This is a genomic window from Kitasatospora sp. NPDC127116, assembly GCF_042677365.1.
Lineage (GTDB): Bacteria > Actinomycetota > Actinomycetes > Streptomycetales > Streptomycetaceae > Kitasatospora > Kitasatospora lactacystinica.
The window spans coordinates 1-50,146 of record NZ_JBHXTL010000074.1 but is presented as its reverse complement, the minus strand read 5'-3'; the positions used below and the strand labels follow the sequence as shown (position 1 = coordinate 50,146).

General features: G+C 73.3%; 46 protein-coding genes. 33 read left to right on the top strand and 13 right to left on the bottom strand.

Annotation, left to right across the window (positions count from 1 at the left end; all coding sequences use genetic code 11):
- Together ACFVHV_RS27030 and ACFVHV_RS27025 are read left to right on the top strand one after the other, a co-directional pair.
- Positions 1-570 (top strand): TetR/AcrR family transcriptional regulator (locus ACFVHV_RS27030; RefSeq protein WP_380354193.1); only part of this gene is annotated, 570 nt, incomplete at its 5' end.
- Positions 571-696: 126 nt separating this feature from the next.
- Positions 697-2,652 (top strand): PIG-L family deacetylase, encoded by a 1,956-nt coding sequence (locus tag ACFVHV_RS27025; protein WP_380354190.1) that lies wholly within the window; start codon positions 697-699, stop codon positions 2,650-2,652.
- A 76-nt stretch (positions 2,653-2,728) separates the two neighbouring features.
- On the opposite strand, the gene ACFVHV_RS27020 is transcribed toward ACFVHV_RS27025, so the two are convergent.
- Positions 2,729-3,160 (bottom strand): GNAT family N-acetyltransferase, encoded by a 432-nt coding sequence (locus ACFVHV_RS27020; RefSeq protein ID WP_359908263.1) that lies wholly within the window; start codon positions 3,158-3,160, stop codon positions 2,729-2,731.
- A gap of 146 nt (positions 3,161-3,306) precedes the next feature.
- Between ACFVHV_RS27020 and ACFVHV_RS27015 the strand changes: the two genes are divergently transcribed.
- From ACFVHV_RS27015 to hypE, 15 genes are all read left to right on the top strand, one after another.
- Complete coding sequence (locus ACFVHV_RS27015) at positions 3,307-4,995, top strand: enoyl-CoA hydratase-related protein (RefSeq protein ID WP_380354187.1); 1,689 nt, start codon at positions 3,307-3,309, stop codon at positions 4,993-4,995.
- A gap of 132 nt (positions 4,996-5,127) precedes the next feature.
- On the top strand, positions 5,128-6,201 hold the full coding sequence (locus tag ACFVHV_RS27010; RefSeq protein WP_359908258.1) for a hydrogenase expression protein HypE: 1,074 nt from the start codon (positions 5,128-5,130) through the stop codon (positions 6,199-6,201).
- 118 nt (positions 6,202-6,319) lie between these two features.
- Positions 6,320-8,107, top strand: a complete 1,788-nt coding sequence (locus tag ACFVHV_RS27005; RefSeq protein ID WP_359908256.1) for a nickel-dependent hydrogenase large subunit — start codon at positions 6,320-6,322, stop codon at positions 8,105-8,107.
- Complete coding sequence (locus ACFVHV_RS27000; RefSeq protein WP_359908253.1) at positions 8,104-8,571, top strand: thioredoxin; 468 nt, start codon at positions 8,104-8,106, stop codon at positions 8,569-8,571. Before ACFVHV_RS27005 ends, ACFVHV_RS27000 begins: the two co-directional genes overlap by 4 nt.
- Positions 8,568-9,215, top strand: a complete 648-nt coding sequence (locus ACFVHV_RS26995; RefSeq protein ID WP_359908250.1) for a DUF5947 family protein — start codon at positions 8,568-8,570, stop codon at positions 9,213-9,215. Before ACFVHV_RS27000 ends, ACFVHV_RS26995 begins: the two co-directional genes overlap by 4 nt.
- The gene (locus tag ACFVHV_RS26990) at positions 9,212-9,856 is read left to right on the top strand and encodes a DUF6084 family protein (protein WP_359908247.1); all 645 of its coding nucleotides are present in this window, start codon (positions 9,212-9,214) and stop codon (positions 9,854-9,856) included. The genes ACFVHV_RS26995 and ACFVHV_RS26990 overlap by 4 nt, the downstream gene beginning before the upstream one ends.
- Entirely contained in the window at positions 9,853-11,226 is a 1,374-nt protein-coding gene (locus tag ACFVHV_RS26985; protein ID WP_380354182.1) for a hypothetical protein, read from the top strand. Before ACFVHV_RS26990 ends, ACFVHV_RS26985 begins: the two co-directional genes overlap by 4 nt.
- Positions 11,223-11,735 carry a hydrogenase maturation protease gene (locus ACFVHV_RS26980; protein WP_380354180.1) on the top strand — a complete coding sequence of 171 codons (513 nt, stop codon included), beginning with the start codon at positions 11,223-11,225 and terminating at the stop codon, positions 11,733-11,735. The genes ACFVHV_RS26985 and ACFVHV_RS26980 overlap by 4 nt, the downstream gene beginning before the upstream one ends.
- Positions 11,729-11,833: a DUF6893 family small protein gene (locus tag ACFVHV_RS26975; protein WP_380354177.1), complete on the top strand. Its 105-nt coding sequence runs from the start codon at positions 11,729-11,731 to the stop codon at positions 11,831-11,833. Before ACFVHV_RS26980 ends, ACFVHV_RS26975 begins: the two co-directional genes overlap by 7 nt.
- A gap of 164 nt (positions 11,834-11,997) precedes the next feature.
- Positions 11,998-12,399, top strand: coding sequence for a hydrogenase maturation nickel metallochaperone HypA (locus ACFVHV_RS26970; protein ID WP_359908238.1), 402 nt, complete (start codon positions 11,998-12,000; stop codon positions 12,397-12,399).
- Between the two features lie 5 nt (positions 12,400-12,404).
- Entirely contained in the window at positions 12,405-13,253 is an 849-nt protein-coding gene (hypB, locus tag ACFVHV_RS26965; RefSeq protein WP_380354174.1) for a hydrogenase nickel incorporation protein HypB, read from the top strand.
- Positions 13,250-15,604, top strand: a complete 2,355-nt coding sequence (gene hypF / locus ACFVHV_RS26960) for a carbamoyltransferase HypF (protein WP_380354171.1) — start codon at positions 13,250-13,252, stop codon at positions 15,602-15,604. The genes hypB and hypF overlap by 4 nt, the downstream gene beginning before the upstream one ends.
- Positions 15,605-15,610: 6 nt before the next feature.
- Positions 15,611-15,925 (top strand): HypC/HybG/HupF family hydrogenase formation chaperone, encoded by a 315-nt coding sequence (locus ACFVHV_RS26955; protein WP_359908229.1) that lies wholly within the window; start codon positions 15,611-15,613, stop codon positions 15,923-15,925.
- Entirely contained in the window at positions 15,922-17,076 is a 1,155-nt protein-coding gene (hypD, locus tag ACFVHV_RS26950) for a hydrogenase formation protein HypD (protein ID WP_359908226.1), read from the top strand. Before ACFVHV_RS26955 ends, hypD begins: the two co-directional genes overlap by 4 nt.
- 121 nt (positions 17,077-17,197) lie before the next feature.
- Positions 17,198-18,217 (top strand): hydrogenase expression/formation protein HypE, encoded by a 1,020-nt coding sequence (hypE, locus tag ACFVHV_RS26945; RefSeq protein WP_359908271.1) that lies wholly within the window; start codon positions 17,198-17,200, stop codon positions 18,215-18,217.
- 68 nt (positions 18,218-18,285) lie between these two features.
- Here hypE and ACFVHV_RS26940 read toward each other — a convergent pair whose 3' ends face one another.
- Positions 18,286-19,110, bottom strand: a complete 825-nt coding sequence (locus ACFVHV_RS26940; RefSeq protein WP_380354167.1) for a hypothetical protein — start codon at positions 19,108-19,110, stop codon at positions 18,286-18,288.
- 138 nt (positions 19,111-19,248) lie between these two features.
- On the bottom strand, positions 19,249-19,614 hold the full coding sequence (locus tag ACFVHV_RS26935; RefSeq protein ID WP_380354164.1) for a hypothetical protein: 366 nt from the start codon (positions 19,612-19,614) through the stop codon (positions 19,249-19,251).
- Between the two features lie 506 nt (positions 19,615-20,120).
- Between ACFVHV_RS26935 and ACFVHV_RS26930 the strand changes: the two genes are divergently transcribed.
- Positions 20,121-20,792 carry a hypothetical protein gene (locus ACFVHV_RS26930; RefSeq protein WP_380354162.1) on the top strand — a complete coding sequence of 224 codons (672 nt, stop codon included), beginning with the start codon at positions 20,121-20,123 and terminating at the stop codon, positions 20,790-20,792.
- Positions 20,793-20,895: 103 nt separating this feature from the next.
- Here the strand turns inward: ACFVHV_RS26930 and ACFVHV_RS26925 are convergent, their stop codons facing one another.
- Positions 20,896-21,987 carry a DUF5937 family protein gene (locus tag ACFVHV_RS26925; RefSeq protein ID WP_359908215.1) on the bottom strand — a complete coding sequence of 364 codons (1,092 nt, stop codon included), beginning with the start codon at positions 21,985-21,987 and terminating at the stop codon, positions 20,896-20,898.
- 117 nt (positions 21,988-22,104) lie between these two features.
- Here ACFVHV_RS26925 and ACFVHV_RS26920 point away from each other — a divergent pair, with 117 nt between their 5' ends.
- On the top strand, positions 22,105-22,332 hold the full coding sequence (locus tag ACFVHV_RS26920) for a hypothetical protein (RefSeq protein ID WP_359908212.1): 228 nt from the start codon (positions 22,105-22,107) through the stop codon (positions 22,330-22,332).
- A 468-nt stretch (positions 22,333-22,800) separates the two neighbouring features.
- Here the strand turns inward: ACFVHV_RS26920 and ACFVHV_RS26915 are convergent, their stop codons facing one another.
- On the bottom strand, positions 22,801-23,532 hold the full coding sequence (locus tag ACFVHV_RS26915; protein WP_380354158.1) for a hypothetical protein: 732 nt from the start codon (positions 23,530-23,532) through the stop codon (positions 22,801-22,803).
- Positions 23,533-23,721: 189 nt separating this feature from the next.
- On the opposite strand from ACFVHV_RS26915, the gene ACFVHV_RS26910 reads away from it, so the two are divergent.
- On the top strand, positions 23,722-24,888 hold the full coding sequence (locus ACFVHV_RS26910) for an inorganic phosphate transporter (RefSeq protein WP_359908209.1): 1,167 nt from the start codon (positions 23,722-23,724) through the stop codon (positions 24,886-24,888).
- The gene (locus ACFVHV_RS26905; RefSeq protein ID WP_359908206.1) at positions 24,885-25,130 is read left to right on the top strand and encodes a hypothetical protein; all 246 of its coding nucleotides are present in this window, start codon (positions 24,885-24,887) and stop codon (positions 25,128-25,130) included. Before ACFVHV_RS26910 ends, ACFVHV_RS26905 begins: the two co-directional genes overlap by 4 nt.
- Positions 25,131-25,201: 71 nt before the next feature.
- Here ACFVHV_RS26905 and ACFVHV_RS26900 read toward each other — a convergent pair whose 3' ends face one another.
- The 3 genes from ACFVHV_RS26900 to ACFVHV_RS26890 form a co-directional block, all read right to left on the bottom strand.
- Entirely contained in the window at positions 25,202-26,401 is a 1,200-nt protein-coding gene (locus ACFVHV_RS26900) for a lantibiotic dehydratase C-terminal domain-containing protein (RefSeq protein ID WP_380354155.1), read from the bottom strand.
- Complete coding sequence (locus ACFVHV_RS26895; RefSeq protein WP_380354152.1) at positions 26,398-28,572, bottom strand: lantibiotic dehydratase; 2,175 nt, start codon at positions 28,570-28,572, stop codon at positions 26,398-26,400. Before ACFVHV_RS26895 ends, ACFVHV_RS26900 begins: the two co-directional genes overlap by 4 nt.
- Before the next feature lie 676 nt (positions 28,573-29,248).
- Positions 29,249-29,431, bottom strand: a complete 183-nt coding sequence (locus ACFVHV_RS26890; RefSeq protein ID WP_359908198.1) for a thiazolylpeptide-type bacteriocin — start codon at positions 29,429-29,431, stop codon at positions 29,249-29,251.
- Between the two features lie 723 nt (positions 29,432-30,154).
- Here ACFVHV_RS26890 and ACFVHV_RS26885 point away from each other — a divergent pair.
- Together ACFVHV_RS26885 and ACFVHV_RS26880 are read left to right on the top strand one after the other, a co-directional pair.
- Positions 30,155-31,504 (top strand): hypothetical protein, encoded by a 1,350-nt coding sequence (locus tag ACFVHV_RS26885; RefSeq protein WP_359908196.1) that lies wholly within the window; start codon positions 30,155-30,157, stop codon positions 31,502-31,504.
- A gap of 184 nt (positions 31,505-31,688) precedes the next feature.
- Entirely contained in the window at positions 31,689-34,511 is a 2,823-nt protein-coding gene (locus ACFVHV_RS26880; protein ID WP_380354148.1) for a hypothetical protein, read from the top strand.
- A gap of 138 nt (positions 34,512-34,649) precedes the next feature.
- Here ACFVHV_RS26880 and ACFVHV_RS26875 read toward each other — a convergent pair whose 3' ends face one another.
- Positions 34,650-35,018 carry a hypothetical protein gene (locus ACFVHV_RS26875; protein WP_380354145.1) on the bottom strand — a complete coding sequence of 123 codons (369 nt, stop codon included), beginning with the start codon at positions 35,016-35,018 and terminating at the stop codon, positions 34,650-34,652.
- Between the two features lie 302 nt (positions 35,019-35,320).
- On the bottom strand, positions 35,321-38,977 hold the full coding sequence (locus tag ACFVHV_RS26870) for a hypothetical protein (RefSeq protein ID WP_380354143.1): 3,657 nt from the start codon (positions 38,975-38,977) through the stop codon (positions 35,321-35,323).
- Between the two features lie 292 nt (positions 38,978-39,269).
- On the opposite strand from ACFVHV_RS26870, the gene ACFVHV_RS26865 reads away from it, so the two are divergent.
- The 7 genes from ACFVHV_RS26865 (at position 39,270) to lspA (ending at position 46,598) form a co-directional block, all read left to right on the top strand.
- The gene (locus tag ACFVHV_RS26865) at positions 39,270-39,815 is read left to right on the top strand and encodes a GNAT family N-acetyltransferase (protein WP_380354140.1); all 546 of its coding nucleotides are present in this window, start codon (positions 39,270-39,272) and stop codon (positions 39,813-39,815) included.
- Between the two features lie 182 nt (positions 39,816-39,997).
- Positions 39,998-40,090: an Ms4533A family Cys-rich leader peptide gene (locus tag ACFVHV_RS26860; protein WP_317620150.1), complete on the top strand. Its 93-nt coding sequence runs from the start codon at positions 39,998-40,000 to the stop codon at positions 40,088-40,090.
- A gap of 146 nt (positions 40,091-40,236) precedes the next feature.
- Positions 40,237-41,955, top strand: coding sequence for an ABC transporter substrate-binding protein (locus ACFVHV_RS26855; RefSeq protein WP_380354138.1), 1,719 nt, complete (start codon positions 40,237-40,239; stop codon positions 41,953-41,955).
- Between the two features lie 32 nt (positions 41,956-41,987).
- Complete coding sequence (locus tag ACFVHV_RS26850; RefSeq protein WP_380354137.1) at positions 41,988-43,055, top strand: ABC transporter permease; 1,068 nt, start codon at positions 41,988-41,990, stop codon at positions 43,053-43,055.
- Entirely contained in the window at positions 43,052-44,041 is a 990-nt protein-coding gene (locus ACFVHV_RS26845) for an ABC transporter permease (RefSeq protein ID WP_359908179.1), read from the top strand. The genes ACFVHV_RS26850 and ACFVHV_RS26845 overlap by 4 nt, the downstream gene beginning before the upstream one ends.
- A 101-nt stretch (positions 44,042-44,142) precedes the next feature.
- Positions 44,143-45,840, top strand: a complete 1,698-nt coding sequence (locus tag ACFVHV_RS26840; RefSeq protein ID WP_380354196.1) for an ABC transporter ATP-binding protein — start codon at positions 44,143-44,145, stop codon at positions 45,838-45,840.
- A 242-nt stretch (positions 45,841-46,082) separates the two neighbouring features.
- A complete protein-coding gene (lspA, locus tag ACFVHV_RS26835; RefSeq protein WP_380354135.1) occupies positions 46,083-46,598 on the top strand; it encodes a signal peptidase II in 516 nt (171 codons plus the stop codon).
- A 103-nt stretch (positions 46,599-46,701) separates the two neighbouring features.
- Here lspA and ACFVHV_RS26830 read toward each other — a convergent pair whose 3' ends face one another.
- The 3 genes from ACFVHV_RS26830 to ACFVHV_RS26820 form a co-directional block, all read right to left on the bottom strand.
- Positions 46,702-47,109 carry a hypothetical protein gene (locus ACFVHV_RS26830; protein ID WP_380354133.1) on the bottom strand — a complete coding sequence of 136 codons (408 nt, stop codon included), beginning with the start codon at positions 47,107-47,109 and terminating at the stop codon, positions 46,702-46,704.
- A 27-nt stretch (positions 47,110-47,136) separates the two neighbouring features.
- On the bottom strand, positions 47,137-47,643 hold the full coding sequence (locus ACFVHV_RS26825) for a S41 family peptidase (protein ID WP_380354130.1): 507 nt from the start codon (positions 47,641-47,643) through the stop codon (positions 47,137-47,139).
- Between the two features lie 99 nt (positions 47,644-47,742).
- Positions 47,743-47,898 (bottom strand): hypothetical protein, encoded by a 156-nt coding sequence (locus tag ACFVHV_RS26820; protein WP_380354127.1) that lies wholly within the window; start codon positions 47,896-47,898, stop codon positions 47,743-47,745.
- Between the two features lie 57 nt (positions 47,899-47,955).
- Here ACFVHV_RS26820 and ACFVHV_RS26815 point away from each other — a divergent pair, with 57 nt between their 5' ends.
- The 3 genes from ACFVHV_RS26815 (at position 47,956) to ACFVHV_RS26805 (ending at position 50,106) form a co-directional block, all read left to right on the top strand.
- The gene (locus ACFVHV_RS26815; RefSeq protein WP_380354126.1) at positions 47,956-48,594 is read left to right on the top strand and encodes an ArsR/SmtB family transcription factor; all 639 of its coding nucleotides are present in this window, start codon (positions 47,956-47,958) and stop codon (positions 48,592-48,594) included.
- Complete coding sequence (locus ACFVHV_RS26810) at positions 48,572-49,072, top strand: SitI3 family protein (protein ID WP_380354123.1); 501 nt, start codon at positions 48,572-48,574, stop codon at positions 49,070-49,072. Before ACFVHV_RS26815 ends, ACFVHV_RS26810 begins: the two co-directional genes overlap by 23 nt.
- Positions 49,073-49,155: 83 nt before the next feature.
- On the top strand, positions 49,156-50,106 hold the full coding sequence (locus ACFVHV_RS26805; protein WP_359915612.1) for an ankyrin repeat domain-containing protein: 951 nt from the start codon (positions 49,156-49,158) through the stop codon (positions 50,104-50,106).
- The last annotated feature ends 40 nt before the right edge of the window (positions 50,107-50,146 follow it).

Genomic DNA, 50,146 nt, shown 5'->3' with positions numbered 1-50,146 from the left:
CCTCGGCAGATGGTCCGCCCGGGCGGGCGCAGCGCCCGGGTCCAGGAGGCGGTGCACACCGCGGTGCGCGAGCTGCTCGCGGAGGTGGGCCGCGAGGCGCTCACCGTGCCGATGGTCGCCCAGCGGGCCGGTGTCACCCCGTCCACGGTGTACCGCCGCTGGGGCGACCTGGCCGAGCTGCTGTCCGACGTCGCGGTGGAGCGGCTGCGCCCCGACACCGAGCCCGCGGACCGCGGCGGCCTGCGCGCCGACCTCACCGCCTGGGCCGAGCAGTTCCTCGACGAGATGGCCTCCGCCTCCGGCCGCGCCTACGTCCGCGACGCCCTCCTCGGCGACCCGGACGGCGGCAACGCCGGCCAGTGCTCGGCCTACGCCGCCGAGCAGCTCGCCCTGGTCCTCGCCCGCGCCCGTGCGCGCGGCGAGGAGGCCCCCGGGGTCGAGGCCGCCATGGACCGCCTCGTCGCCCCCCTGATGTACCGGATCCTGTTCCGCCCCGCCGGCCTCGGCCCCGACTACGCCCGCCGCCTGGTCGCCGACCTGCTCGGCAACCCGTCCCCCGCGTCGGACTGACGGTCCGTCAATCATCTTTCCCCCGGGGCAAATGCGCGGAATGCGGCTGATGGCGCCGTCCGTCCGATCATGGGTTAGCCTCCTCGTGGCGTGATCACATGCCGGTCTCGAAGTGGGGGGAATCGCATGGCAATCGGACGACGGCAACTACTCGCCTCCGTCGCGCTCACCGCCCTCGCCGCACCCGTCCTGGCCAGGGGGAGCGCGACCCGCGCGGTCGCGGCCGAGGGCACGGGCGCGGCCGCGGGCACACCGGCGGCCGCCGGCGACGGGCCGCTGTTCCTGCAGGTCGTCGCGCACGAGGACGACGACATCCTGTTCATGAACCCGGACCTGTCCAACGCGCTCGCCAACGGCACGCCGTCCGTCACGGTGTTCGTCACCGCGGGGAACATCACCGGCGACCCGTGCGCCACGGCCTGCTGGGACGCCGACGGCGATCCGCTGCGCACCTGGAACCGGCAGATGGGCGCCGTCAACGCCTACTCCCGGATGACCGGGGTCGGCGACACCGACCCGGGGACCGACGAGGTCGGGCACTGGACGGCCGAGGCGTGGACGGTCGCGGGCAAGCAGGTCGAACGGTACGTCCTCAAGGGCCGGCCGGTGCACCTGATCTTCCTCAACCTGCACGACGGCGGGCTCGCCGGCGTCCTGGCCGGTGGCACCGACACCACGGTCGTCCCGGTCGGCAGCAAGCTGTCCGGGCCGTCGACCTACACGGCCGCGGACGTCGTCGAGGTGCTGCGGCAGGTGATGGTGACGTACCGGCCGACGGTGCTCCGGGCCCAGGACGAACTGCCGGACAGCCGCTACTCGGGCGACCACGCGGACCACGTCACCGCCGCGAAGTTCGCCGGCGAGGCGGCCCGGCTGTACGGCGGCTCGCTGATCCAGGTGAACTACCGGGACTACAACATCAGCGACTCCCCGGTGAACCTCGACCCGGCGACGACCGGCGCCAAGGGCGTGTTCGTCTCCGAGTACGCGAGCCACGACCACTCGCCGAACTACTCCGCCGACTGGTTCTCCCGGATGTACTACCGCTGGTCGCGGGGCACCTCCTGGGCCGGGCTGAACCAGGACGGCCGGCCGCAGGTCTTCGTCGTCCGGGCCGGCGCCCTCGTCACGTACTGGCGCCAGGCGGACGGCAGCTGGGGCGGTCCGGTGCGGATGGCCGACCCGGGCGGGCGGCTGGCGCCGGGCATCGCGGTCGGCACCAACGCCGACGGTCGGCTGGAGGTCTTCGCCCGCCGCCTCACCGACCACCACATCGTCTCGCTGCCGCAGGGCACGCCCAACGGCTGGTGGTGGAACTCCTGGGCCGACCACGGCAGCCCCAACACCGGGCTCGGCAACGAGGCCCAGGTCGGCGTGCCCGTGGTCGCCAACTCCCAGGACGGGCGGCTGGAGATCTTCGTCAAGAACGGCGGCGGCGGCCTCAGCAGCATCTGGCAGACCACCCCGGGCGGCGTGTGGACGCGCGACTGGGCGGACCTGGGCGGCACCGACCTCCAGGACCCGGTCACCGCGATCCGCAACGGCGCCGGGGCGATCGAGGTGTTCGCCGCCACCCGCACCGGCATCCTCGGCTGGTGGCAGAGCGCCCCGAACGGAATCCTCAACGGCCCGGCCCCGATCCCGGACGCCCGGCCGGCGAGCCCGCCCAAGGCCGCGCTCGACCAGGACGGCCGCATCGAACTCGCCTACCGGGAGGCGGGCACCGGCGCGATGCTGGTCAGCTACCAGACCCGGCCCGGTGGCGGTTCGTGGAGCCGGACACCGGCCTCCCTCGGCGGGCACGGGGGAGTGGGCGAGCCGGCCGCGGCCACCCTCGGCGGACGGGTCGTGCTGTTCGAGCGCAACGGCGGCGGCGGGGTGAGCACCACCGCGCAGACCGCCCCGAACTCCGGCTACGACAGCTGGCAGGACCTCGGCGGCACCGTCCTCGACTTCCCGACCGCGATCGTCGACGGCGGCGGGGTGCTCCACGTGTTCGCCATCGGTACGGACGGCCGCGTCCGCTTCCGCACGGGCACGACGGCCGCCGCCTTCGGCGACTGGCAGGTCCTGCCGCTGTGACCCCCCGCCCGGCGGCCGACCGGGGACACACCCCGTCGGCCGCCGGGCTCGGGCCGTCGAACCGGCCGAGGGGCCGTCAGCGGCCGCCCATCAGCCGGTACATGCCGATCGAGTCGTGGGTGGCGGTGTCCGCGAAGCCGAACTTCTCGTAGAGGAAGCGCGCGGGCCCGTCCGCGATCAGCGAGACGTACGCGGTGGCGGGGGCCCGGCGCTCCAGTTCCTCGGTGAGGGCCGCCATGATGCGCTTGCCGAGGCCGTGGCCCTGGTGTGCGGGGTGGACGCAGATGTCGGTGATCTGGAACGCGGTGCCGCCGTCGCCGATGATCCGCCCCATCCCGACGGGCTCGCCCTCGTGGTGGAGGACCACGCCGTACCAGGTGTTGGGGAGGGCGAGCGCGACCGCCTCGGGGGCCTTGTCGGAGAGGCCGGCGTCGGTGCGCAGGCGGCGGAAGACCTCGACGGCGGGCACGCCGGGACGAAGCTCGTAAGGGTCACTCACTGGATTCATAGCTTACATGCTACCCGCTCGGCGCCGTCGCCCGGCTCCGGCCGCTCGGGTGAACGCGCGGCGCGACATGCCGGACGCGGCGGGGGGCCGCGAGGGCGGAAGCGATGATCACCGGGTTCCCGGAGCACCCCCCGTCGGAGGCGGACATGCGGATTCTTCTCCTCGCCAGCGCGTTCAACAGCCTCAGCCAGCGGCTGCACGCCGAACTGCGCGACCGGCGTCACACCGTGGACCTCCAACTGGCCGGTGACGAAGAGGAGTTGCTCGACGCGGTGCGCCGACTCAAGCCCGACCTGGTGCTCGCCCCGATGCTGCGCACCGCGATCCCGCGGGAGCTCTGGTCGCAGCTCACCTGCCTGATCGTCCACCCCGGCCCGCCGGGCGACCGCGGCCCCTCCTCCCTCGACCGGGCGATCCAGGACGGCCGCACCGAATGGGCCGTCACCGTGCTCCAGGCCGAGGCGGAGATGGACGCCGGGCCGGTCTGGGCCTCGGCGCCCTGCCGGCTGCCGGAGTACGGCAAGAGCGACCTCTACCGCAACGAGGTCGCCGACGCGGCGGTGGCGGCCGCGCTGCTCGCCGTGGAGCGCGTCGCCTCGGGCACGTACGCGCCGCAGCCGCAGTCCGGCCCCGGCTGGAGCGGCGCCGTGCGCACCCGGCCCGTCCTGCGCCAGGAGGAGCGCCGGATCGACTGGGCGGCCGACAGCACCGAGGCGGTGCTGCGCAGGCTCCGCGCCGCGGACTCCCGGCCCGGAGTGCTCGACGAACTGTGCGGCGGCACCTGGTACCTGCACGGCGGGCACCGCGAACCGGTGCTGCGCGGCTGCCCGGGCGACCTGCTCGCCACCCGGGCCGGGGCCCTGTGCCGGGCCACCACGGACGGTGCCGTGTGGATCCCCGAACTGCGCCGCCGCACCCCCGGCGGCCCCGCGGGCGTCAAGCTCCCCGCCGTGACGGCGCTCGGCGGCCTGCTCCCCGCCCTGCCGGAGCTGGCGGCGCCCCTGATGCCGGGCGAGCAGGACGGCCCCGTCTGGTCGGACGTCCGCTACCGGGAGGACGGCCCGGTGGGCTTCCTGCGCTTCTCCTTCCCGGGCGGCGCGATGTCCACCGGCCACTGCCGCCGCCTGCTGGCGGCCTACCGCTTCGCCGTCGCCCGCCCGACCTCGGTGCTGGTGCTCGGCGGCGGCCGGGACTTCTTCTCCAACGGCATCCACCTCAACGTGATCGAGGCCGCGGCGGACCCGGCCGTCGAGTCCTGGGACAACATCACCGCGATGGACGAACTGGTCGACGCGGTGCTCACCACCACCGACCGGCTGGTGGTCGCCGCCGTCGGGGGCAACGCGGCGGCCGGCGGGGTGATGCTGGCGCTGGCGGCGGACGAGGTGTGGTGCCGCGCCGGCTCCGTCCTCAACCCGCACTACCGGCTGATGGGGCTGTACGGGTCGGAGTACTGGACGTACAGCCTCCCGCGCCGCCTCGGCGCGGCGGCGGCCGAGCGGCTGACCCGCCAGGCGCTGCCCGTCTCCGCGGCCACCGCCGAGCGGATCGGCCTGGTCGACCGGGTGCTCGCCTGCGGGCCGGAGGAGTTCGGGCCGTCCACGGCCCACCTGGCCGGGCTGCTCGCCGCCTCGCCCACCGCCCACCAGCGGATCGCGGCGAAGAAGGCCGCGCGCGAGGCCGACGAGCGGACGAAACCGCTCGACGCCTACCGGGAGGAGGAGCTCGCGGTCATGCACCGGCAGTTCTTCACACCCGAATCGCCGTATCACGCGCTGCGTTCCGCGTTCGTCCACAAGCGCCCGGTGCCGACGGGGCCCGCGGCGCGACCGTGACCCGAACGGCCCCGCCCGGCTTGCCTCCCCGGGCCCCGGCGCGCGCCGCGCGGACCGGCGCCCGGCCCGGACCGTTGCTATGACTGGCTTCGAGCCATTCCCTCAGGCTCCCATCCCCGAGGAGGCATCCTCATGGGTGCTGCAACAGCTGCAACGACTGCAACAGCTGCAACCACCGACACCGACGTGGTGCACATTCTCTGGATCAACGCGGGCCTCAGCTGCGACGGCGACTCCGTCTCGCTGACCGCCGCGATGCAGCCCAGCATCGAGGAGATCGTCACCGGCGCACTGCCCGGCCTGCCCAAGGTCGCGGTGCACTGGCCGCTGATCGACTTCGAGTGCGGCCCGGTCCAGGGCGCGGACAACTTCGTCGAGTGGTTCTTCAAGGCCGACCGCGGCGAGATCGAGCCGTTCGTGCTGGTCGTCGAGGGGTCCATCCCCAACGAGAAGATCAAGAAGGAGGGCTACTGGTGCGGCTTCGGCGACGACCCCGCCACCGGTCAGCCCATCACCACCAGCGAGTGGCTGGACCGACTCGCCCCGAAGGCGACCGCCGTGGTGGCGATCGGCACCTGCGCCACGTACGGCGGCATCCACGCGATGGCCGGCAACCCGACCGGCGCCATGGGCGTGCCGGACTACCTCGGCTGGGACTGGAAGTCCAAGGCCGGACTGCCCATCGTCTGCGTGCCGGGCTGCCCGATCCAGCCCGACAACTTCGCCGAGACGCTCACCTACCTGCTGTACCAGCTGGCCGGCTCCGCGCCGATGATCCCGCTGGACGACAAGCTGCGGCCCGCCTGGCTGTTCGGAGCCACCGTGCACGAGGGCTGCGACCGCGGCGGCTACTACGAGCAGGGGCAGTTCGCCACCGACTACGGCACGCCCGAGTGCCTGGTGCGGCTCGGCTGCTGGGGCCCGGTCGTGAAGTGCAACGTCGCCAAGCGCGGCTGGACCAACGGCATCGGCGGCTGCCCGAACGTGGGCGGCATCTGCATCGCCTGCACCATGCCGGGCTTCCCGGACAAGTTCATGCCCTTCATGGACCCGCCGCCCGGCTCACGGGTCTCCACCAACGCCAGCAGCGCGTACGGCGCGCTGATCCGGCGGCTGCGCGCGATCACGCTCAACACCCTGGACAAGGAACCGAAGTGGCGTCACTCCGGCCGCCACCTGACCACGGGCTACCGCCCGCCCTGGTGACCGCCGCAGGGCCGCACACCGTCCGGTGTGCGGCCGCCGACGGCCCCCGCCCGTTCGACGACCCCCCCCCGCCCGCTCGCCGGGGCCCGCTCCCAGAGACAAGGACACGACAGCAACGATGGCAACACCGACCACCAGGGCGGCCGGCGACGGCAGCGGCCTGACCGAGATGTCCTGGGACCCGATCACCCGCATCGTGGGCAGCCTGGGCATCCACACGAAGATCGACTTCAAGCAGAAGCGGGTCGCGGAGTGCTACAGCACCTCCTCGGTCTTCCGCGGCTACAGCGTCTTCATGCGCGGCAAGGACCCGCGCGACGCCCACTTCATCACCAGCCGGATCTGCGGGATCTGCGGCGACAACCACGCCACCTGTTCCGTCTACACGCAGAACATGGCGTACGGGGTGAAGCCCCCGCACCTGGGCGAGTGGATCATCAACCTCGGTGAGGCCGCCGAGTACATGTTCGACCACAACATCTTCCAGGAGAACCTGGTCGGGGTCGACTACTGCGAGAAGATGGTCCGCGAGACCAACCCCGGCGTCCTGGAGCAGGCCGAGCGCACCGAGGCCCCGCACGCCGGCGACCACGGCTACCGGACGATCGCCGACATCATGCGCTCGCTCAACCCCATCGAGGGCGAGTTCTACCGCGAGGCGCTCCAGGTCAGCCGCTACACCCGGGAGATGTTCTGCCTGATGGAGGGCCGCCACGTGCACCCCTCCACGCTCTACCCGGGCGGCGTCGGCACCGTCGCCACGGTGCAGCTGTTCACCGACTACCTGACCCGGCTGATGCGCTACGTCGAGTTCATGAAGAAGGTCGTGCCGCTGCACGACGACCTCTTCGACTTCTTCTACCAGGCCCTGCCCGGCTACGAGGAGGTCGGCCGGCGCCGGGTCCTGCTCGGCTGCTGGGGCAGCCTCAACGACCCGGACCACTGCGACTTCACCTACCGCAACATGACGGACTGGGGCCGGCGGATGTTCGTCACCCCCGGCGTCGTGGTGGACGGCAAGCTCGTCACCAACGACCTGACGCAGATCAACCTGGGCATCCGCATCCTGCTCGGCAGCTCCTACTACGAGGACTGGCAGGGCAAGGACCTGTTCGTCACCCACGACCCGCTGGGCAACCCCGTCGACCCCCGCCACCCGTGGAACCAGCACACCATCCCCGCCCCGCAGAAGCGGAACTTCGACGACAAGTACAGCTGGGTGATGTCCCCGCGCTGGTTCGACGGCAAGGACCACCTCGCCCTCGACACCGGCGGCGGCCCGATCGCCCGGCTGTGGTCCACCGCCCTGTCCGGGCTGGTCGACATCGGCTACATCAAGGCCACCGGCCACAGCGTGCAGATCAACCTGCCCCGCTCGATGACCAAGCCCGAGGTCACCTTCGAGTGGAAGATCCCGCAGTGGAGCAACGCCATCGAGCGCAACCGCGCCCGCACCTACTTCCAGGCGTACGCGGCCGCCGCCGCCCTGCACTTCGCCGAGAAGGCGCTCGACGAGGTCCGCGCCGGGCGCAGCCAGACCTGGGAGCGCTTCGAGGTGCCGGACGAGTCGATCGGCTGCGGCTTCACCGAGGCCGTGCGCGGCGTGCTCTCGCACCACATGGTGATCCGCGACGGCAAGATCGCCAACTACCACCCGTACCCGCCCACCCCGTGGAACGCCAGCGTCCGGGACAGCTACGGCACGCCCGGCCCGTACGAGGACGCGGTGCAGAACACCCCGATCTTCGAGGAGAACCCCCCGGACACCTTCAAGGGCATCGACATCATGCGCGCGGTGCGCAGCTTCGACCCCTGTCTGCCCTGCGGCGTGCACATGTACGTCGGCGGCGGGCGCACCGTGCAGACCATGCACGTGCCCACCGGCCTGAGCGGGCTCACCGCATGACGGCCGAGCGGACCGGGCAGCGGATCCACGAGGCCCTGGACGCCCTGGCCGGCAGCGGCGCCGAGCAGGCGGGCGAGCAACTGGTCCGGGAACTCATGGAGTTCTACGGCCAGGGCCTGGCCAGGATGGTCCCGGCGCTGCCCCCGCCCGCGCTGGACCGGATGCTGGACGACCCGGCCGTCGCCGGGGTGCTGCTCCTGCACGACCTGCACCCCGAGGACCTCCCCGCCCGGATCGACCGGGCGCTGGCCGCCCTGTCCGAGCGGGTCGAGGTGGCCGGCTTCGACCCGGCCACCGGCGTCCTGCGGCTGCGCCGCACGGCCACCGGCTGCGGCTGCGGCGAACAGGACGTGGAGGCCGTGCTCGCCTGCCACGCGCCCGAGGTGACCGCCGTGGAACTGGAGCGCGCCCCGCAACTGCTCCAGATCGGCACCCGCCCGCCGCAGCCCGCGGAGGCCCGATGAACACCCGCCGGATCTCCCGCGACGGGACCGCCCTGCTGCACCGGCTGCGCGAACCGGCCCCGCCGCGCCCCGAGCAGTGCGCGTTCTGCGGCCGGGACCTGCCCGCCGGCCACCGCCACCTGGTGGACGTCGAGGAGCGCGCCCTGGCGTGCGCCTGCACCGCCTGCGGCCTGCTGTTCCAGCAGCCGGGCGCGGCCGGCGGCCGCTACCGCACCGTGCCGGACCGCTACCTCGCCGACCCGGCCCACGAGTTGGACCAGCAGGCCTGGTCGGTTCTGGGCATCCCGGTCGGCACCGCCTTCCTGTTCCGCAACACGGTGATGGACCAGTTGCTCGCCTTCTACCCCGGCCCGGCCGGCGCCACCGAGAGCGAGCTGGACGAGGCGACCTGGCAGCGCGCCCTCGGCGGCAGCCGGCTGGCCGACGCCCTGGAACCGGACGTGGAGGCGCTGCTGCTGCGCCGCACCGAGGAACGCGTGACGTGCCTCCTGGTGCCGATCGACGTCTGCTACGAGCTGGTCGGCCGGCTGCGGCGGTGCTGGCACGGCTTCGACGGCGGCGCCGAGGCACGGGCCGAACTCGACGCGTTCTTCGCGCGGCTGGCCGACCGGGCCCGCCCGCTGCCCGCGGAGGTGACGGCGTGACGGCCCTCGCCTTCGCCTGCACCGGCGTGCGGTCCGACCCGTACGCGGCCGGGCCGACCCTGGTGTTCCGGCTGCGCATCACGGCCCCGGCCGACACCCGGGTGCACGCCCTCGCCCTCCAGTGCCAGCTGCGGATCGAACCGGGCCGCCGGCCGTACGGCGACACCGAGGGCGAGCGGCTGACCGACCTGTTCGGCGAGCGGCAGCGCTGGGCCACCACGCTCAACCCGGTCCAGTTCGCCACCGTGCCGCTCCTGGTGCCCGGCTTCACCGGCGGCACGGAGATCGACCTCTCGGTGCCCTGCACCTACGACCAGGAGGTCGCCTCGGCCCGCTACTTCCGGGCGCTGGACGGCGGCGAGGTGCCGCTGCTGCTGCTCTTCTCCGGCACCGCCTTCTCCGGCCCCGGCGGCTTCCAGGTCAGCCCGGTGCCCTGGGACCGGGAGGCCCGGGTGCGGATGCCGGTGCGGGTCTGGCAGGAGGCGATCGACCGGCACTTCCCCGGCAGCGGCTGGCTGCGGCTGCCGGAGGACGTCATGGACGAGCTGCTGGCCTACCGCTCCCGGCGGGCCCTGCCCTCCTGGGAGGCGACGGTGCGCGAGCTGCTCGCGGCGGCCGCGATCGGGGGGACGGTCCGGTGAGCGGCTTCCCGGAGCGGATCGAGCGCGGCTTCGCGGCCGCCCGGCAGGTCGCCGACGCGGTGCTGCTGGAAGGCTACGTGCTCTACCCGTACCGCGCCTCGGCGGCCAAGAACCGGCTGCGCTGGCAGTTCGGCGTCCTGGTGCCGCCCGAGTACACCGCGGTCGGCGGCGAGCACTCCCACCAGCGCACCGAGTGCGTGATGGAGGCGCGCGGCGGGGACCTGCTGGCGGTCGAGCTGCGCTTCCTGCGGGTCCAGCGGCGCACCGTCGAACGGGCCACCGCCGCCGGCTTCGAGTCGGTGGAGCGCCTGGAGCTGGCCGACCGGGACCTCGTCGAGTGGGACGAGGGCGCCGAGGAAAGGGTCGAACTCCTGGTCCCGGTCGAGGAGGTGGACGGCGAAGGGGTGCAGCGGCCGTTCCGGCTGCCGGGCGTCGGCGAGACCGGTCTGGTGCACGAGGACGGCGCCGTCGTCGGCCGGGTGGTGCGACGGCGCGAACAGGTCGACGGCCTGGTCTGGCTGCGGGCCGAGGAACTGCCCGGCCCGTACCGGGCGCAGCGGCTGACCGTGGAGGTGGAGAACACCTCCCCCTGGAGGCCGCCGCGGGGGGCCACCCGCGACCAGGCCCTGCCGCACTCGCTGGTCTCCGCGCACCTGCTGCTCGGGCTGGAGCACGGACGCTTCCTGTCCGTCACCGACCCGCCCGAGTGGGCCCGCCCGGCCGTCGAGCGGTGCCGCAACGAGCGCACCTGGCCGGTGCTGGCCGGGCCGGACGGCGACCGCTCGGTGGTGCTGTCCTCGCCGATCATCCTGGAGGACCACCCGCGGATCGCCCCGGAGAGCCTCGGCACGCTGTACGACGCCACCGAGATCGACGAGATCCTGGCGCTGCGGACGGCCGCCCTGACCGAGGAGGAGAAGCGGGAGGCCCGCGGCACCGACGAGCGGGCCGGCGCGGTGATCGACCTGGCCGAGTCCATGCCCCCCGAGGTGCTGGAGCGGCTGCACGGGGCCATCCGCGGGCTGCGCGAGGTCACCGGCGGCGGCGCCGTCGACGGCGGCGAACAGCCCTGGTGGGATCCGGGCGACGACCCGGCGGTCGACCCCGAGCGGGACCGGGTGCTGGTCGACGGCCACGAGGTCGGCGCCGGCAGCCGGGTCCTGCTGCGGCCCGGCCGGCGGCGCACCGACGCCCAGGACCTCTTCCTGGACGGGCGGACCGGCGTCGTGGAGGCCGTGCTGCACGACCTCGACGGCTCGGTGCACCTGGCCGTCACCGTGGAGGACGACCCGGGCGCCGACCTGTGGCGGGCCCAGGGGCGGTTCCGCTACTTCCAGCCCGACGAGGTCACACCGCTGGAGGGATCGTGACGGCGGGCTCGACGGTGCTGGTCGCCGGGGTGGGCAACATCTTCCTCGGCGACGACGGCTTCGGCGTCGAGACCGTCCGGCGGCTGTCCGCCCACCCGCTGCCGGCCGGCGTCGAGCTGGCCGACGTCGGCGTGCGCGGCGTGGACCTCGCCTACCGGCTGCTCGACGGCCACCGCACCGCCGTCCTGGTGGACGCCACCTGCCGGGGCGGGGCGCCCGGCACCGTCTACCTGATCGAGGCGGACACCGGAGAGGCGCTGGAGGCGCCGGTCCTGGACGGGCACCGGATGGGGCCGGACGCCGTACTGGCGCTGCTGGCCACGCTCGCCGCCGGCACCGGCGGCGAGCCGCCGGAACGGGTGCTGGTGGTCGGCTGCGAGCCGGCGTCGCTGGAGGAGGGCATCGGGCTGAGCGAGCCCGTCGCCGCCGCCGTGGAGGAGGCGGTCCGAGTGGTCCTGCGGGTCGTGGACGAGGCCGCGCAGCCGGAGAAGGAGACAACACCATGCTGAGGAAACTGTTCTGCGTCGCCCTGCTGGCGGGCATCGGCGCACTGGTCTGGCAGAGCCTGCCGGACATCAAGCGGTACCTGCACATCTCCCGGATGTGAGCCGTGCGAGCCGTGTGAGCCGATGTGACCGGAGGTGATCCGAGGTGGGGAGCGGATTGCTGCGAACGGCGCAGCCCCGCGTGCGGTGGCGGCGCGGCTGCGGGCCGACGCCGCCACCGCGCCCTGTAATGGGGCGCGTTGCCGCCCGCTCCGGGAAGGGACCCATGCACGAGATGTCGATCGCCGAAGCCGTCGTCGAGCAGGTGGACACGGCCGCGCGCGAACACGGGGCCCCCGGGGTGGCGCGGGTGCGCCTGCGGGTCGGGGAGCTGGCCGGCGTGGTGCCCGAGGCCCTCGACTTCTGCTTCGAACTCGCCTGCACCGGAACGCTGGTGGCGGGCGCCGTGCTGGACACCGAATCCGTCGCGGCCCGGGCCCGCTGCACCCCCTGCGCGGTCGAGTGGGCGGTCGGCATGCCGCCGGACCTCGGCTGCCCGAGCTGCTCCGGCGGTGGTGGCGTCGAGCTTCTGTCCGGCCGTGAACTGCAGATCCTCGATGTCCAGTGGGCCGAAGCCCGGGACGTCGGGGCCGAGGTCCGGGACGTCCGGGCCGAACAGAAAGGCTGATGCCGATGTGCCGCACGGTCGACCTCCGTCAGGCGGTCCTCGCCCGCAACGACGACAGCGCCCGCCGGCTGCGGGAGGCGCTGGAGGCGCGGGGGACGGTCGCGGTGAACCTGCTGTCCAGCCCGGGCAGCGGAAAGACCGCGCTGCTGGAGGCCGAGCTGGGGCTGGCCCGGCGGCGCGGGGTGGAGGTCGCCGCGCTGACCGCCGACCTCGCCACCGAGAACGACGCCCGCCGGCTGGCCCGCTCGGGCGCCCCGGTGAAGCAGGTGCTCACCGACGGGCTCTGCCACCTGGAGGCGCGGATGCTCGCCGGGCACCTGGACGGCTGGCTGCCGGCCGAGTGCCGGCTGCTGTTCGTGGAGAACGTCGGCAACCTGGTCTGCCCGGCCTCCTACGACCTCGGCGAGACGCTGAGGGTGGTGCTGGCCTCGGTGACCGAGGGGGAGGACAAGCCGCTCAAGTACCCGACGGCCTTCGGGCTGGCCAACCTGGTGCTGGTGACCAAGACGGACCTCGCCGCGGCGGCCGAGTTCGACGAGGCGGCGTTCCTGGCCAACGTCCAGCGGGTCAACCCCGGGGTGACGGTGCTGAACACCTCCGCCCGGACGGGCGAGGGCGTCGGGGCGCTGCTGGACCGGGCGCTGGCCGTGCTGGAGGGAGCCGAGCCGCACCGGCCGGTGATGTCGGCGGCGCCGCACGACCACGGGCACGCGCACGGCGACGGGCACGCGCACGACGACGGGCACGCGCACGACGACGGGGATGAGCGCGGGAACGGGCACGCGCACGACGACGGGCACGAACACGACCACGGGCACCACCACGGCCGCTCCGCCGTGGGGGAGCGCGCGTGACGGCCGGTCACCCCGGGCTCGACCGCGAGCGGCGGCGGGTCGCCGTCCGCGGCCTGGTGCAGGGGGTCGGCTTCCGCCCGTTCGTCCACACGCTGGCCGGTGAACTCGGCCTGGCCGGCACCGTCACCAACACCGGCGAGGGCGTCCTGGCCGAGGTCGAGGGCAGCCCGGACGCCCTGGACGCCTTCTGCCGGCGCGTGGCCGGCGACGCGCCGCCGCTCGCCCAGGTGCACTCGGTGGAACACGCGCCGCTCGCCACCACCGGCGCCACCGGCTTCCGCATCGTCCCGTCCAGCCCCGACGGCCCCCGCACCACCCTGATCCCGCCCGACACCGCCGTCTGCGCCGACTGCCTGGCCGAACTCGCCGACCCGGCCGACCGCCGCCACCGGCACCCCTTCATCAGCTGCACCAACTGCGGCCCCCGGCACACCATCGTCACCGGCCTCCCGTACGACCGGGCCAACACCACCATGGCCGGCTTCCCGATGTGCCCGGACTGCGCCCGGGAGTACACCGACCCCGCCGACCGCCGCTTCCACGCCCAGCCCGTCGCCTGCCACGCCTGCGGGCCCGCACTCGCGCTGACCGTGCCCGGACGCCCCGGACGCCCCGGACTCGCCGGGGAACAGGCCCTCACGGAGGCCCGACGGCTGCTCGCCGAGGGCGCGATCCTCGCCGTCAAGGGCATCGGCGGCTACCACCTCGCCTGCGACGCGCGCGACACCGCGGCCGTCGCCCTGCTGCGCCGGCGCAAGCGGCGCGGCGACAAGCCCTTCGCCGTGATGGCCCGCGACCTCGCCACCGTCGAACGCCTGCTGCCCGTCGACCCGGTCGAGCGGGAGCTGCTCACCGGGCCCGTGCGGCCGATCGTCCTGCTCCGCCGCACGGGCCTGCCGGTGCCCGAGGCGGTGGCCCCGGGCAGCCCCGACCTCGGGGTGATGCTCCCGTACACGCCGCTGCACCACCTGCTGCTCGCCGCCCCCGGGCCGGACCTGCTGGTGATGACCAGCGCCAACCGCTCCGGCGAGCCGATCGTCACCGAGGACCGGGAGGCGCTGGAGCGCCTCGCCCCACTGGTCGACGGCTGGCTCACCCACGACCGGCCGATCCACGTCCCCTGCGAGGACTCCGTGGTGCGGGTGGTGGACGGCGAACAGCTGCCGCTGCGCCGTTCGCGCGGGTACGCGCCGCTCCCGATCCCGCTGCCGGTGCCCGTCCGCCCCGTCCTGGCCGTCGGCGGCGACCTCAAGAACACCTTCGCGCTGGCCCGGGACGGCTACGCCTGGCTGTCCGGCCACATCGGCGACATGGACGACCTGGCCACCCTGCGGGCCTTCGAGCGGGCGGTCGAGCAGCTCGGCACGGTCAGCGGCGTACGGCCGGAACTGCTGGCCGCCGACCGCCACCCCGGCTACCGCTCGCTGCGGCACGCCGAGCGGACCGCCGCCGGCCGGCCGGTGCACCGGGTCCAGCACCACCACGCCCACATCGCCGCGGTGATGGCCGAACACGGCCTGGACGGTGGCCGGCCGGTGCTCGGGGTGGCCTTCGACGGCACCGGCTACGGCGAGGACGGCGCGATCTGGGGCGGCGAGGTGCTGCTGGCGGACTACGACGGGTTCCGCCGTCTCGCCCACCTCCGGTACGTGCCGCTGCCCGGCGGGGACGCGGCCGTCGAGCGCCCCTACCGGACGGCGCTCGCCCACCTGCGCGCGGCCGGGCTGCCCCGGCTGCCGCAGCTGCCGCCGGTCCGGGCCTGCGAGGGCGAGGAACTACGGCTGCTGGAGCGCCAGTTGGAGCGGGGGCTGAACTGTGCGCCGACCTCCAGCATGGGCCGGCTGTTCGACGCGGTCTCCTCGCTCGCCGGGATCTGCCAGCGGGCCGGGTACGAGGCCCAGGCGGCGATCGAACTGGAGGCGGCGGCCTGCGAGTTCGGCCGCGAGGACGGCCCTGTGTGCGGGGCGGCGCAGCGGGCGGGCGGCTACGCGTTCGGCCTGTCGGCGCGGGCGGACGGCTGGATCGCCGACCCCGGGCCGGTGCTGGCCGCGGTGGTGGCCGACGTCACCGCGGGCGCGCCCGCGGGGCTGGTCGCCGCCCGCTTCCACGGCGCGGTGGCCGAGCTGGTCCGGCGGATCTGCGCCGCCGTCCGGGAACGGCACGGCACCACCACCGTGGCGCTCAGCGGCGGGGTCTTCGCCAATGCGCTGCTCTCCTCCGCCTGCGCGAGCGGGCTCGGGGAGGACGGCTTCACCGTACTGCGGCACCGCCGGGTGCCGCCCAACGACGGAGGGCTGGCGCTGGGCCAGCTGATGGTGGCCGCCCGGTCGGCGGCCACCCGGGAGGAGTGAGCGCGGATGTGCCTGGCGGTGCCCGGCAGGGTGACGGAGATCGGGGAGCGGGACGGGACCAGGATGGCGGTGATGGACTTCGGCGGCGTGATCAAGGACGTCTGCCTGGAGTACCTGCCCGACCTGGCGGTGGGGGAGTACGCGATCGTCCACGTGGGCTTCGCGCTGCAGCGCCTGGACGAGGAGTCGGCCCGGCGCACCCTCGCCCTCTTCGAGGAGCTCGGGCTGTTGCAGGAGGAGTTCGGCGACCCGTGGGAGGCCGCCGGGGCGGCGGCGGGTGCGGCCGGAGCGGCGGACATGACCGAGGAGGCCGGACGGTGAAGTACCTGGAGGAGTTCCGCAACCCCGAGCTGGCGGCCGGGCTGCTCGCCGACATCAGGGCGACGGTCACCCGGCCGTGGGCGCTGATGGAGGTCTGCGGCGGCCAGACGCACAGCATCATCCGGCACGCCATCGACCAACTCCTGCCGGACGAGGTCGAGTTGATCCACGGGCCGGGCTGCCCGGTGTGCGTCACCCCGTTGGAGATGATCGACCGGGCACTGGCGATCGCCGCCCGGCCGGGGGTGGTCTTCTGCTCCTTCGGGGACATGCTGCGGGTGCCCGGCACCGACCGGGACCTGTTCCGGGTGCGCGGTGAGGGCGGCGACGTCAGGGTCGTGTACTCACCGCTCGACGCCCTGCGGATCGCCCGGGAGAACCCGGACAAGGAGGTGGTCTTCTTCGGCATCGGCTTCGAGACCACCGCCCCGCCGAACGCCATGGCCGTCCACCTGGCCAGGAAGCAGGGGCTGCGCAACTTCAGCATGCTGGTCTCCCACGTCCGGGTGCCCCCCGCGATCGAGGCGATCATGGACTCGCCGGACTGCCGGGTCCAGGGCTTCCTCGCCGCCGGGCACGTCTGCAGCGTGATGGGCACCGCCGAGTACCCGGCGCTCGCGGAGCGCCACCGGGTGCCGATCGTCGTCACCGGCTTCGAACCCCTGGACATCCTGGAAGGCATCCGGCGCACCGTACGGCAGCTGGAGCGCGGGGAGCACACCGTTGACAACGCCTACCCGCGGGCCGTCCGCCCCGAGGGCAACCCGGCGGCCCGCGCCATGCTGGAGGACGTCTTCGAGGTGGCCGACCGCGCCTGGCGGGGCATCGGGGTGATCCCGCGCAGCGGCTGGCGGCTCTCGCCCCGCTACCGGGACCACGACGCCGAACACCGCTTCGACGTCTCGGGGATCACCACCCGCGAACCCGCCGAGTGCCGCAGCGGCGAGGTGCTGCAGGGCCTGCTGAAGCCCCACCAGTGCGAGGCCTTCGGCACCGTCTGCACACCGCGCACGCCGCTCGGCGCCACGATGGTGTCCAGCGAGGGGGCGTGCGCGGCGTACTACCTGTACCGGCGGCTCGGTGTGCCGGGTGCGACGTCCGTCCGGCTTCAGGACCGTCAGGAGACCCAGGAGGCGAGCCGCGTTGGCTGACACCGAACTGCTCACCGAGGCGCTCGCCGGACCCCCCGCCGAACCGTCCGCCGCACCGGATGCCGAACCGTCCGTCGAACCGGACGCCGGGCGGCCCGACTTCTCCGGCTGGAGCTGCCCGCTGCCGCTGCGCGACCACCCCCGGGTGGTGATGGGCCACGGCGGCGGCGGGGCGCTGTCCGCGGAACTGGTGCAGAACCTCTTCGCGCCGGCCTTCGGCGGCCCGGTGCTCGCCGGGCTCGGCGACTCCGCCGTGCTGGAGCTCGGCGGTGCCCGGCTCGCCTTCTCCACCGACTCCTACGTGGTGCGGCCGCTGTTCTTCCCCGGCGGCTGCATCGGCGACCTCGCCGTCAACGGCACGGTCAACGACCTCGCCATGAGCGGGGCCCGGGCCGCCTACCTGTCCTGCGGCTTCATCCTGGAGGAGGGGGTGGAGATGGCCGTGGTGGACCGGGTCGCCAGGGCGATCGGTGCCGCCGCCCGCACCGCCGGGGTCGAGATCGCCACCGGGGACACCAAGGTGGTCGAGGCCGGGCACGGGGACGGCGTCTACCTGAACACCGCGGGCATCGGGATCGTCCCGGCCGGGGTCGACATCCGCCCGCAGCGCGCCCGGCCCGGCGACGTGGTGATCGTCAGCGGGCCGATCGGGCTGCACGGCGTGGCGATCATGAGCGTCCGGGAGGGACTGGAGTTCGGCGTCGACGTGCGCAGCGACAGCGCGGCGCTCGGCGGCCTGGTCGAGGCCATGCTCGCGGCCACCGCCGACCTGCACGTGCTGCGCGACCCCACCCGGGGCGGCCTGGCGGCGGCGCTCAACGAGATCGCGACCGCAGCCGGGGTGGGCGTCGTGCTCAGCGAGGCCGCCGTCCCCGTCCCGGAGCCGGTGGCCAACGCCTGCGCGGTGCTGGGCCTGGACCCGATGTACATCGCCAACGAGGGCCGGCTCGTCGCCTTCGTCCCGCGCGGCACGGCGGACGCCGTGCTCGCCGCCATGCGCGCCCACCCGCTCGGCGCGGAGGCGGCGGTGATCGGCGAGTGCGTGGACGAGCACCCGGGGATGGTCGTGGCCCGCACGGGCTTCGGTGGCACCCGGGTGGTCGACCTGCCGATGGGCGAGCAGCTGCCGCGGATCTGCTGACGGCGCGCGCTGCCGCCGCCCCGGGAGACGCCTCCCGGGGCGGCGGTCCGTCGTTCCGCCCCGGCCGGTCAGCCCAGGAAGCGGTGCAGTGAATCCGCCAGGGCCTCGACGAAGCCCTCCCGGACCTCCTCGGCTACCAGGTCGAGGGACAGGTACGGGTTGAGGTCCTCCAGCTCGACCAGGAGCAGGCTCCCGTCCGGCGCGCGGCAGGCGTCCACCCGCTGGATCCCGTGGGCGAGCGTGTTCCAGTCGACGAAGCTCCGCGCGAACGCGAGGTCGGCCGCGTTCGGCTCGTACGGCTCCAGCACCCAGCGCCGGGCCGGATCCGGCGCGTGGAGGGCGTACTGGAAGGCGTCGTCCACGAAGTAGAACGAGACCTCGTAGCGGAAGTCGATCCGCGGCTGGACCAGCACCTCGCCCCACGCGTCGAGCCCGTCCAGCTCCTCGCGGGTGAGGAAGCGCAGGCCTATGCTGTCCGCGCCCTCCCTGGGCTTGACCGCGTAGCGGTCGGCGGCGGGCAGCCGGTCGAGGTCCTGCGGCCGGTCGACGGTGGGGATGACGGGGCGGCCCGCCTCGGTCAGGTCCAGCAGGTACCCCTTCCCGGCCATGTCGCCCCGCCCGGTCAGCGGGTTGTAGACCCGCACGCCGTCGGCCAGGGCCCGGTCGCGGAAGCGGGCGTACTCCTCCCGGTAGTGCAGCACCGGACCGCTGTTGCGCACCACGACCGCGTCGAAGCGCCCCATCAGGGCCCGGGCGTCCAGCGGGTGGCACAGGGCCAGGTCGAACCACTCCCGCAGCCGGGAGGTGAGGAAGACGTCCTCGTCGCCGTACCGCCGCCCGCGGGCCGGGTAGGCCAGGTCGGTCACGTACAGCAGGCTGGGCCGGTCGGGCACGGGTGCTCCCTCGGTCGGTGGTGGGGGAGTGAATCTACCGGGCCCGCCCCGGCTCGGCCCCGCGCGTCCATCAGGGCCGTCGCACAGCCGCCCGGCCCACCCCACCCACCGTCCGGACGGCGGCAGGCGCGAGGGAACTCAGGAGGTGGTCTCGGCGGTGCAGGTGCCGAGCTGGTCGCCGGGCTGGATGGTGCCGTCGCCGAACGTCTGGTTCATGACCGTGGCGAACTCGGGCAGGACGCTCATCCGGATGTCGGAGAGCGCGAGGTCGACCCGGGGCGGAACCACGGACTGCACGTCGGGGCTGATCTGGGGCCGGGTGGGGATGTTGTACACGGGGATGCGGGCGCCCGCCGGGTCACTGCTGGTCCGCACGACGAACGTGCTGGCGCCGGAGAGGCTGCCTTCGAGGTTGGAGACCCGCACGTAGTGGCCGGCGGCGTCGGTGAGGGCGATGGTGCCGGCGAGGCCCACGGCGAGGGCGGCGATCGCTTTCGGGGACATGCGTGAAGACTCCTGGTGTTCCGGGTGCTTCCCCCGGGCTCCCAGCCTTCCGGGCCCGGTGGTGCCCGGCAATCCCCGCTGAGCCGAGTAGGGTCATCACCCACGGTCACGGGATCCACCCGGGCATATGGTCGGTAAAGCGTCACGGCGGCAACCACTTGGCTGGAAAAGCCGGAATCACACCCCCGCGGGCGGTTTGGACCGGGAGTCGGAGACACGTCGGTCGCATCGGTCGACAACCCTCAACAGAGCTGTTACACCAGGTGAGTTCAGCGCCTCGGGAGTGCTGCTCGTGTCGAACACTCCTTCCTGCGCGAGGGCAGAGAGGCAGCCATGACCCTTCGTCGTCCGGAAGTTGGAGAATGCGCTCAGTGAATTCACCGGAGAACGCCGCTGCCGGTCCTGGAGCGGGTCGCAGCGAGTCAGTCGCCAGTGCGGTCCAGGGCTCGGTCGAAGCCGTCGACGAAACGCCGGCCGGGGATGAACTCCCCCTGTGGGGACCGGAGTTGCCCCTGACACGGACGGAGGGCCGGCAGGCCGCGGAAGGCGCCGACCTGCCGGACCTCAGAGCGCAGCTGTACGAGGTGGCGGAGGCCTGGAAGGAGGCCGTGCCCGAGGGGCGGAGTACCGCCGGGGATCTGCGAGCGGTTCTTGAGGCCGATGTGGAGGCGCTCCAGGTCCACTGGCAGCACGTCGCCGCGCTCCCCGACGCATCGGAAGCGCCGGCCGCCGACGGGACGGGGCACGTGGGTACGAGGAGCGGAGCGATGGCGGTGAACGCCGCACTCCGCGCCGTCGACCGGCACGCCCTCGCCCTTCGCGCCGTCCCCGAGTGGCAGCAGCTTCGCACCGTTCGTGACGCCGTCTCCCGGGTCTGGGACACGCTCGCCGAGCGGGCCGGCGAGTCCGCGGGCCGTCTCCTCGGCGACCGGCGCGTCGCGGAGTTCCTTCGCAACATGTCGGTCCGCGCGTGCGAGACGATCGCCCGGCTCTCCCGGCTGGCGGCCGACCGCCTCCGTCCCGACCGGGCCGCGCTGCCGAGTGCGGAGGCCCTCCTCGCGCTCGGCAACGCGGCGAGTGCCTACGGCAGGTCCGTACGGCGGCCGGGCGACCCGTCCACGGGAGAGGCGCTGCTCGTCCTCGGCGGTGGACCCCGTCCGGGGGAGCCCTGGGCCTGACGCGCGGGCGGGCGGGTGGTGGCGGTACGGGCTGCCGGGCCGATCCGCCCGTCGCGGCGGCCCGCCCCCCGCCCCCGCCTGGCGTCCGGCCGCCCGGCCGTCCTCACCGCAGCACGGATTCCAGGAAGTCGCTGCCGAGCCGGGCCACGACCGAGATGTCGAGCTGGTGGAGGACGTAGCGGCCCCGGCGCCGGGTGATGACCAGCCCGGCCTTCTTCAGCACGGTGAGATGGCGGGAGACCTCCGGGGCGGTGATGCCGTAGGCGTCGGCCAGCTCGCTGGTCGAGTACGCGCCGCGCGCGAGGTTGCGGCACAGGCTCATCCGCAGGGGGTGGGTCAGCGCGTCCAGGCGCAGCTTGACCGTCTCCACCGGCTCGGCGCCGCCGACCTCGTGGGCGGCCGCCGGGTACTGGATCACGGGCTGCCAGCCCGGCCCGTACAGGGTGAAGAGGTGCGGCCAGCCGAAGACGGTCGGTATCAGGGTGAGGGAGGCGCCGCGGGCCTCGGTGCGGCCGTGGACGAGCTTGTCGACGACGATGCGGCTGCCGTGCTCGTCCTCCTCCAGGCTCAACGCCGGTGACGCGGCCGTGAGCGCCTCCGCCAGGCCCTTGCGGCGCAGCAGCTCGGTCTTGTGCTGGGCGTCGGCGGCGAGCTGGACGCGGACCCGGCGCCAGGTGTCGGCGAAGAACGCCTGGTCGCAGTCCTCCAGGAGGCGCCGGATCCACGCGCGCGTGGCGGTGGGTTCGGCGAGCATCCGCTCGACGAAGGCCGCCTGGCGCGGGCCGCGCGCCGCCGCCAGGTCGAGCGCGCGGCGCCGCGACCACGCGTCGACCAGGGGTGACGGCAGGCCCTTGGGGTAGTGGCTGATGCTGCACGAGATCTCCAGCGCCGCGCCGACGAACTTCTCGTCCTCCATGCGGTCGAGGTCGTCCAGTTCCTCGGTGAGGGTCTCCCGGGGCCGGGCCGGCATCAGGAAGTCGGAGCGCGTCGACCGCCACATGAAGTCGGCTTCGAGCAGCCGGTCGGCCAGTTCCGGCTTGAGCGCGGCGGCGGTCGTCGTCGTCCACGCGTGCAGCCGGGAGTGGTGAGCGGGCTCGGCCAGCGCGTGCAGCGCGTTGCTCAGTTCGGCCAGGGGCGAGGGGCAGAAGGTGATCCGCTCGTGCGGCAGTCCGGTGATGTCAATGGTCACGCTCACCCCTCCATGGTGCCTGGCCGCCTCGGCGCCGGGTCGGGCGGGGGGAGCCGGGCCGTCATTTGACGGGGGCCGTCAATCGACGGGACTTGTGGGGCCGCCGGGGTGCACGGTGGGCGCATGAACGCACTGCAGCAGCACCTCTTCGACAGCTACCGGGCCGCCCAGCACGCCGAGCCGGCCCCGCCGGCCCCCGGTGCCCACGATGTCGCGGTGCTCCGTGCGGTCCGTGATCACCGCCGCTTCGAGGCCGTCCTCGCCGGCCGCCCGACCACCGGCCGCCTCCGCCTGGCCCTCCGCGCGGCCCTCCTCCGCCGCCGGCGGCGGGCCGGGGTGTGCCGGCCGTAGGGGTGGTCCTGCCGGGGCGGCGCCCCGGGAACGCGAGAGGACCCGGGAGCGTAGCCAGCTCCCGGGCCCCTGTTTGCCGCCCAATTGCGCACACCGGCACGTTTAAGGGTCGCGGATCAGGTTGAAATCGACGCGTTCTACCTTTGAACTACCGTGCCACGGAGCGGCACAGACAGGACTTGAACCTGCATTCGTCGATATTCGTCCGCACCCGGTCGATCCGGTGTTCGGCGGCGAATGCTGAGACTGGAGCGAGAGTCTGAGATTCAAGGGGTCTGCCTCTGCCTGCTTGGGCTACCCCGGCCGGTGGTGCCGGGGGGAGGACTCGAACCTCCACTGGGACCTCTGGTCAGCTTCAACGTCAGTGTCAGCTTTTCGCACCGTGCAGCGCACCCGCCCGGTCTCCCGGACAGGGTGTTCGACGCGCTCGGTGCACCCGCCCGGCTCCCCGGGCGGGCGATCATGGGGCTACCGGAAGAGGTAGCCGAAGACGGCGTCGCCGACCCGCTGGTCGGTGACCTCGACCGCGTTGGCCTCCTCACGGGCGAACTTGACTGCCTGCTGGAGCTTCTCCACCCGCTCGGCGAGCTCGTTCACCCGGCGGGCCGGCAGCGCGCCGGAGAACTTGACCGTGGTCCAGTAGCCGACCGCGATGTCCTCGTAGTAGACCTCGACCTGGGCCGGGTGCTTCTCGGTGGCCTCGGCCTTGACGTGGTTGCGCGGCACCTTCTTGGTCCGGATGGTGCGCACCGGCTCGGTCTTCCAGGCGTCGGTGGACGGGTCGAGGTTCCAGGACTCGGAGGCGTCCAGCACCGGGAGCTTCTTCACGAAGGTGAACAGGTCGGTGAGCTGCTTCTCCAGGAAGAGCAGGTACGGCACCGGCACCCGGGCGAGGAGCACCTGGCCGTCGACCACCACGTCGGCGCTGGCACCGATGTTGGCCCAGTCCTTGGTGGCCGTCACGTCGAAGAGCCGGGTGAGGGTCTGTGCGGTGGTCCGCAGGATGTCCTCGGCCTTCAGCTGCACACGGGTCGACTCCGGCGGCAGCTGCTCGCCCTCCTCGTCCTTGGGCTGGTAGGTGCGGGAGATCCCGGCCAGCAGCGCGGGCTTCTGCAGGTCCTGGTGGGCCTGCGTCAGCTCCTGGAAGGACTTGGACTTGACGCCCTTTTCAACGGCGATGATCTGGTTCAGCTTTGCCACGTCCGGGACGCTACCAGTCCCAAAGTGGTCGGCGACACTCAATTATTGACCGAGTAGTGGTTCTGTCCTGTGCGCTCCGCTCCGGCTCCACGGCGTGCTGGTCCGATCGGATGGTGTCCTCCACCGCCCGGCCCCGTACGGGTGGCGGGGGACCGGGGCGGCGGCGGTCGGCGGGTTAGGTTCGGACGCGTGACCGGCAATGACGTGGTTCTGGCGCTGGTGGTGGTCACCGCGCTCGGTTTCGACTTCACCAACGGGTTTCACGACACCGGCAACGCCATGGCGACTTCGATCGTCACCGGCGCCCTCCCGCCGCGTGTCGCGGTCGGCGTCTCGGCGGTGCTGAACCTGGTGGGCGCCTTCCTGTCGACCGCGGTCGCCGCGACGATCGCCAGCGGTCTGGTGCAGAGCCAGGACGTGACGCTGACCGTGGTCATGGCGGGCCTGACGGGCAGCATCCTGTGGAACCTGACGACCTGGTACGTCGGGATCCCGTCGAGTTCCTCGCACGCGCTGATCGGCGGCGTGGTCGGGGCGACCATGGCGGCGGCCGGGGCCTCCGCCGTCAAGTGGCAGGGCCTGGTCGCCAAGGTGATCGTGCCGGCCGCCCTGTCGCCGTTCATCGCGGGCTCGGTCGCCGCACTCGGCACCTACCTCGTCTACCGCGTCACCCGCGACGTCTCCGAGGGCCCGCGCACGCGGGGCTTCCGGAGCGGTCAGGTCGGGTCGGCCTGCATGGTCTCGCTCGCCCACGGCACCAACGACGCCCAGAAGACCATGGGCGTCATCACGCTGGCCCTGATCGCCAGCGGCACCCTGAGCGCCGGGGCGAAGGCGCCGGACTGGGTGATCGCCTCCTGCGCCACGGCCATCGCGCTGGGCACCTACATCGGCGGCTGGCGGGTCATCAGGGCGCTGGGCAAGGGGCTGGTGGAGATCGAACCGCCGCAGGGGATGGCCAGTGAGTCGGCCTCGGCCGCGGTCATCCTCTCCTCCACGGACTTCGGCTACTCGCTCTCCACCACCCACGTCGCCACCGGGTCGATCCTCGGATCGGGAGTCGGCAAGAAGGGCGCGGTCGTACGGTGGAACATCGCCCGCCGCATGGTGGTGGCCTGGGTGCTCACCCTCCCGGCGGCGGCACTGGTCGGGGCGCTCGCCTACTGGGTCGCCGACGGGATCGGCGGCACCGGGGGCGTCGTGACCATCTTCGCCGTTCTGGTGCTGGCCTCGATCGCCTTCTTCGTCGCGTCCCGCCACCCGGCGGTCACCCCGGCGAACGTCAACGCCGCGTGGACCGGGTCGGTCATCCCGGACCCGGAGCCCGTTCCCGCCACCGACGAGGTGGCCCCGTGAACTCCTGGATCGATCTGGACGCGCTCTGGAAGATCGTCGTGGTCGGATTCCTCGCCGGCGCCGGTCTGCCCGCACTGTTCGCCATCGGCGTGCGCGCCCTCTACCCACCGGTCGGGATCGACGGGGCCGGGGTCTCCCGCCGCGCCGCCGGGGCGCTCGGCTGGACCGTTGCCGTGGTGTGCTTCGCGGTGGTCCTCGCCGCGATCGGCTGGGGCATCTTCATCATCGTCAACCACAGCTGAGTGCGGAGGCGGTGGTAGCCGCGGTGGCGCGCCGGCGGGGCGCGGGCGGCGACTGCGAGGTCGAGGGGCCGTCACGCCGGTCCCTCGACCATGGCGATCACCCGGGCGATGTAGTCCCGCCACCGGTGTCCGGTGAGTTCGGGGACGCTGCGCACGAGGAGGTGGGCGGCCAGGTAGCGCTCCACCGGCCGGACGTCGCAGATCGCGAAGAGCCGGTACAGGGCGTTGGTGCCGGTCCGGTAGATCAGGTAGTGGGTGCGGTCGAACAGCGTGCCGTCGGGGTCGCTGCGGGTCAGCATCCGGTGGAACTCGCTGTAGCGGGTGCGCAGTTCGAAGTCCCAGCGTTCGGCGGTGGCCGGGTCGCCGAGGGCGGTCGCGCGGGCCCGGTACTCCTCGCCGCGGCCGGAGAGGTCGGCCCCGGCCGCCAGCAGCCGCTCGGCCCGGTCCCAGGCCGTGGCCGACCAGCGCGCCCAGTCCTGCTCCCAGCCCCGGGTGTCCCCGGCCGCCACCCGGCGGACCAGCTCCGTGGCGGCGGGGCCGCTGCGCTCCCAGCGCTGATCGAAGGCCGCTCGGACCCGGCCGTCCGGGTCCTCGTGGACGAGGAAGTCCTCCAGATGGGAGAGGAAGGAGTAGTGCCCGCCGATCAGTCCGTCCGGATGGGTGCTCGCGTGCGCCGCCAGTGCCGTCAGCACCAGGCGCACCCGGGCCTGCGCGGTGTCGCCGTGCTCCCCGAGGAACGCGCAGGCCGAGGTGATCGCGGGCAGCCCGGCGCGCATCAACTCGTCGCGCAGCGCGGCGGGTTCGGCCCCGAGAAGCGCGTGCAGATCGGCCGTCGCGGCCGGGTCGACGGGCGCCACCCGGACGGTGTTGTCCGGCACCAGGGGGCCGTACGGCGGGGCGATCAGCTCGGCCCGCCCGGCGACGGCGGCCTCGGCGAGCAGCTGTTCCCACGTGCGGTCGGCGACGGACGGGTGCGCGGCCGCCCACGTCCGCAGCGCCCGGGCGGACTCCTCCGCCACGGCGGCCACCCGATCGGCCGGCCCCTCCAGTCGCAGCCGCAGGTGCGGCCCGAACCGCCAGTGCCGTTCGACGTGGGCGCGCAGCCCCTGCTCCGTCGCCCGGCGCGCGAGCGGCAGGACGGCCTCGCGCAGGGCGCGCGCCTTGACGGGCTGGTAGTGGTAGAGGATCACGTCGAGGGCGGTCCCGGGCGCGGGGCGGCCGGCCGGACCGCTCATCGGCTCACCCGTCGGCTCGGTCGTCGGCTCGCTCATCGGGCGACTCCTCGGTGCGGCACCGGTACCGGCGGTGCGGGCAGGGGGCGGGCAGCTGGCCGCGCCGGGCGGTAGGTCTCCAGGACGAGTTCGACCGTCCGCGCCGGTTCCGACTGCCCGCCGACGAGGGGCAGGGCCTCCTCCAGCAGGGCGCCGTGCGGGTGGCGGGCGAGCCACCGGCCCAGGTGCCGGAGGTGGAGCGGGTTGCCGAGGTCGACGGGCTGGGGCTTGGGTGCTCGGAGCCGGTCGAGGAAGCTGTCGACGGCCGGAGCGTCCTCGGCGGGCCCGGTCACGGGGTGGAGGAAGAGCTGCTCGGGCAGGCCGAGGCGGGCACGCCATCGGGCGACGGCGGCGGCGGGGACGCCGTCCGGGCCGGGATCGGCGGCGAGGTCGGCGCGCAGGGCGTCGAGGACCCCGGCCGGGAGGTGCCAGCGGCGGCGGGCGAGGACGACATGCCGGTGGCGCAGCCGCGGTGTGCGGGTGACCGTGCCGCCTGGGGCGGGCAGCGTCGTGCGGGGCAGCAGTGACGGGAAGGCGACGATGCCGGTCGGGTGGTCGGCGAGGAGGGGCGCCAGCCGCTGCGGCAGCATGATCGGGGAGAGGAAGCCCAGGTAGAGGACGTCGAGGTGCTCGCCGGTGGAGCGCAGCCGGAACCGGAGCTGGTCGCCGGCGACGTCGTGCACGAGGTCGAGGTCGGCCTCGGCGAGGGCGGTCCACCGGCGGTCGGGCCCGATGTCCTCGGCGAGCAGGAGCGGGTGCAGGTTGGCGTTGAAGCCGCCCACCGGGCGGATCTGGGCGGCGCGCGCGTCCTCGCCGAGCCCGGCGCGGATCTGCCGGGCGACCTCGGCGGCGGCCTGCGGCGCGGTGGCGTCGAGGAACCGGCTGGTGAAGCGACCCCAGCCGCAGTAGACGTGGTTGACGCACAACAGGCCCTCGGACGGCTCGCGTTGGACGAACCAGGAGTAGCTGAGCGGCCGGCCCGCCGTCCAGGCGGGCAGTCGGGCGGCCAGGGCGCGCAGCCGGTCGGCCGGCAGCACGACCTCCCCGTCCGCCTCGGGCAGGTCGAGGAACTCCCGCCGCAGGGAGGCGATGTCGTCGGGGACCGGGACGTCGGCCCAGGCGTTGTCGATGGCGGCGCCGAACTCCCACGGAGTGGAGCAGACGCCGCCGGCGCCGTAGCGGGCGACGAAGCGGTCCCGGGCGGTCCTGCGGGTTAGATGGCCCTGGTCGAACAGCTCGGCCAGCGCCGTGAGTTCGGCGAGCACGGCCCGCTCGGCGGCGCCCGGTCGGGACTGCGGCGGGGCGGGCGCGTGGACGTCCTCGCTGAGCACGTCGAACGGCGTGGTCCGGTCGGGCAGGGGGCGGCCGGCGTCGGCGAGGACCCGGCGCCAGTCGGCCTTCAGGCCGGCGAGCAGGCCCGGTCGGCGTTCGGCCGGCGCGGACGCGTACCCGGCCGTGTCGTCGGCGAGTCCGCGGATCCTGCGGGCCAGCCCGGCGTCCTCGGGCCAGGCCCGGAGCCAAGCGGCGAGCTGTTCCAGCGGATCGGGGCTCTGCGGGTCGACGGGTTCGGTGGGCACCAGGAGCCCGGCGGCGAGGAGCTGTTCGACGAAGCGCCGTACCGCCGGGTCCTCGCCGGGGCGTCCGAGGGCCTCGGCGAGCCGCGCGGCGAGCCGCTCCGGCGGGTCGGGGGTCGCGGCCAGGGAGGCGAGCAGCGCAAGCTCCGGCCGGGCGCCGACCTCGACCTCCTCCTCGCGCGCGGCGAGGTAGCGCCCCCCGACGAACTCCACCCGGGTGCGCCGGTAGTGGGCCCGTCCGGCGTGGACGCGGGCGGCGCTGGTCATCCGGTGCGGCAGGCTCCGGCCGCGCCGGGGTTCGTCGAGCAGGGCCTGGACCAGCGCCCCGACCAGGGTCCGGTTCGCGCGGACGACCGCGCGCGGGGCCGTCCCCGCATCGGCCGGGCGCGGGCCGTCCGAGGCCCAGCCGACCGCGGTGAACCAGGACAGGGGGCTGGTCTTGCCGGTCGCCCGCAGGGCGTGGCGCAGCACCTTGGCCTCCTCCTTGTGGGCCCGGCCGCCCCGCCCGGCGCTCACGTCCGAGGCGGTGACCACCGCGCGCAGCAGGTCGGCGCTGCCCAGGGCGACGGCGCGCCGGAACGCGGGCTCCCGGCACACCGCGGCGAGTGCGGCCCGTTCCGCCGCGAGCGCCGGCGGTACGGCCCGGGCCAGCTCGGCCAGCAGCCGGGCGTGCCGCTCCCGCAGCTCCAGCCACCGCGCGAGCCGGGGGGAGCCGGGCGGGCAGGTCGCCCAGCCGGGCGAGCTGTGCGGCGCGGGGCGTGCGGCCGTTGTGGAGGTCCCTGCGCAGGGGCAGGACGATCCGCCGGTGGAACTCCTCGTCGTGTCCGGCCCGGCTGGCGTACAGGTCGTCGCCGAGCGCGGGGCGCAGGGCGGCGTCGGCGGCCTCCGTGGCGGTGAGCCGCGCCAGCAGGTCCCGGGCGAGGGCGGAGGGGGAGGACTGCGCGGCCCGGGCGAGCACGGCGGCGCGCACCAGCGCGTAGGCCGCGGTGGACGCCGAAGTGGACGCCACTGTGGACGTGGCGGCGCGGACGGGCGGCGCGGGCGCGGGCGCCGGTGCGGCCGGGGACGGGGCCCGGGACGGGGCAGGGTCGGGCACGGCGGGCGACCTCCGAAGGGCGGGTGGGACGGCGGGGGAACCCGGCGGGTTCGCAGTGGAACGCGCCGGGTTCCGTGGTGCTTCGGCGCCGCTCAGCAGGGCTTGCTACAGCTCAGCAGGGCTCAGCAGGGCTCGGCAGGGCTCGGCGCCGTTCAGGACGCCCGGCAGCGCGGAGCGTCAGAACCACGTCGTCGTGGGGTGCACGATGCTGGAGTTGGAGGAGGAGTTGCAGGAGGTGGAGTTGGTGGACGCGCCGCCCTCCGGCAGCGCGATGCTGTCGCGCAGCGCGGTGACGGTCAGTTCGCCCAGGTCGAGGTCGAGGTCGTCGAGCGCGAGGACGTCCTGCAGGTGGTCGGACATGGAGGTCTCCCGAGGAGTGTCGAAGGGGTCGGCCCGGTGGATCGCCGGACCGGGTCCGTGCCGGAACGTGGGCCGGAAGCCCGACGACGACTCTTGGCAGGAACACGATCCCCGGGAGCCGCCGTCCTCCGGCAGCGCGACGGTGCCGCGCGCAGTGCGACGGTGTCGCGCAGAGGTGCCACATGCGTGCCTGAGCGCACACGCGTGCTCAGGCCCGCTCCGCCGAGAGGGCGCTCCGGTCACATTGGCCGGTAATCCGCTGCGGCCCGCGGCGCCGGCCGCACCCCGCCGGGCCACCGCGGTGCCCGGTTCGCCCCATGCGTACGCCCCCGAAAGCTCGCCGGGTCCGGCCGGCGCGCCGTCCGCGGTGCGGTGCGGCGGGGGAACGGTTCGTCCCCGTTCCCGTGAAGAGGGCAGCTCCACGCCCCCTGCGACTGCCGACGGGTCCTTCACCCGGCCTTCACGCCGCCTGCCCCGCCCACTCCGCCCGTCGTGCCCGCGCCCCGGCGGGGGAGAGACCGGAGCGCGACCATCGGGATCCGGCCAGGGCAGGGCTTCCGGGCGCTCCGTTCGGGTGGTGGGCCGGCCGAGGGCGCCCGCGTCCGGCCCGTCGCGGCGGGCCTCGGCGCCGCGGTGCACGAGGATGGCCGCTCCGAGGAGTGCCGGGGAGCACCGGGAAGTCCCGGAGTGCCCCAGGCCGTGCGGCGAACGAGGTGCCGACCCATGATGACCGACGTTTTCAGCCGGTTCCAGTCGCTCCAGGACCCCGGCCTCAAACTCCTCCGGAGCGACCGCAGCGCCGACACCGATCTGCTGCTCCCGCTGGTGCTGCACCGCGACCGCGGGATCGACGTGCCGGGGCGCCGGGTCCTGGACGCCACCCGACCGGACGGCCTCAACGTCCGGATGCTCCAGTACACGGACGTCGCCGGCGGCCTGGCGGACGAGCACGGGACCGTCCTCGTCGCGGAGCGGGACCAGGCCACGCAGCTGTTCCTGATGTGGGTGTCCAGGACCGCGGCGCTTCACCTGAAGGCCGAGGCCACCCAGAACGTCAACGTCCACTTCCTCTTCCACCCCCCGACCGACCGGGACTGCTACGCCGACACCACCTACTGGACGGGCACCTGCGGCATCGACGGCAAGGACCGCGGCTGCGTCACCGCCGGACTCAAGGGCCAGCAGCCCTACGTCAAACTCGGCGAGCGCTACCTGTGCACGGACTTCCGGGCGGTCGCCCAGCACCTGCTGGCCTCGGACCGGTTCGAGCCGAACGTCCTCTACGTCGTCCCGGTGGCATCCGTCGCAGGAGGCAACTTCGACGACCTGCTGACGGAGCAGGGCCTGACCCGGGCGGTCCAGGAGGTGCTCCTCTTCGCCACCGGGATGATCACGGGCCGCCCCGTCCAGGACGGCTACCCCGAGTTCGGGCAGGTGATGCTCTCCGGCTACAGCCACAGCGGCGACCGCGTCGAGAAGCTGATCAGGACGGTGACGGACACGCCGTTCTTCCGCCGCCACCTGTCCCAGATCAACCTCTTCGACCCGAACCTCGTCGTGGGGGACGCGAAGGCCCGTCTGGAGCGCTTCCAGGCACTGCTGGAGAGGGCGTCGTTCTGGAAAAGCCGGGTCAACCGCGACGCCCGCGTCTTCGTCTACACCTCCTACGACGACCATCAGCGGGCGCTGCTCGGCAGCGGCCTGGGGCTGCAGAGCCCCACCACCGTCAACCTGGACACCGTGGAGTGGGAGGGCGGCCCGTCCGCGAAGGCCGCCCTGCGCAGGACACCGGGCGCGCACCCCAGGGGCACCGGCGTCGAGGCGTACAACCACGACCGCAGTGTGGGGGTGGTCCACCTGCCGCCGTCCTTCTTCCGGCACTGGCTGGAGCCCCCGCTGGACAACCCGGCCGGCTGGGACCAGAGCGCCCGGGACAACGGCCACGGCCACGGCTGGTTCCTGCGCACCCTGCTGTCCCACGCCCTGTCCAACGCCACGCCCGAGTGGTTCGGAGAGCAGCGCCGCTTCAAGGCGGCGGGGCCGGTGGTCCAGCCCAGGCCCACGCGGAACTGAGCCCGCCGGTACGGGCGGGTCCGCCGGTGCGGTGGCGTTCCCCGCGCCGGCGGCAGGCGCCACAGGACGTGCATCGTTCGAACGAACGTGTGCATCCTTCGGGCGGCACGCCCGCGGCCGTGGTGAGCGAGCCGGACCGCGGTGGGACACCAAGGGGACCCTCCCCGCCCTCCAGGAGTCCGCCATGGCATTCGCCGTCACCTTCCTCGGCACGGCCCCCATCCCCACGGCGGGGTCCGGAACCGCCTTCAAGCTCTGGTCGTACCGCGTCGACGGCACGGGCGCCGACATCCCCGCCGGCCTGCGGGTGGCCCTCGCCCTGCCGGACGGCGTCAGTGTGCAAGACCCCAGCGCCTACCCGGACGTCACCGCGCTGGACGGCACGTTCCTGTGGCGCGACCCGGTCACCGGGCTCAACTTCGCCGGGCGCACCGCGACCTCGCCGACCACGGTGACGATCACCTTCGTCGCGCCGGCCCGCACCGCCACCGCGTCGGTGCGCCTGTTCAAGTCCCCGAGCGGCGCGCCGTGGAGCGCGGTCGTGTTCACCGTCGCCGGCAGCGGCGCGGCCGCCGACGGGCAGACCATGGTCCTGCCCGCCCGCGGCGTCCCGACGTTCACCGGGCGCCCGGTCACCGACTTCGAAGGGGCCCTCCCGTACGCCACCGAGGTCTTCGGCGTCTACCAGCCCCTGCTCGGATGGCTCGGCTCGCAGGCCGGCACCGCGGCCGCCGCCGTGCACCCCGGATCCCGGTTCGCGGCGCTCGCCTCCGAAAGCTTCCGCGGCGACAACGCCCGGGTGCTGCGCGACCCGGCCCTGGCCGCGCTGGCCGAGTACTACCGCACCCCGTCCACGCTCGACCCGGCGTCCGCCACCGGCGCGCCGCCCGACTACGTCGCCGGCCTCGCCGCCGCGTCGGCCTCCGGCACGGCCCCGCTCACGCCCGTCGGGCTGGTGAACCTCTTCCGCCAGTACTTCTTCGAGTTCGACACCTTCCTCGGCGCGCCGTCCGGGCACATCTGGGTGAGCCCCGGCGGAACCGTCGAGGTCGTCGAGACCAGCACCCGGCGCACCCTGGTCGAGAAGACGACCACGGTCGCGGAGGAGACCACCCGCAAGACCGAGGAGAGTCAGACCGACCAGGACGACGTGGCCGACGCCGTCAAGGAGGACAACTCCACCGACACCAAGCTCGGCGTGAGCGCCACCGGCGGAGTGAACGCCACGATCTACCACGCCGACGTCAGCGCCAGCTTCGCCACCCAGAACACCGTCAAGCGGGGGGCGGAGGAGACCCACAAGCACACCCGTACGCAGACCTCCAAGGTCAACACGGAGATCAGGCGCAACTTCAAGACGACCTTCAAGACGGTGACCGAGACCACCGACACCTCCAGCCGCCGCTACGTGCTGCAGAACGCCAGCACCACCGACCTGGTCAACTACGAGTTCCGGCGCAAGATGCGCAAGGTCGGCGTGCAACTGCAGCACATCGGCACCCGACTGTGCTGGCAGGTCTACCTCCCCGACCCGGGCCGGGACCTGGGGCTCGGCGACATGGTCCACGTCGTCGACGCGCCCGACCTCACGGCGATCCCCAAGCCCGCGGACATTCCCGACCTCGACGACAAACAGGTGCCCTTCCACTTCGAGGTGCCGTTCCTGCACGACCAGGGCCCGGACGACGACGCCAAGCTGACCTACCTGCCGGAGAGCGGCAACGCCTGCCGCGGCATCAACAGCAGCACCACCGGACACGACGACATCGTCCAGTTCTGCTTCGACTTCCCGCTCCCGCCCGCCCCACCGGGCTACCGCCTGACCGGGGTCGCCTCGATCGACCGCCACGGCGCCCAGGCCGACTTCGCCCCGCTCGACTCGACCGACCTGGTACCCGACCCCGATCCGGTCAAGAACACGCTCAAGATCCGCCTCGTCTACGCCAACTGGCAGGGCCGCAAGTCCATGCCGTTCGACGCCGTACTGACCTACACGCCCACCGACGCCGCCAAGGCCGACCTCCAGAAGCGGCGGGACGCCGCGCAGGCCGAGTACCAGGCGGCGGTCGACCGGCTGGAGCACGAGGCCTACGGCAAGGCGGTGCGCGAACGGCTGCGCCTGGTCAGCGCGTTGACCCCACGCCGGCCGGAGGTGCTGCGCAGCGAGGAACGGCGCGTGGTGTTCCGCGACATCCTGCGGCGCCTGGAGAACAACGGTCACTACCCCCAGGACCCGGACCACCCCCCGTTCGCGGAGTCGGAGCAGATCAACCAGCTCTTCGACGTCGAGGAGATGCTCTACTTCGTCGCCCCGGACTTCTGGCGGCCCGGCCCGGTGGCCCCGCCCGCCCCCGACCGGAACAGCGCCGGCCGCTACCCGCTGCCGCCCGAGAAGCAGCCGCCCCTCCCCGCCGGCACCGTCGAACTGCCGCTCGCCGGGCAGACGGTGGCCGGCTGGTACTCCCGCGCGGACGAGTACCGCACCTCGGGCGCGGCGGGCGCGCCCGCCCCCGAATGGCGGGTCGACTACCTCATCACCGAGGAGACCCAGCCGGCGCCGCTCGGCAGCTCGCTGGGCTGGCTGATCCAGATCGACGGCGACGAGCGCCGCAACGAGTTCCTCAACGCCGCCTGGGCCAAGGCCGTCATGCCCGTCAGGTCCGGACAGGAGGTCGCCGCGCTCGCCTGGCTCCTGGGCGTCGAAGGCGTGGCGGGGCTCGGCCTGCCCTACCCCGTCCAGGCCGGCGACCCGCCGGAGTACCAGAACAAGACGTACGGCGACGTCCTGCAGCTCCTCGCGGCCAAGCTCCAGGCCGCCAACACAGCGGTGGACAACACGCTGGCCTCGGAGAAGGTCTTCGAGACGGGGTTCGACCCGCTGGAGGGCGGGTTCCGCCGGCCGGACGACCCGTACCAGATCTTCGACCAGTGGATCGAGGTCATGCCCACCGACCAGGTGGCGGCCGCCGCGGTCCGCTACGACCCCCGCACCGGGCAGCAGTTGTGAGCGCGACGCGCGGCGGCTGACGGGACGGCCGGCCCCCGGCGCCGGCACCCGCAGCTCGATCCGGACGCCCCAGCGGCGGGCGACCCGGGGCGGGCGGCGGAGAAGCGCCGCGCCCGGGGTCCGCGTCGCCGCGCCCGTTCACCGGGTTGCCGCTTCGCGTCGCTCCAGCCAGTCGAGGTACCAGGTGGCGAAGGTGTGGCGGTTCCCCCGCGCGTCGACGCACGGATCGAAGGGCGGGTCGACCGCACCGTCCCGGTCGCGGAGCTCCCCGCGGCGAGGGCCGACGACGACGAGCCAGCCGGTCATCCCGCACCCGTTGTCGCTGATGTGGATCGCGCCCCGGCCGCGTTCCACGTGCCAGATCTCGTCGCCGGCGTCGCCGAATACCTCGCGGTAGTCGTCCAAGCGGTTGGTGTCCCCGTCCCGGGCGGCGGGTTCGTACCCGGCGGCGCGAAGCGTCGCGGTCTGCCGGTCGGCCCAGCCCTCCGTCTCGAAGCTGGATCCCACGGGGGTGCTCGTTCCTCTCGGTGGTGCGGGCTTCGGGTCCCCGGTCGGCGGGCGCGGGAGGTCCCGGTTCACGCGGTCGTTCCGGTGCCGGCGGCGGTGCGCCGAGACGAGCACTCTCCGGAGCTCACAGTACCGGCGTGCGCCGGGCCGGTACGGCGGCTGCGCCCCGGCCTCCGGGGGGTGAAGGACGCCATCGCCGACTCCGTCGCCGAGCACGCCGCCTGAGGACCGGCGCGGCGGTGGCCGGGGAAGAGGTCATTCCCCGGCCACCGCCCTTTCGGTCCGTCAGGGCCGTTTCGGGGTCACCCCATCGCCCCGCCCGCCTCGACCAGGATGGGCAGCAGCCAGTCGAGGTCGGTCATCGACGGATCGGTGGTGAGGTAGGGGAGGGCGGACGGCCAGGTCCCGATGTCGGGCTGGAGGTACGGGTTGCCGGTCCCGGGCTTGCCGCCGTGCGACCCGTGGCCGTGGCCGGGCTTGGGGTGGTGGCACTTGTCCGTCTCGCACGGCGGTTCGCAGCGGGCGAGGGCGGAGGACGGAGGAGTGGTCACCGGTGCGGTCCCCGGCGGGGAGCCCGGCGGCACGTAGGAGGCGGTGACCGTGTTGACGGTGTCCTCGCTGATCAGGCTGAAGCAGTAGAATGTCCTGGTCTGCCCCGCCGCCAGGTCGAACGTGCCGGCCGCCACCACGCAGGCCGGCTCCTGGGAGTCGTTCAGGGTGATGCCGGTCAGGTCCACGGTGCCGGTGTTGGTGACCGTGATCTGCCAGAAGGCCTGGCACTTGTCCGGAGCGCAGATTTCCTCGGGTGCGTTCCCCTTGTGCAGGGTCGCCTCCTTGCCCCACGGCCCGGCGCCGCCCGCGCCGCAGTCGGCGGCGTTGTCGGACTGGCAGACCTCCTTGTCCACGCTCAGCGACGGGACACCGGTGCCGCTGACGTTCACCGTGGCTTCGGAGGGGGGTGTGGTGACGGGGGTGCCGCCGGGGCCGGGGAAGGTGGCGGTGACGACGTTGGTGGTGGTTCGGGTGATGCCGGGGAGGTTGCAGGAGAAGTGCTGGGTGGCGCCGGCCGCGAGGTCGAAGGTGCCGGCGGTGGTGGCGCAGGAGGGTGTGACGGGGTCGGTGAGGGTGATTCCGGTGATGCCGACGGTGCCGGTGTTGGTGACGGTGATGCGCCAGTAGGCGGTGGCACCCTGGGCGACGGTGGCGGTTTTGGCCCACGGGCCGGGGCCGTTCTGGCCGCAGTCGGCCGGGTTGGTCGAGGTGCAGACCTCCTTGTTGATGCTGAGTGACGGGACACCGGTGCCGCTGACGTTCACCGTGGCTTCGGAGGGGGGTGTGGTGATCGGAGTGCCGCCTGGGCCGGGGAAGGTGGCGGTCACGGAGTTCACGGTGTGCTGGGTGACGTCGGTCAGGTCGCAGAAGACCTGATGGGATGCGCCGGCTGCCAGGTCGAACGTCCCTGCTGCGGTGACGCAGGACGGGGACACGCTGTCGGTCAGGGTGATCCCGGTGACCGGGACCGTGCCGGTGTTGGTCACGGTGATCCGCCAGTAGGCCGTGCTTCCGGACGGAATCGTCGCGTTCTTCGCCCACGGCCCGCTACCGCCGTCCACGCAGTCGGCAGCGCTCGTGGAGGTGCAGACCTCCTTGTTGATCGTCAGCATCGGTGTGCACTGGGCGCCGGGGGTCACCTGGAGGGTGACGGTGTTGGAGGTGACGGGCGGCTGGCCGTTGGTGACGGCGGACGCCTGGTTGGAGACGGCGGTGACGGAGCAGTCGGTGGCCACCGTGGTCTCGAAGCAGATCTGCGGTGCGTCGCCGACGAAGGTCACCTGCATCCGCGGGTGGTTGTCGGGGGTGAAGGACGATCCGTTGATCAGGGTGAGGTTGGCGATCACCTGGATCGGCGAGTCGCCGGTCGGGACGGACGAGATGTCCGCTGTTCCGGTGGCGGGGTTGAACGGGAAGGTGCCGATGGTGGTTCCGTCGGCCGCGAGCACGGTCACCGAGGAGTGGGCGAAGTCGACGGTCGTGGGATCGATGCCGAGGAGGCTGACCGTTCCGTAGGACCTGATGTGCCCGGTGGCTCCGTCGCAGTAGTACGCGGAGGGGTTGATGGTGCCCTGGGCCTTGGTCTTCAGGCAGGGCGAGGCTCCGGTGACCGGGTCGATCGAGAACAGGTAGCCGGTGTCGCCGAGGCTGTACTTGCACTGGCCGTCGTAGGCGAAGCCGTACGGGCTGGTGTTGCCGCCGTTGACGTCGGGCGGGCCGTTGACGATGCCGTTGGTGCCGTACTGGGTGCAGGGGCCCTGGACGGTCCAGTCGTAGCAGTACTCGGTGCTGTTGAGGGTCGGCGTGGTGCCCTGGTAGATCCAGAGCGGGAACTCGGTCTCCAGGTGCCCGTTGGGGGCGGTGATGGTCAGCGGCACCTGGAAGTTGGCCTCGCCGGGGGCGACGTTGGTGCTGACCAGGGCCTGGAGGCCGGGGGGCGCGGCGACGGGGTTGCCCGTCAGGTCGAAGCAGACGACGGTGCCGACCGGCGGGGTGACCTCCTGGTAGACGCCGCCGACCACCGTGCAGACGCCGGTGACGGTGCCCGCCGGGTCGTACATCTCGAAGACGTTGTCGGCCCGGGCGGGGGCGCCGCCGACCGGAGTGACCACGGTCCTGGGGGTGGCCCAACCGGTGCAGGCGGCGTTCGTCGACGGGTCGAAGCAGGACATCACCGTCGGCTGCGGGGCCGGGGTGTTGTCGGTGACGTAGATCTTGCCGTTGACGACCCGCATGATGCCGGCGTAGTCGCCGCTGAAGGCGACCTGTCCCTCGTTGGGCGGCAGGCCGATGCCGAACGTCCCGCAGGAGGCGTTGGCGACGGGGTCGTAGCAGAGGATCTCGCCGGTGCCGGAGACGGCGTGGATCAGCTGGTTCGGTGCCTGGACGACACCGCCCACGACCAGCCCGCTGCCGGTCTGGAGGGCGGTGAAGCCGCAGCTGGACTGGGCCTGGAGGTCGATGCAGCCGACGCCGATCAGCCCGAGGGTGGTCCGGCTGATCGCGGCGTAGTACAGCTTGGAGCCGAGCAGGACGTAGGTCGGGGTGCGGGTGCTGCCGAGGTCGCCGGTGGTCGCTCCGGCCACCGAGGAGTTCAGCGGCTGGGGCCAGGTGGCGGGGGCCCCGCTCGGCGTCGGACACGGCCCGTTGGTGAGCTGGTCGGTGCAGACCACGCTGGCCGTGTTGGAGAACCCGTGGTGGTAGATGTTCCAGATCTCGGGCGTGGGGACGCCGTTGATCGTGGCGGTGTAGAGGATGGGGGTGAAGCCGTCGCCGCCGGTGGCGGTGTTGATCGGGGTGAACGGCGGCGGGATCTGGACCACCTGACCGGTCGCCGGCGAGGCGAGCATCGGGTTGGTCGCCTGGACGGCGTTGGTGGCCGCGCCCGCGTCGGTGCCCGAGAAGGTCGTCCCGCCGTCGGTGGACCACTGCCTGTTGAAGCCGGGGGGCACCTGGAGGGACCCGGGCACGTAGGACTGGGTCTGCGGCGTGCTGCCCGGGCCGCCCTGGATCTTGTCGGTGACGGTGGTGCTGACCGGTGTGCCGTCCGGGTTGGTGGCGGAGACCACCCAGCGGACGGTGTCGCCGTGGGCGGTCCGGGTGGTGCTGCCGGTGGCGAGGTCGGTGCCGGTCTTCGCGAGGGTGACGGGCTGCTGACGGCCGCCTTGCCGGCTCTGGCCGCCGCCGACCGGGCCGCCGCCGACCGGGGCGCCGCCGGCCGGGCCGTCGGCGGTCGTGGCGTGCGCGGTGCGGTGGGTGGCGTGTGCCACTGCGGGCGCGGCGAAGGAGGCGGACGCCGTCGCGGCCGCGAGGAGGAGGGGCAGCGCGGCCCGGGTGAGGCGGCCGCGGAGCCCGACCGGTCCATGGCGTCTTCGCTCGCGTCCGTTGGTGGGTGGACAGCGCCTCATGACGATTCCCTTCGATCGGACGGTCCGGTGTCTGACGGTGCGCCGGACGGTGGTGGTGACGGGGCGGAGCCCGTGAATGCGGTAATGGGGTCGCTACCTTTGGTGACCGTACGAATGCAGTATCGCGTCTGAAAATCGGATAAATAGCGTCAATGCCGCCGAACGGGGACGCATTCACCCAGGCGTGCGCGGCGGAAACCGGCCTGACGGGTGTTCATCGCTCGGCCCGGCCCCGTGCGGAGACTCCCTGCATCCGGGAGGGATGTCGGAACCCTCTGGCATCCTTCGCCCCATGCCGTACGACGCCGCCCTCCACCTCGTCCAGACGACCGACCCGCAGGACGTCACCGCCGAACTCCGGCAGCAGCTGATCGACTGCTGGATCGCGGTCACCAACACCGGCGGCGCCGCGGGATTCCCGTTCCCTCCGGTGGGGCACGACGACGTCGCGCCCGCCGCGGACGGGCTCCTCGCCCGTCTCGATCCGCGGCGGAGTCGACTCCTCACCGCCCGGGTCGACGGCATCCTGGTCGGATGGGTCGTCCTCGACCGCGACCCCTACCGGCTCGTCGGGCACTGGGGCACCGTCCACCACCTCCAGACCCACCCGGCCGTCCGCGGCCGCGGAGTCGGATCCGCCCTCGTCCGCGAGCTCCGGAGGATCGCCCGCGACGAGCTCGGCCTGGAACAGCTGCGCCTGGCGGCGCGCGGCGGCGAGGGCCTGGAGGACTTCTACGGGCGGCTCGGCTGGCGCGAGATCGGACGCTGGCCCGAAGCCCTCCGGCTCGCTCCCCACGACACCCGCGACGAGGTCCTCATGATCCTCGCGCCGCTCTGACCGCCGAGGCGTTCGGGCCCCGCCGGGCGGCGGTGCGGTGCGACCCCGGTCGGTCTCCGTGCGGGGCCGGGGAGCCTCCGGAATCCCCGGAAGTCCGGGGGTATCCATTTCGGTGTCCACCTGGTGGGCAGGTCATAAGTGGAGTTTTGACATTCCGCTTAACTTCCTACAGTCTTCTCGGCATGTCTGACCGTCACCCGATCGAGTGCGCCGCCATCGAGCTGGCGCTGATCGGCGTGGCCGCGCACTGCGTTTCCGACAATCTCTGTCGCTGAATCCGCCTGCCCCGACGCGTTTTGCGGTGATCGCCGCATCGGGGTGTCGCCCCTCCCTGCGGGCGCGGTGCCGCTCACTCTTCCCGAAGCCTCACTGTCGCCCGCCTTCCTCCGTACACCATCGGTAGCGAAAGGCTCCCTTTCCGATGTCTCGAACCACCTTCACCCCTCGCCGCCTCGCCACGGCGACCGTCACCGTCGCGCTCGTCGTCGGACTGGCGGCGTGCGGACCGAAGGCCGACGGCGGTGGTGGCACCGGCAAGGACGCCGCGCCGCAGCAGGGCGGCACCCTCACCGTCCTCAACCAGAACCCGCAGGACCAGTTCGACCCCGCACGGCTCTACACCTCCGGCGGCGGCAACGTCCCCTCGCTCGTCTTCCGCACCCTCACCACCCGCAACCGGGCCGACGGCGCGGCCGGCACCAAGGTGGTCCCGGACCTCGCCACCGACACCGGCACCCCCTCCGAGGGCGCCACCGTCTGGACGTACCACCTCAAGGACGGCCTGAAGTTCGAGGACGGCTCGCCGATCACCACCGCCGATATCAAGTACGGCATCGAAAGGTCATTCGCCCCCGAACTCTCCGGTGGCGCACCGTTCCTGAGGGACTGGCTGGTCGGCGCCGCCGACTACCAGGGCCCGTACAAGGACGGCCGCACCCTGGACGCCATCGAGACGCCGGACGAGAAGACCATCGTCTTCCGCCTCAACAAGCCCGAGGGCGACTTCCCGTACCTGGCCACCCAGACGCAGTTCGCACCCGTCCCGAAGGCCAAGGACACCGGGGCGAAGTACCAGGACCACCCCGTCTCCTCCGGCCCCTACCAGGTGGTCAAGAACGAGAACGACGGCGCGCACCTCGTCCTCAAGCGCAACCCCAACTGGTCGGCGGCGACGGACGACCAGCGCAAGGCGTACCCCGACACCGTCGACGTGCAGTCCGGTCTCGACCCGGCGGTGATCAACCAGCGGCTCTCCGCCGGCACCGGCGCCGACGCGGCCGCCGTCACCACCGACACCAACCTCGGCCCCTCCGAACTCGCCCAGGTGAAGGACGACAAGGCCCTCGCCGCACGCGTCGGCACCGGCCACTTCGGCTACGTCAACTACCTGGCGTTCAACCCCAAGGTCAAGCCCTTCGACAACCCCAAGGTCCGGCAGGCCGTCGCCTACGCGATCAACCGCACCTCGGTCGTCAACGCCGCCGGCGGCTCCTCGCTCGCCGAGGCCGCCACCACCTACCTGCCCACCCAGGAGACCTTCGGGTACACCCCCTACGACCCGTTCCCGGCCGGTGCCACCGGCAACCCGGAGAAGGCCAAGGAGCTGCTGAAGGAGGCCGGTTACCCGGACGGCCTGACCATCACGCTCACCCACTCCAGCGCCGTGGGCAAGGGCTACGGCCCGGACCTGGCCACCGCCGTCCAGGACGGCCTGAAGGCCGCCGGGATCACCGTCCAGCTGGAGGCCCTGGACTCCACCAGGTACTCCAAGACGATCCACACCGTCAGCACCGAGCCCGGCCTCTTCCTCTCCGGATGGGGCGCCGACTGGCCGTCCGGCGGCCCGTTCCTCGCACCCATCTTCGACGGCCGGCAGATCGTCACCGACGGCTACAACTTCAACTCCGCACAGCTGGACGACCCGTCGGTGAACGACGAGATCGACCAGATCAACAAGATCACCGACCACGCCGAGGCAGCCAAGCGCTGGGGCGCCCTGGACCAGCGCATCGGTGACCAGGCCCTCACCGTCCCGCTGTTCCACCCCGTCTACAAGCGGCTGTCCGGCAAGGACGTCCGCAACATCGTCATCAGCGACTGGACCGGCGTGCTCGACATCTCCCAGGTCGCGGTCAAGTAGCGGTCGGGAACGGACGGATCGGTCAGACAACCATGGCTCCACAGGAACCCAGCGCCGGGGAGGCCCGCGCGGCCTCCCCGGCCGCCGGGGGACGGCAGGTCTGGCGGCGGCTGCTCGCGCGCCGCGCCGCCCTCGCCGCCGGCCTCGTCATCGTCCTGCTCGCCCTCGTCGCGGCGGCGGCACCGCTGCTCAGCGCGCTCGAAGGCCAGGACCCCACCAGCTACCACAACGACCTGCTCGACTCGGCGGCCGGCGGGGTGCCCACCGGCTCCTTCGGCGGCGTCAGCGCCGAGCACTGGCTGGGCGTCGAACCGGGCACCGGGCGCGACGTGTTCGCCCGGCTCGTCCACGGCGCCCGGATCTCGCTGCTCGTCGCCGTCGGCGCCACCCTCGTCCAGGTCGCGATCGGCGTCCTGCTCGGCCTCACCGCAGGCCTCGGCAACCGGCTGCTCGACCAGCTGATCGGCAACACCACCGAGGTGATGCTCGCGCTGCCCTCGCTGGTCTTCGCCATCTCGCTGATGGCGGTCGTGCCCTCCGGATTCCCCCGCCCGCTCCTGCTGACCCTGGTCATCGGGCTGCTGGGCTGGGCCGGCACCTCGCGGATCGTCCGGGCGCAGACACTCAGCCTCCGGCAGCTCGACTACGTCGCCGCGGCCCGGCTCGCCGGCGCCACCCGGTGGCGCATCGCCCGCCGGGAACTGCTGCCCTCCCTGGCGGCGCCGGTCATCACCTACGCGGCGGTGCTGCTCCCGTCCAATGTGATCGCCGAGGCCGGGCTCTCCTTCCTCGGCGTCGGCGTCAAGCCGCCGACCTCCTCCTGGGGCCAGATGCTCTCCGGCGCGACCACCTGGTTCCGCGCGGACCCGACGTACGTGCTGCTGCCGTCGGCGCTGCTGTTCGTCACCGTGCTCGCCTTCACCGTGCTCGGCGACGCCGTCCGCACCGAGCTCGACCCCCGCGCGGCCTCCCGGCTGCGGGTCGGCACGGCGCGGGGCGGCGCCGGTGCGGCGAGCGGCGGTCTCTCGACTGCCGGTTCCTCAAGTGCCGGTTCTTCGACTGCCGGTTCTTCGAGCGGCGCCGAGGAGGCCACCGCATGACCCGCTTCCTGCTCCGCAAGGCCGTCGGCATGCTCGGCGTCCTGCTCGCCCTCTCCCTGATCGTCTACGCGGTCTTCTACATCGCCCCCGGCGACCCCGCCCAGCTGGCCTGCGGCGAGAAGTGCAGCCCCGCCCAGGTCGCCCAGGTGCGCGAACGGCTCGGCCTCGACGCCCCCGTCCACCTGCAGTACGCCCACTTCCTCCAGGGCATCGTCGCCGGACGCGACTTCAGCGCCGGCACGGGCCTGCTGCACTGCCCGGCGCCCTGCCTGGGCGTCTCCTACCGCAGCGGCGAGCAGGTCACCGACATGATCACCGCCCGGCTGCCGGTCACGGCCTCGCTCGCGCTCGGCGCGATGGTGCTCTGGCTCGTCCTCGGGGTCGGCACCGGGCTGGTCTCCGCGCTGCGCCGGGGCCGGCTCAGCGAGCGCCTGCTGACCGGCCTGACCCTGGCCGGCAGCTCCATCCCGGTCTTCATCATCGGTCTGGTGCTGCTCATCGTCCTGTGCGCCCAGCTCCAGTGGCTGCCGTTCCCGAGCTACGTACCGCTCACCGACGACCCCCAGCAGTGGTTCTGGGGCCTGCTGCTGCCCTGGGTCTCGCTCGCCCTGATCGAGTCCGCCAAGTACGCCCGGCTGACCCGCTCGTCCATGCTGGAGGCCCTCGCCGACGACCACATCCGGACCTTCCGGGCGTACGGCGTCAGCGAGCGGCGCCTGGTGACCCGGCACGCGCTGCGCGGCGCGCTCACCCCGGTGATCGCGCTCACCGCCATCGACCTCGGGACGATGTTCGGGTCCGCCGTGCTGACCGAGTCGCTCTTCGGCCTCCCGGGGCTCGGCAAGCTGCTGGTCACCTCGGTCGGCCTGATCGACCTGCCGACCGTCGTCGGCCTCACCCTCGTCACCGGGTTCTGCGTGGTCCTCGCCAACGTCATCGCGGACGTGCTCTACGCGGTGTCCGACCGAAGGGTGGTCCTGACGTGAGCGCCGAACCGCTGGGCGCCGAGCGTCTGGTCGCCAAGTCTCCGGGTGCCGAGTCTCCGGCTGCCGAGTCACGGGGTGTCGAGTCTCCGGGTGCCGAACCCCTGGTCGACGTCCGGGACCTGGTCGTCGACTTCCCGGTCGGCGACGGCCACGTGCGCGCCGTCGACGGCGTGGGCTTCACCCTGGAGGCCGGACAGGCACTCGGCATCGTCGGCGAGTCCGGCTCCGGCAAGAGCACCGTCGCCTACGGACTGCTCGGCCTGCACCGCGGGACCGGAGCCCGGATCGGCGGCACCGTCCGGGTCGCCGGCGTGGACGCCGTCACCGCCGAGGGCGCGGAACTCCGGCGCCTGCGCGGCGGACTGGCCGCCATGGTGTTCCAGGACCCGCTCTCCGCGCTCGACCCGTACTACGCGGTGGGCGACCAGATCGCCGAGGTCGTCCAGGTCCACCGGGACGTCTCCCGCCGGGGCGCCAGGGCCCGGGCCGTCGAGGTGCTCGACCGCGTCGGCATCGCCGACGCGGCCCGCCGCTCGCGCTCGCGTCCGCACGAGTTCAGCGGCGGAATGCGCCAGCGGGTGCTGATCGCGATGGCCCTCGCCTGCGAGCCGCGACTGCTGGTCGCCGACGAGCCGACGACCGCGCTGGACGTCACCGTCCAGGCCCAGATCCTCGACCTGCTCCACGAGTTGCGCGCGGAGACCGGGGCCGGGCTGGTCCTGGTCACCCACGACCTGGGCGTGGTCGCCGGAAGCGTCGACCGGGTGCTGGTGATGAAGGACGGCCGGGCGGTGGAACACGGCCCGGTCACCGAGGTGCTGGGCGCTCCGCGCGAGCCGTACACCCGCGCGCTGCTGTCGGCGGTGCCCCGGGTCGACGCGCCCGGCGCTCCGGACGTGTCGACCGCATCGACCGTTCCGACCGTCTCAACCGCTCCGACCGGGACGGCCGAGTCGGTCGGGGGAGAGGTCCTGCTCGAAGCCACCGACCTGCGCCGGGAGTTCGCCACCCGGGGCGGCCTCACCCGGCGCGCCGCCCCCGTCACCGCCGTGGACGGCGTCTCGCTCACCGTACGGGCCGGCGAGACCCTGGGCATCGTCGGCGAGTCCGGCTCCGGAAAGACCACGCTCGGACGGATGCTCGTCCGGCTGCTGGAACCGACCGGCGGCCGGCTCCACTACCGCGGCCGCGACATCGGCGCGCTGGGGGAGAAGGAACTGCGCCCGCTCCGGCGGGAACTGCAGATGGTCTTCCAGGACCCGGTGTCCTCGCTCAACCCGCGCCGCTCCATCGGGGAGTCCGTCGCCGACCCGCTGCGCATCGCCGGCGAGAACGACGAGCGCCGCATCCGCGCCCGGGTCGGCGAACTCCTCGAACGCGTGGGGCTCGACCCCGACTGGTACCACCGCTATCCGCACGAGTTCTCCGGCGGGCAGCGGCAGCGGGTCGGCATCGCCCGGGCGCTCGCGCCCCAGCCGCGACTGATCGTCTGCGACGAACCGGTCTCCGCGCTGGACGTCACCACCCAGGCCCAAGTGGTCGAGCTGCTGGGCGAGTTGCAACGCGACCTCGGCCTCGCGCTGGTCTTCATCGCCCACGACCTCGCCGTGGTCCGGCAGGTCAGCGACCGGGTCGCCGTGATGCGGGCCGGACGGATCGTGGAGCAGGGCGACGCCGACGCCGTGTACGACTCGCCCCAGCACGCCTACACCAAGGGCCTGCTGGCCGCCGTACCCGTGCTCGACCCGGTCGAGGCGACCGCCCGACGCCACGCCCGACTGGCAACCGCCGGCGCCTGACCGAACCCGGCCCCGGACCGGCCCGCACCCCACGGGGTGCGGGCCGGCTGCGTTGCCGGAGCACCCGGCGCACACCACGACACCGCCCGTGCGGGTCCGGCGGGACGGACGCTCCGGCGGAACCCGGGCCCGCCGGGGCGCCGGCTGCCGTCACCTACACTGCGGCCATGACTGGCTTACTACGTCTATGGGTTGCGCGAGGAGCTTCCTCGCCCGGTGACATGCCTCGACGGTCGGGAATCATGACAGCCGTAGCACTCGTGCTGCTGGCGGCGGATTTCGTCACCAAACAGATAGCGCTGACACATTTCTCGGGGAGCGATCCGACAGAGGCCCTCGGTGGGCTTCTGAGATTCACGCTGGTCTTCAACTCGGGTGGAGCATTCTCCATCGGGGAGGGGGAGGCATGGTTCTTCACCACGGTGAAGATCGTGGTCGTCGTCGCCATGCTGGTGGTGTCGCCCCGAATCCGTACCCCCGTCTGGGCGGTCTCCTTCGGGCTGGTCATCGCCGGGGCAGCCGGAAATCTCGTCGACCGGTTGTTCCGGGCCCCCTCCCCGTTGCAGGGGCGCGTCGTGGACTGGATCCAACTGCCGCACTGGCCGGTCTTCAACCTCGCCGACTGTGGCGTGGTGTGCGGCAGCGCCCTGGTGATGTGGGCCTCGATGCGAGGCATCCGCCTGAACGGTACGCGCGAGTCCGACGCGCCGGCCGAGGCGGGCGCAACGGAGCGGACTGCCGAGGGGAGGGACCGGTAGGCAATGGGCCTTCCGGCCCAGCCGTACCGCTGCCGTACGGGCCTGGGCGCCGGGCCCGGCGCCGCGATGGCCCGGGCCCGGCAGGCCGGGGCGCCGGGCCCTCCTAACCGTTGCCGATGGTGAGTTGGGCGATGGTCCCGAGCTCCTCGGTGTCGTCGAGGTCGAGCAGTGAGAGGTGGGCGGCCGCCGGGTTGCCCGCGGCGAAGTTGTTCCGGTTCAGAGTCGTGACCGGGACGACCGCCTTCACGGTCGCGCCCGTGCAGCTGGGGGCGAACCGGGTGGCGCCGAGGGCACCGGAGCGCCGGTCCTCGGCGGTCACGGTCGCGGACCTGACGAAGCCGCCGGGGTCGCAGGAGTACGCGATGGTGATGTTCACCGTCGTCGAAGAACTGCCGGAGACGGTCGCGCCGTCGATCCGCACCCCGGTGCCGGCGTGCGCCGGAGCTGCGCCGAGCAGCATCCCCACGGCCAGTGCGGGGACGCCGAGCCAGGTCGCGATCCTGCCGTTCATGAGGGTCCCTTCGTTGTCGGTTACCTGTCATGCTACGAACGGCGGTGCGCACCGGCCAGGCCCGCCGACGAAGTTGGAGCGGTGTTCATCCGGGCGCCCCCGCCGACGTGGCCAGGGGAGGCGCTGCGCGTGGTGCTGCCGATGCGCCGGGCCGGGGCAGCCTGCCAGGCGGGCGAGGGCCAGGGCGTGAGCGCGGTCGAGGGAGTCGCCGGCGGCGCTAGGGACGTCCGGCCGCACGCCGACGCCCTCCCAGTTCGTGCGGGAGACGGGGTTGACGGCGCGGCCGACGGGGACGGTGGCCTCCAGGTGCGGGTGCACGGTCCAGCCCTGGCACGGATGTGCGCCGCCGCGGGTGCGCTCGCCGACGACCACGGCGCGGCCGAGCTGCTGGAGGTCGTACGCCAGCTCCTCGGCGGCGGAGAAGGTGCTGTCGCTGGACAGTACGTACAGCGGCTTGCTGCCGCCGGAGCGCGCGCCGGGAACGTGCGGCAGGCTCCAGGACTGCTCGCTGCGTCCGCCGCCGTGCCAGTGCATGGTGTTGAGGTGGGTGACCGGTTCGGCGTGGTGCTTCAGCCTCAGGTGCCGGTCGCCGTTGACGGATCGCAGGTCCGCGGTGACCAGCCGGGCCAGCTCCTAGGCGCCGTCGACGTCGTGGGCGCCCTCGGTGAGGCGTCGTCGCAGCAGGCCGGCGAGCTGTTCGGCTATGTCGGGGAAAACGTAGTGCTCGGTCAGCAGCCGGGCCGTCTCGTCGATGACAGGGGCGGGCTGAAGCTTCGTCGTAGTCGTCATGGCAGGGAGTAGAGCACTGCCCTTGCGAAAGCGTCAAAGAGTTCAGACACTTTCGGCATGCGTGATCAGCCGTCCTACCCGCCGCCTTCCGAGGAAGTTCTGGAGATCGGTGCGCCCGAGCAGTTCGCGGCGCTCTCCCACCCGTTGCGTCAGCGGCTGCTCTTCGCCCTGGGCCACCGGCCTGCCACCATCAGGCAGCTTGCGGCGCAGCTCGACGCCAAGAAGGGCAACGTGGCCCACCACCTCAAGGTGCTCCGCGACGCCGGGCTGGTCCGCGTCGTCGAGACCCGCCAGGTCCGCGGCGGCACCGAGCAGTACTACCAGCGCACGGCCCGCCACATGGTCGTCGTCGAACCTCAAGCGGTGGGCACCGCCGCGATGTTCGCCGCGGTCGCCCAGGAGCTGGACCTCTCTCCCGCCGAGACCCACCTGACACTGCGCCACCTGCGTCTCGGTCCCGCGAAGGCGAGAGAACTCGGCGAGGCCCTCACCGAACTGGTCGACGAGGCCGAGGAGGACGCGGAGGACCAGCCCCTGCACGGCGTGCTGGTGGCGCTCTATCAGCAGGCGCTGCCGAGCGGCACTACCGGCACCTCCGGCACCACCGATGCTGCCCGGCCTCGCGGCGCCCATGCTCCTCCGCCACCCGTGGTGGAGGAGAAGGACGGATTCCATGGCGATTTCCTACAGTCTTGAGCTGGTGACCCCGTGGGCCCCGGTCCGGGTCGCCCGGAGGCTCGTCGACGTCGCCCGGCCGATGCGGCTCTTCGCCGTCCCCGCGACCGTCCCCGCGACCGCCGACACGCTGCTCGCGGACGGCGCGCTCACGGTGCACGGCACCTGGATCCGGGTGACCCCGCTCAAGCCCACCCCCTGGGGAGATCCCCGGATCGGCGGCCGGGTCTTCACCCCGACCGTCTCGGTCGCCTTCCGGCTCGGCAAGACCACCGACGTCTCCGGCCAGCAGGACGACATGATCCGGCTGTCCGACGCCCTCCTCGCGCGGGTGCCCGGTGACGCGGTTCTGCACCTCGACCAGGAGGACGTCTGGATGGTGCGCCGGGACGGCGAGTTGATCCTCGGCGAGCGGTCCGACAGCTGGCCGCCGGACCGCCTCGCCACCGTCTCGGGGTCCTACCGCCGCCGGACGTACGAGTTCGTCCACGAGGACTGACCGAACCGGGTTGTCCGACCCTCGTGCGATCGTCTGCGAAGGGACTGACGCCCGCGCCGGCGCGCGGAGGACGGAGGGGCACGATGACGGGCTGGGCCGGTGTGAGCCGGGAGGGCCGGCGGGACCACGGCGAGATCCGCGAGCGGTTCGACGCGGGCGCCGACCCGGATGCGTGGGGCTCGGGGCGCCCGCTGCACCGGGCGGCAGGGAGCGGATCCCCCGAGGTGGTGGCCGAACTGGCGGGCCGCGTCTCGGACGTGGACGCGTTGGAGGACGGGACGACCGCGCTGTGGGAGGCCGTCATGGACAACCGGCCGGACAATGCCCGGGCCCTCGTGGCCGCGGGTGCCGATCCCTGGCGGCCACTGCTCGGCGGCTGGTCGCCGGGCCGCCTCGCGCTGGCCGGCCCGACCCCCGACCTGTTCCCCGTCCCGGACGGGGAACCCGGCCTGACGGCCGCCGAGCGGGCCGCCGTCCAGCGCGGCCGGCAACTCCTCCGGGCCCTGGGGCGCTTCCACTACGAGGGCACCGGCCTCGCCTGCATCGCCGGCATCGACGCCGCCGAGGCGATCCGCCGCCTGGACGCGACGCCCGCGGACGAGGAGTTCATGGAGCGCTTCCTCGACTGCCCGTACGAGTACGGCATGGCCGAGAGGCTGCTCGTCGCCGGCGTCACGACCGTTCCCGGCGGATGCGTCGTCACCCAGCCCTGGGGTCACGCCCCGTCCGCTCTCGATGCGATGACCCGTCTGACCGCCGGCACCGTCGGCTACGGCCTCTACGCCAACCCCAAGAGCGGCAACCAGGGCGGCATCGTCCGCGACGGCGCCGTCGAAGGATGGGACCTCCACCCCGGCGGCGGCCCCCGGCAGGGCGACACCCCCGAGGAGGTGCTGGCCGGCTACCTCTACCACCACCACGCCGTCGCCCATGCCTGTGCCTTCGCCGGCCTGCGACCCGTCGACGCCCGCGCCGTCACCGGGCCCGCCGACACGTGGATCCGGCTGCCCGACCCCGGCCGGCGGGAGCACTGACCGGCCCGCAGGCCGTCCGCCTGCCGCCTGCCCGGCGGCC

What these genes read in the sequence shown, in the direction of transcription:
- ACFVHV_RS27025 (WP_380354190.1), top strand. Translation starts at nt 697, where the DNA reads ATGGCAATCGGACGACGGCAACTACTCGCCTCCGTCGCGCTCACCGCC.
- ACFVHV_RS27020 (WP_359908263.1), bottom strand. Translation starts at nt 3,160, where the DNA reads ATGAATCCAGTGAGTGACCCTTACGAGCTTCGTCCCGGCGTGCCCGCC.
- ACFVHV_RS27015 (WP_380354187.1), top strand. Translation starts at nt 3,307, where the DNA reads ATGCGGATTCTTCTCCTCGCCAGCGCGTTCAACAGCCTCAGCCAGCGG.
- ACFVHV_RS27010 (WP_359908258.1), top strand. Translation starts at nt 5,128, where the DNA reads ATGGGTGCTGCAACAGCTGCAACGACTGCAACAGCTGCAACCACCGAC.
- ACFVHV_RS27005 (WP_359908256.1), top strand. Translation starts at nt 6,320, where the DNA reads ATGGCAACACCGACCACCAGGGCGGCCGGCGACGGCAGCGGCCTGACC.
- ACFVHV_RS27000 (WP_359908253.1), top strand. Translation starts at nt 8,104, where the DNA reads ATGACGGCCGAGCGGACCGGGCAGCGGATCCACGAGGCCCTGGACGCC.
- ACFVHV_RS26995 (WP_359908250.1), top strand. Translation starts at nt 8,568, where the DNA reads ATGAACACCCGCCGGATCTCCCGCGACGGGACCGCCCTGCTGCACCGG.
- ACFVHV_RS26975 (WP_380354177.1), top strand. Translation starts at nt 11,729, where the DNA reads ATGCTGAGGAAACTGTTCTGCGTCGCCCTGCTGGCGGGCATCGGCGCA.
- ACFVHV_RS26970 (WP_359908238.1), top strand. Translation starts at nt 11,998, where the DNA reads ATGCACGAGATGTCGATCGCCGAAGCCGTCGTCGAGCAGGTGGACACG.
- hypB (WP_380354174.1), top strand. Translation starts at nt 12,405, where the DNA reads ATGTGCCGCACGGTCGACCTCCGTCAGGCGGTCCTCGCCCGCAACGAC.
- ACFVHV_RS26955 (WP_359908229.1), top strand. Translation starts at nt 15,611, where the DNA reads ATGTGCCTGGCGGTGCCCGGCAGGGTGACGGAGATCGGGGAGCGGGAC.
- ACFVHV_RS26935 (WP_380354164.1), bottom strand. Translation starts at nt 19,614, where the DNA reads ATGTCCCCGAAAGCGATCGCCGCCCTCGCCGTGGGCCTCGCCGGCACC.
- ACFVHV_RS26920 (WP_359908212.1), top strand. Translation starts at nt 22,105, where the DNA reads ATGAACGCACTGCAGCAGCACCTCTTCGACAGCTACCGGGCCGCCCAG.
- ACFVHV_RS26900 (WP_380354155.1), bottom strand. Translation starts at nt 26,401, where the DNA reads ATGAGCGAGCCGACGACCGAGCCGACGGGTGAGCCGATGAGCGGTCCG.
- ACFVHV_RS26890 (WP_359908198.1), bottom strand. Translation starts at nt 29,431, where the DNA reads ATGTCCGACCACCTGCAGGACGTCCTCGCGCTCGACGACCTCGACCTC.
- ACFVHV_RS26885 (WP_359908196.1), top strand. Translation starts at nt 30,155, where the DNA reads ATGATGACCGACGTTTTCAGCCGGTTCCAGTCGCTCCAGGACCCCGGC.
- ACFVHV_RS26880 (WP_380354148.1), top strand. Translation starts at nt 31,689, where the DNA reads ATGGCATTCGCCGTCACCTTCCTCGGCACGGCCCCCATCCCCACGGCG.
- ACFVHV_RS26870 (WP_380354143.1), bottom strand. Translation starts at nt 38,977, where the DNA reads ATGAGGCGCTGTCCACCCACCAACGGACGCGAGCGAAGACGCCATGGA.
- ACFVHV_RS26865 (WP_380354140.1), top strand. Translation starts at nt 39,270, where the DNA reads ATGCCGTACGACGCCGCCCTCCACCTCGTCCAGACGACCGACCCGCAG.
- ACFVHV_RS26860 (WP_317620150.1), top strand. Translation starts at nt 39,998, where the DNA reads ATGTCTGACCGTCACCCGATCGAGTGCGCCGCCATCGAGCTGGCGCTG.
- ACFVHV_RS26855 (WP_380354138.1), top strand. Translation starts at nt 40,237, where the DNA reads ATGTCTCGAACCACCTTCACCCCTCGCCGCCTCGCCACGGCGACCGTC.
- ACFVHV_RS26850 (WP_380354137.1), top strand. Translation starts at nt 41,988, where the DNA reads ATGGCTCCACAGGAACCCAGCGCCGGGGAGGCCCGCGCGGCCTCCCCG.
- ACFVHV_RS26845 (WP_359908179.1), top strand. Translation starts at nt 43,052, where the DNA reads ATGACCCGCTTCCTGCTCCGCAAGGCCGTCGGCATGCTCGGCGTCCTG.
- lspA (WP_380354135.1), top strand. Translation starts at nt 46,083, where the DNA reads ATGACAGCCGTAGCACTCGTGCTGCTGGCGGCGGATTTCGTCACCAAA.
- ACFVHV_RS26830 (WP_380354133.1), bottom strand. Translation starts at nt 47,109, where the DNA reads ATGAACGGCAGGATCGCGACCTGGCTCGGCGTCCCCGCACTGGCCGTG.
- ACFVHV_RS26825 (WP_380354130.1), bottom strand. Translation starts at nt 47,643, where the DNA reads ATGCACTGGCACGGCGGCGGACGCAGCGAGCAGTCCTGGAGCCTGCCG.
- ACFVHV_RS26820 (WP_380354127.1), bottom strand. Translation starts at nt 47,898, where the DNA reads ATGACGACTACGACGAAGCTTCAGCCCGCCCCTGTCATCGACGAGACG.
- ACFVHV_RS26815 (WP_380354126.1), top strand. Translation starts at nt 47,956, where the DNA reads ATGCGTGATCAGCCGTCCTACCCGCCGCCTTCCGAGGAAGTTCTGGAG.
- ACFVHV_RS26810 (WP_380354123.1), top strand. Translation starts at nt 48,572, where the DNA reads ATGGCGATTTCCTACAGTCTTGAGCTGGTGACCCCGTGGGCCCCGGTC.
- ACFVHV_RS26805 (WP_359915612.1), top strand. Translation starts at nt 49,156, where the DNA reads ATGACGGGCTGGGCCGGTGTGAGCCGGGAGGGCCGGCGGGACCACGGC.